The organism is Streptomyces sp. NBC_00080 (genome assembly GCF_045041255.1).
In the GTDB taxonomy this organism is placed as follows: Bacteria; Actinomycetota; Actinomycetes; order Streptomycetales; family Streptomycetaceae; genus Streptomyces; species Streptomyces coriariae.
In genome coordinates this window covers 2,289,561-2,346,052 of record NZ_CP108235.1, presented here as the reverse complement: position 1 = coordinate 2,346,052, position 56,492 = coordinate 2,289,561, and the positions used below count along the sequence as shown (strand labels likewise).

The following is a 56,492-nucleotide window of genomic DNA, read 5'->3' as shown; positions in this document are numbered from 1 at the left end:
AGCAGGAAGGAGTCGTCGGTGATCCGTTCGCCGCGCGCGCCCGGCTCGGAGATCGCGTTGCCGTTGAGGAACACCGACAACGCGGACGCCTGTGCGCGGTCCCAGTCCCGCGGCGCCATCTCCTTGCCCTCGGGAGTGAACCAGGCGATGTCCGACAGTTCGTCGTGCGTGCCCTCCACCGGCCGACCGTGGAAGAAGCGGCGCCGCCGGAAGACGGGATGCTCCTTGCGCAGCCACACCAGCGCGCGCGTGAAGTCCAGCAGCTCGCTGCCCTCCTCGGGCCACTGGACCCAGGCCAGCTCGCTGTCCTGGCAGTAGGCGTTGTTGTTGCCCTTCTGGGTGCGTCCGAACTCGTCCCCGTGGCTGATCATGGGCACGCCCTGGGACAGCATCAGGGTGGCGAGGAAATTGCGCATCTGCCGGGCCCGCAGCTCCAGGACCCCGGGATCCTCGGTCGCGCCCTCCGCGCCGCAGTTCCAGGACCGGTTGTGGCCCTCGCCGTCCCGGTTGTCCTCTCCGTTGGCCTGGTTGTGCTTGTTGTTGTAGGACACCAGGTCGTGCAGGGTGAATCCGTCGTGGCAGGTCACGAAGTTGATGGAGGCCAGCGGGCGCCGGCCGTCGTCCTGGTAGAGGTCGGAGGAGCCGGTCAGCCGGGAGGCGAACTCGCCGACCGCGCGGGGCTCGCCCCGCCACACGTCCCGCACGGTGTCGCGGTACTTGCCGTTCCACTCGGTCCACAGCGGGGGGAAGTTCCCCACCTGGTAGCCGCCCTCGCCCACGTCCCACGGCTCAGCGATCAGCTTCACCTGGGACACCACCGGATCCTGCTGGACCAGGTCGAAGAACGACGACAGCCGGTCCACCTCGTGGAACTGACGGGCCAGCGTCGCCGCGAGGTCGAAACGGAACCCGTCGACGTGCATCTCCAGCACCCAGTACCGCAACGAGTCCATGATCATCTGGAGGACGTGCGGGGACCGCATGAGCAGGGAGTTACCGGTGCCCGTGGTGTCCATGTAGTAGCGGGGGTCGTCCGTCAGCCGGTAGTACGACTGGTTGTCGATGCCCCGGAAGGACAGCGTCGGGCCCAGGTGGTTGCCCTCGGCGGTGTGGTTGTAGACCACGTCGAGGATGACCTCGATCCCCGCCTCGTGCAGCGCCCGCACCGCCGACTTGAACTCCAGGACCTGCTGACCGCGGTCGCCCCAGGAGGCGTACGCGTTGTGCGGGGCGAAGAAACCGATCGTGTTGTAGCCCCAGTAGTTGTTCAGGCCCATGTCGACCAGCCGGTGGTCGTTGACGAACTGGTGCACCGGCATCAGCTCCAGGGCCGTCACCCCGAGCTCCGTCAGATGTTCGATGATCGCCGGGTGCGCGAGGGCCGCGTAGGTCCCGCGCAACTCCTCCGGCAGCCCCGGGTGGCGCATCGTCAGGCCCTTCACATGGGCCTCGTAGATCACCGTGTGGTGGTACTCGGTACGCGGCCTGCGGTCGTCGCCCCAGTCGAAGTAGGGGTTGACCACGACCGACGTCATGGTGTGGGGCGCCGAGTCGAGGTCGTTGCGCCGTTCGGGGGCGTCGAAGTGGTAGCCGTACACCTCCTCGCCCCACCGGACCGAACCGCTGATCGCCTTCGCGTAGGGGTCGAGCAGCAGCTTCGCCGAGTTGCAGCGCTGCCCGCGCGCGGGTTCGTAGGGGCCGTGCATCCGGAACCCGTACCGCTGTCCGGGCATGACGCCCGGCAGGTACGCGTGCCGGACGAACGCGTCGCTCTCGCGCAGTTCCACCGCCGTCTCCGAGCCGTCGTCGTGCAGCAGACACAGCTCTACTCGGTCCGCGGCCTCCGTGAAGACCGCGAAGTTCGTGCCGGCGCCGTCGTACGTGGCACCGAGGGGATACGCCTCTCCAGGCCAGACCTGCATGGACACGACTCTTTCAGGTGTCTCGCCCCGTCGGGGGCGCCTTGACGTCGAGTCTCCAGGAAAGTGAGGGAACCACCTGTGACTTACGCCCCTCTTACCCGACGACCAGTGCGCAGGACGACAGGTGACCCACGTCCTGCGCCGAACCAGTGGGGCAGAAACGTACTCCCGGGCAACAGGGGGAGTAGGGGGAATGTGTGCGCACGACAGTGCGCCGCCACCTGGGCAAGGTGGTGGCAGGTACGGCCATCGCGGTGGCCGCGACGGCCGTGATGGTGGGGATCACCCTGCCGGGTACGGCGGGGGCGGACGACACAGGAGGCGGCAAGGACGGGCAGAGCACCCGGCAGGCGGCCGGACGGCAGCAGGGCGACACGGCGGCGGCGGTACAGCCCGGTGTCGTCGAGGAGGCGCCCGCCGAGGGAACGAAGGGCGAGGGCCGCGACCCGCTCACCGACGACGAGATCACGCGGGTCGAGAAGATCGCGCTCAGCCGGCAGCAGTTCAACGCCAGTGAGGACGTGGACGGCGACCACGGCCCGCAGCGCCTCGGCGTGGACCTCGCCGAGCCCGCGGCCGACGAGGTGGACGACCCCGACGCGCCCCGGCGCGCGGTGGTGTCGTTCTACGACTACAAGGACGACGCGCTCGTCACCAAGACGGTCAACCTCGACACCGGCAAGGTCGAGGGCACCGGGACCCAGCACGGCGTCCAGCCGCCGCTCAGCGCCGCCGAGCAGACCGAGGCCGCGAGCCTGCTGATCGCCGACCCGCTCGGCGCGGGCCTGAAGGCCGACTTCAAGGACGCCACCGGCAAGCAGCTCACCTCACCGGGCCAGCTGCAGCTCGCGTCCATGATCTACCGGGCGGTGCCGGGCGCCGAGTCCGCCGTCCTCGACAAGTGCGGGGAACACCGCTGCGTCCGGCTGCTGCCGAAGGTCAAGAACGGCCCGTGGATCGACGCCCGGTCCCTGGTGATCGACCTCAGCACCCGCAAGGTCGCCCGGCTCACCGGCTGATCCGTGGCAGGCCCACCTCCACGTCCGTTTTCCGACCTGCTTCCCGGAGCGGGAGGCAAAGGGAGTCATGTCCTCATGCGTGTTCCGAATCTGATCGGCAACCTCCGGCCGGGCACCGGCCGTGCCCACAGGGGCGCGGCCGTCGGCCTGTGCGTGGCCGCGCTGGCCGCCGGCACGGCCGCCGGAGCCGGTCCGGCCGTCGCCCAGCCGAAGGCCGCCCCCGCGGCGGCCGCCGACTGCAGCGCCGCCTACCGCATCGAACAGAAGCTCGCCACCGGCACGACCTGGCGCATGTGCTGGCGCTTCGAGGCCAAGTCCGGCCTGGTGCTGGAGAAGGTCTCCTACCAGCCGCCCGGCGAGGCCAAGCCGATCAGGGTCCTCAACAGCGCCAAGATCGCCCAGATCCACGTGCCGTACGACGACGGCAAGAACGAGTACAACGACATCACCGACTACAACTTCGGCTCGGGCCTGGTCAACATGACGCCCGCGGAGTGCCCCGGCGGCACCATCAGGACGGTGAAGGTCCCGGAGTCCTTCTCCGACAACCCGAACGTCAAGGGCCTGTGCACCACGACCCGTTCGCGCGGCCACGCCTACCGCATGCAGGCCGACACCGGCAACAAGGTCTTCCAGGCCCAGGGCAAGGACCTGCTGATCTACACCGTCAACAAGGTCGGCTGGTACGAGTACATCACCGAGTGGCGCTTCTCCGACGACGGCGCCGTCAACATGAACGTCGGAGCCACCGGCAGCCTCTCGCCCTTCGACTACGACGCCGGCGACGGCCGCGGCTGGCCGATAGGCAAGGGCGCCAAGTCCTACGCCACCAGCCACAGCCACAACGTCTTCTGGCGCCTCGACTTCGGCCTCGACGGCTCCTCGGCCACCAAGGTCGAGCAGTACGACTCGGTGGTCAGCCCGCCCGCGGGCGGCCAGCAGGGCCCGACCGCCAAGACCACCCGCACGCCCGTCACCAAGGAACTCGCCGGCGACGCCCAGAACATGCGCTGGTGGCGGGTGGTCAGCGCGACCGGAAAGAACAAGGACGGCCACGCCCGGTCCTACGAGCTCGTCCCCGGCGCCACCACCAAGTACTCCGGGCGCAGGTTCACCCAGCACGACGTCTACTTCACGCAGTACAACCAGTGCGAGCAGTACGCCAGCAACAACGTCCGCGACTGCGGCAGCCCGCTGCACGGCGCCTCCGTCGACAAGTGGGTGAACGGACAGACCCTCACCCATCCCGTGACCTGGGTGAACGTGGGCTTCCACCACATCGCCCGGGACGAGGACCAGCAGCCCATGCCGGTCCACTGGCAGGGCTTCTCACTCGTCCCCAGGGACGTCACCGCTATGAATCCGCTCACTCCGTCCGCACTGGCCGGACAGAACGGACAGTCGAACAGCGGTAGTTGAGAAACGACCTGTCCATCCGGCTGCACCGCCCGCCGCTCCCGGAGTACCCTTCCTTGATCGTTGGGACGGGGATGCTCGGGGGAGCGGAAGGCGGTGCGCGGGTGGGCTCGGGAGGGCTGGAGCTGCCCCCTGGTGACGAGGGTCACGAGGGGGGCTCCGCAGACGTCCCGCCCGGCACGGTGTCCCTGGCCCGGCCGATGGAGACGAACGCCATCGGACCGGAGCTGGACTGGGACGCCGAAGCCTGGCGCGAGGTACGCACCCGCGCCCAGCGGGCCGGCCGGGCCTACATCTGGCTGAACCTCGTCGAGCAGCGGCTGCGCGCCGTCGTGGCCGCCGTGCTGCGGCCCATCTACGAACCCGTCCACGGCGACGAATGGGTGGTCGCCGCGGCCGGACCCGCCGGCCAGGAGTGGGTGCAGCGCGCGGTCGCCGTACGCGAAGTCAGCCGTCGCAAGGGCTACTTGCTGGACCCGGCCGACGACAACGTCATCTCCTTCCTCACGCTGCCGCAGCTGCGCGAGCTGATGGTGCAGCACTGGCCGTGCTTCGAGCCGTACTTCGACGACCGCAGGGACGTCGAACTCGCCCTGGACGAGCTGGAGGTGACCCGCAACGTCGTCTCCCGCAACCGGGCCCTGTCCGAGGCCGTCCTGGGTCAGGCCGAGCGGGCCTCCGCGCGCCTGCTGGAGATGCTCGGCACCAGCGGCGACGTGCCCTCGGCGCGCCGGCTGCGCGTCGACGCCGTCGAGGACCTCGTCGGCGACCGGTACGCGGACGTGGTCGCCGTCCACTCCGACCGGGTGCGGCTGCTGCGCCGGTTCCCCGCCGAGGACATCTTCGACGGCGCCCGCCGCCTCGACGCCATCGGCATCGGCCTCAACCTGCTCGTACAGAACTTCTCCGGCCGCCGTCTGGTCCGCCTCGCCGAGGCCGGTGCCCGCGTCCGGCTGCTCTTCCTCAACCCGGCCTCCAGCGCGGTCAAGCGCCGCGAGCGCGAACTCGGGATGAAGAGGGGCGAGTTGAGCCGCGCGGTGGAGATGAACATCCTGCACATGCGCCGGGTCCGGGCCCGGCTGCGCGACCCGGGCGCCTTCCAGATCCAGGTGTACGACGAGACGCCCCGCTTCACCGCCTACCTGGTCGACGGCGACGGCACCGACGGCATCGCGGTGATCCAGTCCTATCTGCGGCGGATGCGCGGCATGGAGGCGCCGGTGCTGGTGCTGCGCAACGGCAACCGAGTGGTCAAGTCGGGCGAGACGGACGATGGCGGACTTTTCTCCGCATACCGCGAGGAGTTCGAACTGGCCTGGGCGGACTCGCGGCCGGTGTCCTGAATCATCCGTTTGGGCGGGCGGGTAAGCGGAACGCGATCCTCTGATTGTCAGTGGTGCATGCGAGGGTGGAGACCACTGGGGGAAGCACCACCAAGAAGGGGGGCCACCATGGCCTGGTACCGGGAGCTGCTTGTCGGCTTCGACCTGGAGACGACCGGGACGGACCCGCGCGAGGCGCGCATCGTCACGGCAGCCGTGATCGAGGTCAGGGACGGGCAGGTCCTGGGACACCGCGAGTGGCTGGCGGACCCGGGCGTGGAGATCCCGGCGGACGCCGTCGCGGTGCACGGGATCAGCAACGAGCGGGCCGCCGGCGAAGGCGCCCCGGCCGACCGGGTCGCGGACGCGATAGCCGACGTCCTGGCGGGCTACTGGAACACCGGCGTCCCGGTCGTCGCCTACAACGCCGCCTTCGACCTGACCCTGCTCTCCGCCGAACTGCGACGCCACGGCCTGCCCTCGCTGCGCGACCGCCTGGGCGGCCTGGACCCGGCGCCGGTCGTCGACCCGCTCACCATCGACCGATCGGTCGACCGCTACCGGCGCGGCAAGCGCAACCTCGAGGCGGTCTGCGCCGAGTACGGCGTCCTTCTCGACTCCGCGCACGACGCCTCGGCCGACGCTCTCGCGGCGGCCCGCCTGGCCCGCGCGATAGCCGGCCGCCACCCCAAGGTCGCGGCCCTCGGCCCGGCGGAGCTGCACCGCCGCCAGATCGAGTGGTACGCCGAGTGGGCGGCGGACTTCCAGAACTTCCTGCGCCGCAAGGGGGACACGGACGCGGTGATCGACGGCGCCTGGCCGGTGCGGGAGCCGGCGGAGAAGACCGTCTGACGCGCCCGCGACCCGGGCCCCGGCCCGGCCGCCTTCACCGGCCGTCGGTCGGGGATCTGTCGGTCGGGGATCTGTCAGGCGGGGACCCGTCGGCGTCCTTCCCCAGCCGGGCGGCGGCCCGCCAGGCCCGCAGCACCCGGATCAGAACGGATACCACCGCACCGCCTCGTCCCCGTCCCGCAGCGACGCCACCCGACGCCGGAACTCCGCCAGCGCCTTGGGGTCGGCGGGCGCGTGCTGGGCGACCCAGGCGCAGCTCGCGGTCTCGCGGGCGCCCCGCAGGACCGTGCAGCCCGCCCACTCCCGCACGTCCCAGCCGTAGGCCTCGGTGAAGGCGTCGTAGGCCTCGGCGGGCAGCCCGTACCGGTCGCGGGAGAGCGCCATGACCACCAGGTCGTGCTCGCGCAGATCGGCCGAGACGGTCTCCAGGTCGACCAGGACCGGGCCGTCGGGCCCGATGTGCACGTTGCGGGGGAGCGCGTCGCCGTGGATGGGGCCGGGCGGCAGGTGCGGGGTGAGCGCGGCGGCGGCCGTGGCGAAGCCGTCCCGGCGCTCGCGCAGATACGCCGCGTCCGCCGGGTCGATCGCGTCGCCCGCGAGCCGCAGCCAGCGCTCGACCCCCGACAGCAGATCTCGCGCGGGCAGGCCGAAGCCGGGGGTGGGCAGCGCGTGCACCAGACGCAGGAGTTCGGCCAGATCCCGTGGCTCGGCGGGGCGCACCGGGTCGGGCAGCCGGTGCCACAGGGTCACCGGATGCCCCTCGACGAGCAGCGGCTCCGGCTCGGCGGCCCGCACCGCCGGGACACCCGCCCCGGCCAGCCAGGCGGCGACCTCCAGCTCGCGCCGGGCCCGGTCGAGGAGTTCGGCGTCACGGCCGACCTTCACCACCAGGTCACCGGCGGCGAACACCGCGTTCTCGCCCAGGGCGAGGAGCCGCGCGTCCGCCACCGGGCCCGGCAGTACGTCCGCCGCGCCGAGTACGTCCCGCGCCCGTGCCTCGTCCATCGTCCGCCTCCGTGTGGTGCACCGCCCGACCCTGCCGGACGCGTCGTGATCCGGCCATCCGACGGCCAGTGTCGCATTCGCACAGATCGGGCCGTGCGCACGGTCTCTTGACGGGGTACAGCACCTTCACGACCATGGCGGGGCCCGTCACAGCCGCGGGAAGGGGGCCGATCCGGTGTCGTTGGCGACCGAGAAGAGACGGACCGTGCGACGCGCGTCCGGCACCGGCCCGCCGCGCGGTACCACGGGCCACGGCGCGTGGTTCCTCGTCCTCCCCGCCCTGATCCCCGTGCTGGCCCTGAGCGTCGGCCCGCTGCTGTACGGGATCCTGCTGGCGTTCACCGACGCCCAGTCGGGCCGCACCGCGCCCACCCGGTGGATCGGCGTCCTCAACTTCTCCGACCTGCTGCACGACACGCTGTTCTGGGAGTCGTTCCGGATCGGCCTGGTCTGGGCGGTCGGGGTGACCGTCCCGCAGTTCCTGCTCGCCCTCGGCCTCGCCCTGCTCCTGAACGAGGACCTGCGGCTGCGCTGGCTGGCCCGCGCCCTCGCGATCGTCCCCTGGGCGATGCCGGAGGTCGTGGTCGGCGTCATGTGGCGGCTCGTCTACAACCCGGACGCCGGCATCCTCAACGAGACCCTGCGCGACCTGGGTCTGGGTGACGGACGGGACTGGCTCAGCGGGCTGGCGACCGCCTTGCCCGCGGTGATCGTCGTGGGCGTGTGGGCCGGCATGCCGCAGACGACGGTCGCTCTGCTCGCCGGCCTCCAGAACACCCCGAGAGAACTGCACGAGGCGGCCGCGGTGGACGGCGCGGGCTCCTGGCGCCGCTTCCGGACCGTCACCTGGCCCGCGCTGCGGCCCATCGCCCTCGCCATCACGGCCCTCAACTTCATCTGGAACTTCAACTCCTTCGCCCTGGTCTATGTGCTGACCAACGGCGGCCCCGGCGGCCGCACCCGGCTGCCCATGCTCTTCGCCTACGAAGAGGCCTTCCGCTACGGCCAGTTCGGCTACGCGGCGGCGATGGGCTGTGTGATGGTCGCGGTGATCTCGGTGTTCCTGGCCCTGTTCCTGGTGGGCCGGATCAGGGGAGGTGACGACGCGTGAGGACCTCTCCCGCGGCCCGGGCCGGCCGGGCCGCCCAGTACACGGCCCTGCTCGGCTACCTCGTCTTCCTCGCCTTCCCCTTCCTCTGGCTGCTCTCCGTCGCCTTCAAGCCCGCGCGCGAGCTGGGCAGCCTGCACCCCACCTGGATCCCGAAGCACCCCACCCTCGCCAACTTCCGCCAGGCGTTCGACGAACAGCCCCTGCTGCACGCCGCGTTCAACTCCCTGATCGCCGCGGTGAGCGCCGCGGTGATCGCCGTGGCCCTCGCCACCCCGATGGCGTACGTCATGGCCCGCCGGCGCACCCGGCTCGCGCGGGCCGCGTCCGGGTGGGTGGTGGTCAGCCAGGCCTTCCCGTTCGTGCTGGTGATCATCCCGCTGTTCCTGGTGCTGAAGAACCTGCGGCTGATCGACTCCGTGCCGGGGCTGGTGATGGTGTACGTGGTGTGGGCGCTGCCCTTCGCGCTGTGGATGCTCGTCGGCTACGTCCGGGCCGTCCCCGTCGAGCTGGAGGAGGCGGCCGCGATCGACGGCGCCGGGCGGCTGCGGACGCTGGTGTCCGTGACGGCGCCGTTGCTCGCTCCCGGGATCGTGGCGACGGGGCTGTTCGCGTTCGTCACGGCGTGGAACGAGTTCTTCTTCGCGCTGGTGCTGCTGAAGACCCCGGAGAAACAGACCCTGCCGGTCGTCCTGACCCACTTCATCGGCACGGAGGGCGTCGCCGACCTCGGCCCGCTGGCCGCCGCCGCCTTCCTCGCCACCCTCCCCTCGCTGGTCGTCTTCGCGATCGTCCAGCGCCGGATCACGGGCGGCATGCTCGCCGGGGCGGTGAAGAGCTGATGCGGACCAGAGCACTGATCGTGGCCGCCCTGCTGCTCCTCGCGGGCTGCACCGCCGACGGAGGGGACGACGACGGTCCCGTCACCCTCCGCTTCCAGTCCCTGGCCTGGCAGGAGGAGTCCGTCCAGGCCAACAAGGACCTGGTCAAGGAGTGGAACGCCACCCATTCCGAGGTCGAGGTCGAGTACGTGCAGGGGAGTTGGTCGAGCGTCCACGACCAGCTGCTCACCTCCTTCGAGGGCGGTGAGGCCCCCGACATCATCCACGACGCCTCCGACGACCTCGCCGACTTCGCCTACGGGGGCTACCTCGCCGACCTGACCGGACTGCTGCCCGCCCGCCTCACGTCGGACATCCCGCAGCGCAGTTGGGAGACGACGACCTTCGGCGACGGCGTCTACGGCGTGCCGTTCCTCCAGGAGCCGCGCGTCCTCGTCGCGAACGCGACCTGGCTGAAGCGCTCCGGGGTACGCATCCCGACCCCCGAACACCCCTGGAGCTGGGCGGAGTTCCGGCAGATCACGGAGCAGCTCAGCGGCGACGGCAAGTACGGCGTGGCCTGGCCGCTGAAGGAACCCGTCTCGGCCACCCTCAACCTCTCCCTGTCGGCGGGCGGACAGCTCTTCCACCGGGGAGCGGACGGAAAGGTCACCGTCCGCTTCGAGGCCGGCGACGAGGTCGTACCGCGCACCGTCCACGACCAGGTCGGCGCCGACCGCAGCGCCTCGCCCACGACGCTGGGCAGCGGCGGCTCGGACACCCTGCCGGGGTTCTTCGGCGGCCGCTACGCGATGGTCCCGCTCGGCTTCTCCTACCGTCAGCAGATCGTGCAGCAGGCGCCCGAGGGGTTCGACTGGCAGGTGCTGCCCGCCCCGGCGGGCGCCGACGGACTCGCCCAGGGGGTCAGCCCGCAGACGCTGTCCGTCGCCGAGGACAGCCCGCACAAGAAGGAGGCGGCGGCGTTCATCGACTTCCTGCTCCGGCCGAAGAACATGGTGCGGCTCGCGCTGGGCGACTGGATGCTGCCGACCGGTACGCGGGCCCTCGCCGACCCCGCCCTGCACACGACGAAGGACGACTGGGCGACCGGCACCGCTCTCGCCGAGCACCTGCGCCCGGCCCCCGCCCAGTCCGTCCGGGGCTATGCCGAGTGGAAGGACAAGGTCGCCACCCCCGCGTTCCAGGAGTACTACAGCGGGGCGATCGGTCTCGGTGACCTGCGCGAGCGGCTCGAGGAGGACGGCAACCTGGTGCTGGCGCGCTACCAGCGGTGACGGCGGCCTCTCCGCGGTGAAGGCGCGCTGCCGGCGGTGAACGGCCCCTTCAGGGAACGGCGGGACCGGTGACCGGCTGTCCCTGGTCGTCGTACGGCCAGACGTTGGGGACGCAGCCGTCCATGCCCTTGATCTGCTGCATCATCGCCGGGGCCGGCCTGCCCGGACCGGGACAGCCGACGTGGCCGTGGCCGAGGAAGTGGCCCACCTCGTGGTTGACGATCAGCGCGCGATAGGCGGTGACGTCCTTGGCGTAGACCGGGGTGGCCAGCAGCCAGCGCTTGAGGTTGACCATGACGTTGTCGGCCACACTGCAGTTGACCTCGCCGCCGGTGTCCAGTCCGTACTCCCCGCAGATCTTGTCCACGGTGCCGGGTGTCGCGACCCGTACGACGAAGTCGGTGGTCCCGCCGGAGACCCGCTGGAACGCCGAGTGCCCGTCCGCCGTCCAGCCGCGCCGGTCGCCCAGGACGATCTCCACCTGCCGGGCCACGACCGCTGCGGAAAGGGAGAGGCCGTCCTCGACGTCGACCCGGTAGCGCAGGGCCGTGCCCTTGCCCACCTTGGCGCTCGAGCCGGAGGCGGTGGTGAAGGTGCCCGGGCCCGAGGCCGGGATGTCCGACGCGGACGGTCCGGCGGGCGCGCTGCCGGATGCTCCGGCCGACGCGCCACCGGAAGCACCGCCGGACGCACTGCCGGACGACCCGGTGGACGGACCGGCCGACGGGCTGCCCGAGGCGCCTGCCGCGGCCCCGGAGCCGGCCGTCGGCCCGGTGGGCGCGGAACCGGACTCCCCGGATCCGCCCGGCTCGGCGGACGCGGTGGCGCGGCCCTCGGCCGAGGCCCCGCCCGCGTCGGCGGACGTCCAGCCCGCGGCCGCGAAACCGGCGGCGCCCAGTACGGCCAGCGCGGCCGCCCCACCCCACACCGAACCCTTCCGTACACGTCGGCCGGAGGCATGCGCGGGGCCGCTCCGACGGCGACGGACGGAGGGCGGAGTTGCTTTGTGCGCGGTCATGGTTGTTCAGATTGTGATCGCCATGTGATCGGATCTGGCCCAGACGGTAACGAAAGAGCAACGACTCGATCAGTTCCGTTTCATGTGATCATCCGGTAACAGTTCTCCGAACGGGCCGACGGCGTACGGATACTGAGTGCATGCCACGAGTTCTGCTGATCGAGGACGACCGCGCCGTGCGGGACGGCGTCGCCCTCGCGCTGCGCCGTCAGGGCCACGAGGTCGCCGCCGCCGAGACCGGGGAGGACGGCCTGAACCGGCTGCGGTCCTTCCGGCCCGACGTCGTGGTGCTGGACCTGATGCTGCCCGGCATGACCGGCCTGGACGTCTGCCGCAGGATGCGTGAACTGGACCAGACACTGCCGATCATCATGGCGACCGCGCGCGGCGACGACGAGGACATCGTTGTCGGTCTGGAAGCCGGCGCAGACGACTACGTGGTCAAGCCCGTCCCGGCCCGGGTGCTCCAGGCCCGGATCCGCGCCGTCCTGCGACGGGCGGCCGGCGTGCCCGCCGACGGCGGCATACCGAAGATCGACACCTACGGCGACCTGGCCGTCGACCGGGCCGGACTCTCGGTCACCCGGCAGGGGGAGCCGGTCGCCCTCGCCCCCTCCGAACTGCGACTGCTGCTGACCCTGTCGGCCTCGCCCGGCCAGGTGTTCAGCCGCCAGCAACTCCTCGAGGCGGTCTGGCAGCACAGCTACCACGGCGACGCGCGCCTGGTGGACGCCTGCGTCAAGCGACTGCGCGCCAAGCTGGGCGAACCCCCGCGCGAGTCCCGCCACATCCACACCGTGCGCGGCTTCGGCTACCGGTTCGCCTCCCGGTGAGGCCCCTGGGGACCCGACTCGGGGCGCACCGGATGCGTGGTCTGCGCGTGCGGCTGGTGGTGGCGTTCGCGCTGGTCGCCGCCGTCACCGTCACCACCACGGGCGCGCTCACCTTCCGGGAGGCGCGCACCGGAGTGCTCCAGCAGAGCCAGGACACCGTGATCGAGCTGCTGCGCACCCAGGTCACCCGGCTCGCCCCCGAACTCGTCCTGCCCGCCGGCCGGGACGAACTGCGCCGGTTCGCCGCCGAGGTGGCCGGCGCCGAGCCGTCGGGCGCCTGGCGCGTGCTCGTCGTCTACCGCGGGCAGGAGGCCACGTCCGTCCCCGACGACCCGTTCGAGGAGCTGACGCCCGCCCTGCGCGAGGCGGTCGACTCCCGGTCGGCCACCGTTTTCCAGCGGGTCGACCGCGCGGACCACACCGCCCTCGTCGTCGGCATGTCGGTCGCCTTCACCTCCACCGTGTCGAGCAGGTGGCCGCTGTCCGGCCTCCAGGTGTTCCTGACGGTGCCGCAGACCACAGAACAGGCCTATGTGGACGCCCTGGTGACCGCCGTGGAGCGGGCCGCCGTCCCCGCCCTGGCCCTCGCCGTCCTGCTCGCGCTGCTCGCCGCCCGCGGGGTGCTGCGGCCGGTACGCGCACTGCGCCACGCCACCCGCAGCATCGCCGAGGGCCGGCTGGACACCCGCCTCGCGGTCGACGGCTCCGACGAACTCGCCGAGCTGTCGCACACGTTCAACGAGACGGCCGCCGCCCTGGAGGAGTCGGTCGCCGAACTGCGCGGCATGGAGGCCCGGGCCCGGCGCTTCGCCGCGGACGTCTCGCACGAGCTGCGCACTCCGCTGGCGGCCATGTCGGCCGTCACCGACGTCCTCGACGAGGACGCCGCCGGCCTCGACCCGGACACCGCCACCGCGGTCCGGCTGATCAGCGAGGAGACCGTGAAGCTGGCCCGGCTCGTGGACGACCTGATGGAGATCTCCCGGTTCGACGCGGGCGCGGCCGTGCTCCATCCGGACGAGATCGACCTCGCCGAGTCCCTCCGGCGCACCCTCGCCGCCCGGGGCTGGACCGACACGGTCGAGGCCCGCCTGCCGGAGCCCGACGCGCTGCGCGGACGCGTCGACCCGCGCCGCCTCGACGTCGTCGTCGCCAACCTGGTCGGCAACGCCCTGCGGCACGGCGCCCGTCCGGTGCGGTTGAGCCTCCGCGAGGGCGGGGCCGCGGGCGAGGGGTCCGGCACCGGACGGCGGGCGGTCGTCGAGGTGCTGGACAGCGGGCCCGGGATCCCCGACGACGTGCTGCCTCATGTCTTCGAACGCTTCTACAAGTCGGACGCCGCCCGCTCCCGGACCGAGGGCAGCGGACTCGGGCTGGCGATCACCGAGGAGAACGTCCGGATGCACGGTGGCACGGTCCGGGCGGCGAACCGGCCGGAGGGCGGCGCCGTCTTCACGGTGGACCTCCCGCTGTGGCGGGACGAGCCGACGCGGGACGGCCCGATGCCGGACGAGCCGACGCGGGACGAGCCGACACAGGACGAGTCGGCCAGCGAGGAGCGAGCATGAGGGGCGTACGTCGAGTCGTGCTGCTGTGCGTCCCGGCACTGTGGACGCTGGTCTCCTGCGGTATTCCGGCGACCGGTGTGGTGGAGGCGGGCGGACCCGCGCACGGGCTCGTGCCGGTGTTGCGGGTCTACCTCGTCGAAAACGGTTCCCTGGTCGCCGTCCCCCGCAGGCCCGCCGGCGCGGTCGACGCCGAGTCGGCGGTGATGAACCTGCTCGAGGGCCCGACGGAAACGGAACGGGCGAAGCGACTGACCACGCTGTTGCCCCCGCTGACGGCCGCCCCGACATCCGCCCCGAAGCCCCTCGTGAGCGTGCCTCCCACCGCCGGTCCGTCCGCCGGTTCCGCCGCCGAGGCTGCCGCGTCGGCCGCCGTGGCGGTGAACGCGCGAAACGGCGTGGTGTCGATCCACCTGCGGTATGTCAGCGAGGAGTTGAGCGATCTCGCGACGGCGCAGCTGATCTGTACGGCAGCGGAGGCGCAGCGCACCACGGACACCGGCGCCGGCCTCGGCGCGGAGGCCGTGACCGTGAAGGTGACGAACGCGCGCGGGCTGAGTGTCGAGGGATCCGACGAGCGCTGTCCCGAGGACTGACCCGCGTAATTCAAGTTGCACGAGACGTTTCGTCTCGCTTACGGTCGACGATATGACCAATCGCCCCGCCCATATTGCCATGTTCTCCATCGCCGCCCACGGCCACGTGAACCCGAGCCTCGAGGTGATCCGCGAACTCGTCGCGCGCGGGCACCGGGTGACGTACGCGATTCCGCCCGTCTTCGCCGAGAAGGTCGCCGATACCGGCGCCGAGGTCAAGCCGTGGCACTCGACGCTGCCCGCGCCCGACGACGACCCCTCCGCCTGGGGGAGCACCCTCCTCGACAACGTCGAGCCCTTCCTGGCCGACGCGATCCAGGCCCTGCCCCAGCTGATCGAGGCGTACGACGGGGACGAGCCGGACCTGGTGCTGCACGACATCACCGCCTACCCGGCCCGAGTCCTCGCCCACAGCTGGGGCGTGCCGGCGATCTCCCTCTCGCCCAACCTGGTCGCCTGGGACGGCTACGAGGAGGAGGTCGCCGAACCGATGTGGGCGGAGCCGAGGGAAACGGAGCGCGGAAAGGCTTACTACGCACGGTTCCACGCCTGGCTGGAGGAGAACGGGATCACCGAGCACCCCGACCCCTTCGTCGGCCACCCGGCCCGCTCCCTCGTGTTGATCCCCAAGGCGCTCCAGCCGCACGCCGACCGGGTCGACGAAAGCGTTTACACGTTCGTCGGCGCCTGCCAGGGCGACCGCGCCGCCGAGGGGGAGTGGACGCGCCCCGAACGGGCGGACAAGGTCGTTCTCGTCTCGCTGGGTTCGACCTTCACCGACCAGCCGGACTTCTACCGGGAGTGCGTGCGCGCCTTCGGTGAGATGCCGGGCTGGCACCTCGTGCTCCAGATCGGCAGGCACGTCGACCCGGCCGCGCTGGGCACCGTACCCGACAACGTCGAAGTGCGTTCCTGGGTACCGCAGTTGGCTGTCCTGAGGCAGGCCGATCTGTTCGTCACGCACGCCGGCGCGGGCGGCAGCCAGGAGGGGCTGGCCACGGCCACGCCGATGATCGCCGTACCGCAGGCCGTCGACCAGTTCGGCAACGCGGACATGCTCCAGGGGCTCGGGGTGGCCCGGCAGCTCGCCACGCCCGAGGCGACGGCCGCGACCCTGCGGGAAGCCGCCCTCACGCTCGTCGACGACCCGGAAGTGGCCCGTCGGCTCAAGGCGATCCAGGCGGAGATGGCGGACGAGGGCGGCACCCGCCGGGCGGCGGACCTCATCGAGGCCGAGCTGACGGGGCAGCGGTCCTGAACGACCGTCCCGAAGCGTCCTGAACCGGCCCTCGACCGCCGTTGGAACGGTCCCGGACGGGTACCGGACAGCGGGCCGGACTCCGGACTCCGCACAGCGGGCCGAACGCCGGAAGCCGAACCGGGCGTGAGTGAGGGCCCGTTGACTCCCCCGGGAGGTCAACGGGCCCTCGGTTCGGACCGCTTCAGCGGGCTTCGCTCGGCGTCAGACCCGCAGCGGCTCGCCCTCGTCGTCCCGGGCCACGGGCGCGACCGCCTCGGGCGACTCGTCGTGCGTGAGGTCGGGCAGCCAGTGCAGCCACTTCGGCAGGTACCAGTTGCGCTCGCCCAGCAGCGCCATCACGGCCGGGAGCAGCACACCCCGGATGATCGTCGCGTCGATCAGCACCGCGGCCGCCAGGCCCACGCCCATCTGCTTCATGGACTGCATGGACAGCGTTCCGAAGATGGCGAACACGGCGACCATGATGACCGCGGCGCTGGTGACCACACCGGCCGTGGTGACCACACCGTGCTTGATGGCGTCGTTCGTCGAACGGCCCCGCATCCGCGCCTCGCGGATCCGCGAGACCACGAACACGTGGTAGTCCATCGACAGGCCGAACAGGATCACGAAGAGGAACAGCGGCAGCCAGGTGATGATGGCGCCGACGCCCTCCGCGCCCACCAGCGACGCGCCCCAGCCGTGCTGGAAGACGGCGACCAGGATGCCGTAGGCGGCCCCCACCGACAGCAGGTTGAGCACGATCGAGGTGATCGCGACCGTCAGTGAGCGGAACGACAGCAGCATCAGCAGGAAGGCGAAGACCACGACGAACGCGAAGACGGGAGCGACGGCTCCGGCCAGTTGGTCGTTGAAGTCCTTCGAACCGGCCACCTGACCGGTGATCGGCGCCTGGAGACCGTCGACCTTGCCCAGCGTCGCGGGCCGCACCTCGTCGCGCAGCTTGTCCAGGCTCGTGCCCGCCTTGTCCAGGTCGGAGCCGCCGACCAGCGGAACGTACACGTAGGCGATGTTCTGCGCGTCGTGCAGCTTGATCTCGACCGGACCGCGGGAGGCACCCGAGCTGACCGCCTGCTCCTTGAACTCCGCGAGCGCGGTCTTCACCTCGGCGGCGTTGATGTCGTCCGCCTTGACGATCACCTCGGCCGGTTCGGAGCCGCCCGGGAAGGCGTCGTTGACCCGGTTGTAGGTCTGCACGATCGGCAGCGAGTCGCCGAACTCCTGGTCCAGGGTGAGGTTCTGGGTCTTCATGCCGACCGCCGGAGCGGCGATCGCGAGCAGCACGCCGGCCGCCACGACCAGCGACACGCCGGGCTTGGCGAGGACGACCTTGAGGACGGCGCTCCAGAACCGGCTGCCCTCGTCGGCACGTCCGCCGTTGCCGTTCTTGCGGCGCTTGTCGGGGTGCAGGAACGGGATCCGGCCCTTCTCCACCCGCCGGCCGAGCAGCGACAGCAGCGCGGGCAGCACGGTCACCGAACCGACCATGGCGACCGCGACCACCATCAGGGACGCAAGCCCCATCGCCTCGAACGTCGCGAGCCCGGTGAACAGCATGCCGGCCATCGCCACGCACACGGTGACACCGGAGACGATCACGGCACGGCCGCTGGTCGCCGCGGCGATCCTGAGAGCGGTTTCCGGATCACGTCCAGCGGCCCGCTCCTCGCGCTCCCGGCGCAGGTAGAACAGGCAGTAGTCGACGCCGACGGCCAGACCGACCAGCAGCATCACGGAGCTCGCCGTGTCGTCCATCGGCTGGAAGTGGCTGACGATGCTCATCAGGCCCATCGTCGCCATGATCGCGGTGACCGCGAGTGCCACCGGCAGCAGCGCCGCCACCAGCGCGCCGAACGCGATCAGCAGAATGCCCAGGGCCACCGGCACGGCGGAGTACTCCGCCTGCTGGAAGTCGTCGCCGAAGGCGTCGTCGAACGTCTTCATCATGCTGGCGCCGCCGATCTCCTCGATCCGCAGCGAGGAGTGCTCCTTCTGGACCCCCTCGACGGCCTCGAGAACCGGCTCGACCCGCTCGCCCGCGGTTTCGGAGTCGCCGCGCATGTCGAACTGCACGAGCGCGCTGCGACCGTCCCGGGAGATCGTGTCCGAGTCGTAGGGCGAGGTCACGTCGGTGACCTTGCCGGTCTTCTCCACGGCCGCGACGACCGCCGCGACGGCGGCCTTGAAGTCCGCGTCCGTGGCCTTGACGGAGCCGTCCTTCGACTGGACGAGGACCGTCTCACTGGCCGGCTCGTCGATGCCGGCGTCCTCGATGATCCGGGCGGCCGTGTGGGTCTCGCCCCCGAGCTGGTCGCTCTCCTTGACCTCGACCGTGCCCACCGCCGAGCCGATCCCCATGGCCAGGACGACGAACAGCACCCAGATGCCCACGGCGGCCCATCGGTGCCGGGCGCTCCAGCCGCCGGCCCGCGCGGCGAAGCCCCGCACCCGTATATCTCCGTTCCCCATGACGGGCCTGCCCTCTTGTGATGCGGTGGCAACCCCCTGCCGCCACCTTCAGATTCGAAGGTATGGGCTGGATAAAGCCATCTCGTCGTGCTGCCCGGTGAGGTGCCGGACACCCGAGTCCTCCCGTCGGACCCCGCCGTCTCACCGCTGGGGAGGACAGAGGTCCCCTACATCTATCCGGGGATCTAGGGGATGACGATCAGGGGCGGCCGGTGACGGGGGCCGCCGGGCAGGACGCCGAGCAGGCCGCCGGGGACAGGCTGCCGGGCAGTTCGGGGGTCAAGGCCGGAATGGTGATTACGAAAGTTTGTTGAACAAGTCACGAGCCTGTGGAGATGTCCGGCAGATGTTGCTCCGCGTCCCGCCGATCGGCCAGAGTTTCGCCCGAAGCCCCACTCCGGCCGCGGCCGTCGTGCCCACCCCCACGGGGCACGACGGCCGCTTAAGGTGAGCGGATGACGACGACGTACGCGGCACTTCTGCGCGGCATCAACGTGGGCGGCAGCAGAAAGGTCCCGATGGCCGAACTGCGCACCCTGCTGGAGGGGCTCGGTCTCGAGGACGTCCGCACCTACCTCCAGAGCGGCCAGGCCGTCTTCTCCTCCGCGCACGGGGACGCGGAGCGCCTCGCCGCCGAGCTCACGGCGGCGATCGAGAGACACTTCGGCTTCGCCGTCGGAGTGATCGTTCGCGACCACGCCTATCTGAAAGCGGTTGCCGACGCTTGCCCGTTCCCGGCCGCCGAGCTGGAGGCCAAACAGCTCCACGCCACGTACTTCTCCACCGCCGTCGAAGCGGAGCGCTACGCCGGGATCGACCAGGCCGCCCACCTCCCCGAGGAGTTCCGCCTCGGCGACCGCGTCCTGTACCTCTACGCACCCGACGGCCTCGGCCGGTCCAAGCTCGCCGAGCAACTGTCGAAGCCGCGAGTGAACAAGGGGCTCATCGCCACCACCCGGAACTGGAACACCGTCGTCAAACTGGTGGAGATGACGCGAGCGTGACCGTGCGCAGGCCGTGGAAGGGCGCCAGGGAGAGAATCTCGCGGGGCACGACGAGCCGCGGATCGGCGTAGAGCCGACGGGCCCCCTCGGGGGTGCGGGCGGCGGCCACGGCGTCCACGAGGGCCAGCTCGTCCTCGGTGAGCGAGTCGTGTTTCCGCAACCCCGACAGCCCCCAGCCGTCCCAGGGAAGCGGTTCCGTGCCGTTACGGGCGGCGAGGTCCAGGACCACACTGTTCAGGACGAGCGGCAGACCCCTGAGACCGGGATCGGCCCACACCCCGAACGTCTCCGGGTCCACCGCGCCCGCCCGGCACGCCCGCCATGCCTGCCCGGCGACCAGGAAACCGTTCCGCGGCACGTCTATCGGGTCGAAGGGCACCTCGTAGAAGGCGGCGGACACCTGTGCGTCGGCCAGCCGCCAAGTACCGTCCGGGAGGCGGTACTCGGTGACCCAGTGGTCGTCGTGGAAGCCCTCGACGAAGTAGCTCGCGTACCCGCCCCGGATCCGGGACGGCGTCCCGGTCGCCCGCAGCAGCGAGCACAGCAGCGAGTAGTCCCGGCACGTGCCCACGAACTGCTCGTCGTAGGACCGCCGTCGGGTGAGCGGGGCGTCCCTGCGCGCCCGCAGGATCCCGGTCACGTAACGGGACTCGGCGTCGTGGTGCAACCGTTCCTCGGGAATCTGGTACCCGACACGGTCCCCCTCCAGCCGATGCACCATCAGACCGCGTACGAGCAGCGTGAGTTCGCGGGGATCGGTGGGCAGGTCGGAGACATCCAGGTCGCCCGGGTCGCTGTACGGCGTCTGCCGCAGGTAGAAGTCGTCCATGCCCGGACCCTCGGCCCTGCCCCAGGGACAAGGTCAACCTCGTACGAAATCGTTTCCCACGCTCTGGACGGTGCGTACACACGACTGTGCGAGGCTCGTCCCATGCGGTACATCATCATCGGGGCAGGGGCGATCGGCGGCACCGTCGGCGGACGACTGGCGCAGGCCGGGCACGAGGTCGTGCTGGTCGCACGCGGCGCGCACCGGACGGCGCTCACGGAGGGCGGACTGCGGCTCAGGGTTCCGCAGGGCGAACGGACGTACCGGCTGCCCGTCGTCGACGGACCGGACGCGCTCGGCACGCTGCACCCCGACGACGTCCTCTTCCTCGCCGTCAAGACCCAGGACACCGAGGCGGCACTCCAGGTCTGGGGCCCCGCCCCGGTCGACGGCGGCGGCACGGCCGCGGAGCGACTGCCCCTGGTCTGCGCGCAGAACGGTGTGGAGAGCCCGCGCCTTGCCCTGCGCCGCTTCCGGCACGTCTACGGCGTCTGCGTCTGGCTGCCCGCCACCCATGTCGAACCGGGTGTCGTCTCCGCAGCCGGCACCCCGCTCACCGGCATCCTTCACCTGGGCCGGTACCCGCACGGCACCGACGACACGGCCCGTCGTATCGCCGCCGACCTGGAGAAGGCGCACTTCGAGGCGCCGGTCGTACCCGACGTCTCCCGCTGGCAGTACGCGAAGCTGCTGTCCAACCTCGGAAACGCCCTGGAAGCGGTGAGCGGCCCGGTGGGCGACCCCGAGGCGGAGGCGCTGTACGCGAGGGTGCGGGCCGAGGGCGAGGCCGTGCTGCGCGCCGCCGGGATCGTGTGGACGGGCACCGAGGAGCAGCAGGCCCTGCGCGGCGACAAGGTCACCCTCGTCCCGCTCGACGGCGCCCCGCGCGGCGGCGGCTCCTCCTGGCAGTCCCTCAGCCGCGGTGCGGGCAGCATCGAGGCCGACCACCTCAACGGCGAGATCGCGCTCCTCGGCCGTCTGCACGGCGTACCGACCCCGCTGAACGAGTTGCTGCAACGGCTTGCCAACCAGTTCGCCCGGGAGCGGAGGGCACCCGGTTCCCTGCCGCTGCCGGAGCTGATCCGACTGGCCGAGGACCGGTCCGCCGACGCTGTCGCGTTTGTTCAAGAGTCCTGAGCACCCCGCTGCCTAGCGTGGGACCCATGAAGTACGACGAGACACACCAGTACATGTCCGAATGCGCCGCCGAGGCGTCACGCGTCGCCCGCGGTGTCCCGGCGGCCCGCTTGAACGACCCGACGCACTGCCCGGGCTGGGATGTCCGCACCCTGGTCGACCACTGGGTCCTCTACACCTCCCACGGCCTCGAGCACCGCGCCCTGCGCAGGCAGCTCCCCGACGACCTGGTCGCCCGCGACTTCACCGCCGAGCCGCAGTGGGCCGAGGCGTACGCCGCCCAGCTGGAGCGCGCGGTCACGGCCTGGGCGGACCCGGCCGTGTGGGAGGGCGAGGTCGACCTGGGAACGGCCGCGATGCCCGCCGCCGAGATCGCCGCGATGATCGTCAAGGAGATGGCGGTGCACGGCTGGGACGTGGCGGTCGCCACCGGCCAGGAGTTCCACATCTCGGACGACGCGGCCCGCTTCGTCCTCGACGTCGTCGAACGGCACGGCGACCTCTACCGCCAGTACGACGGCTTCGCGGCGGTGGTGCCGGTGGCGGAGGACGCCCCGGTGTTCGAGCGGGCACTGGCGGCGAGCGGCCGCGATCCCCGGCAGGGCGCCGCACACGTGAACCGCTGAGCGATCACCTCGGGCCGGCCGCTGCGGGGTGCGGGGTGTGGCCGGAACCGGTACGGCAACGGAAACCGCTCCCGCAACGGAAACCGCTCCCGCAACGGAAACCGCTGTCGAAAGAGAAGCGGGTCCCGCGGCAGAAACGGGATCAGAAAGAGAAGCCGGTATCCGCAGCAAATACGGGATGAGACGGAAACCGGTACCGAAACGGAAAGAGATCCCCGCGCGGCGCGAGAGGGCCCACCGTCGGTCAGGCTCCGACGGCGGCCAGCGCCGGTGTACGCGCCGCGTCGTACCGTTCCAGCAGCACCCGCGCCACCTCCGGCGCCGGACCCAGCACATCGGCCAAGACGTCCGCTGCGGCCGCGCCTCGCGCGATGCGGTCCGGCAGGAAGCCGGGAGCCAGGACGTACGGCGCGACGGCGACCCGCGAGCACCCCAGCGCCCGCAGTTCACGGACCGCGTCCTCGGTGCGCGGGAACCCCGAGGGAGAACCGGCGGAGGCGAACGCAGGCCGCACGGCACACCAACCGGTGCGCCGCCACTCCCGCGCGATTTCTGCGATCACTGCGATCGCCTCCGGGTCCGTGGACCCCGCCGAGGCCAGCACGACCCCGGTCGAGGACTTGTCGGCGGGCGTCAGGCCGGCCTCGTACAGCCGTCGTTCGAGGACGGCGAGCAGCAGCGGCGACGGGCCGAGCACCTCGGCCTGTCTGATCCGCAGCTGTGCCGGAGCCTCCCGCAGGACCGCCGGGATGTCCGCCTTCGCGTGGAACGCTCGGGTCAGCAGCAGCGGCAGCGCCACGACGTCACGGACGCCCTCCGTCGCCAACGACTCCAGCACCCCATGGACGGAGGGGATGTTGAAGTCCAGGAAACCGGTCTCTACCCGCAGGCCCGGCCGCAATGACCGCACCCGCCGCACCAGGGCGTGCACGGTCGCGGCATGCCGCGGGTCGCGACTGCCGTGGGCAATCACCACGAGAACGGGAGGAACCGGTTTCCTGTACATGGGACTTCAGCTCTTCACCAGCAGACCACGGCTGCGCAGCACCCACCGCTCCAGCGGACTGAAGATCAGCAGGTCGATGGCGATGCCGACGAACAGGATGAGCAGGATCGCCTCGAACACCATCGACATGTCACTGGCGTTGCGCCCGTTCTCCAGCAACTGGCCCAGGCCGACGCCGAGGTCGGGGAAGGACGCGATGATCTCCGCCGCCATCAGCGAACGCCACGAGAACGCCCAGCCCTGCTTCAGGCCCGCCACATAACCCGGCAGGGCGGCCGGCAACGTGATGTACACGGTTCCCTTCAGCCCCGTCGCGCCCATCGTGCGGCCCGCCCGCAGGAACAGCGGCGGCACCTGGTCGACGCCGGACACCAGCCCGTTGGCGATGGACGGCACGGCACCGAGCAGGATCACCGCGTACATCATCGAGTTGTTCAGACCCAGCCACAGCACGGCCGGCGGCACCCACGCCACCGACGGCAGTGACTGGAGACCGGACAGGATCGGACCGATCGCCGCCCGCACGAACTTCACGCGTGCCACCAGCAGACCCAGCGGGGTGCCGATCGCCAGCGCGAAGAGGAAGCCGAGCAGACCGCGCGAGACGCTGGTCCAGATGTAGCCGAGCAGCTTGCCCTCGAGCCAGGCGTCCTGGAGCGTCCGCCCGACGTCCACGGGGGAGACCAGCTTGGTCGGGTCGTCGACGATCTTGAAGGTGATCTGCCAGACGATCAGCAGCAGCAGGGTCGCCAGGATCGGCGGCAGGATCTTGTCGATGAAGGTCCGCCGAAAGGGCGTACGTCCGATGGGCGCCACGACGTCCAGCGCGTCGAGCCCCGCCTCCACCCCGGCAAGCTCGGTGGTAACCGACTTCGTCACCGTCGTCTTCGTCTCAGTGCTGGCCATGACGGCGGATCTCCCCACGCAGGACTTCGGTGATCTCGATGGACAGTTCCGCCACCGGGGCGTCCTCGATCCGGCGCGGCTGCGGGATGTCGACCGTCCACTCGCGCGCCACCCGGCCGGGCCGGGAGGACAGCAGGACGACCCGCTGCGCGAGCCGTACCGCCTCCCGCACGTTGTGCGTGACGAAGAGGACGGACAGTCCCGTCTCCCCCCAGATCCGGGTCAGTTCGTCGTGCAGCACATCCCGTGTGATGGCGTCCAGCGCCGCGAACGGCTCGTCCATCAGCAGGATGTTGCTCTCCTGCGCCAGCGCGCGGGCCATCGCCACGCGCTGCCGCATACCGCCGGAAAGCTCGTGCACACGCTTTCCGTACGCGCCCTTCAACCGGACCAGCTCGAGGAGCTCCTCGGCCTTGTCGCGCCGCTCGGGCTTGGCGACACCCCGGAGCTTCAGGGCGAGTTCGATGTTCTTGCCCGCGGTCAGCCACGGGAAGAGGGCGTGCTCCTGGAACATCAGCGCCGGACGGCCGTCCGTCGTGATGGAGCCGGCGGTGGGCTCGTCGAGCCCCGCCACCAGGTTGAGCAAAGTGGACTTGCCGCAGCCCGAAGCCCCCAGGAGGGTGACGAACTCGCCGGGAGCGACATCGAGAGTGATGTCGTCCAGGACGAGCTGCTGCCCACCCGGCCCGGCGAAGGACTTCGAGACGTGCTCAAGCCGGGCCGCGTATTCCACGGACTCCGCGGACTCGGCGGCCTTGGCGAAGGTCGTTGCCATGGTCGTCACCTCCTGGGAACTCATCGGATTCCGATCAGCTGACGCCGAGACCGGCGTCGTCGACCGTGGACTCGCCCTCGGCCTTGAGGACCTTGTTCAGGATGCTCAGGTCGTAGATGCCCTTGAGGTCGGGCTTCTCCAGCAGACCCGCCTTGACCGCGTGCTCCGCCTCGGCGTTGAGCGTGGAGGCCAGCGGGTCGTTGATGAACTGGATCGACGTCCACGCCGGGTCCAGGACCTCGGTCGGCAGTGCCTTGCCGGAGTCCGTCTCCAGCTGCTTGTTCGCCGCGGCCTTCGCCGCCACCGGGTTGGCGTTGATCCACTTGTTGGAGTCGATCGAACCCTTGAGCACCGCCTCGACGACCTTCGGGTGCTCCGTGAGGAACTTCTGCGACACGATGATGTTCGTGATCACGAACTTCTTGTCGGGCCACAGCGACGCCTCGTCGAGCAGCACCTTGCCGCCCTCGGCGACCAGCTTGGACGCGGTCGGCTCCGGCACCCAGGCACCGTCGATCGAACCGGCCTTGAAGGCGTCCGGGGTCACCTTGTTGTCACTGCGGACAACGGTGACGTCGCCCTTGCCGCTCTGCGCGTCGACCTTCCAGCCCTGGTCCGCGATCCAGTTCAGGAACGCCACGTCCTGCGTGTTTCCGAGCTGAGGCGTGGCGATCTTCTTGCCCTTGACGTCCTTGAGGGACTTGACCTTGTCCGGATTGACGACGAGCTTCACACCGCCGGACGCCGAACCGCCGATGATGCGCAGGTTCTTGCCGGCGGACTTGGTGAAGCCGTTGATCGCGGGGGAGGGGCCGATCCAGCCGATGTCGATGGAACCGGCGTTCAGCGCCTCGATCTCGGAGGGGCCCGCGTTGAAGGTCGCGTACGACGCCTTGGTGGCGCCCAGCGCCTTCTGGAAGATGCCCTGCTCACGGCCGACCAGTGCGGTCGCGTGCGTCAGGTTGCCGAAGTAGCCGATCTTGACGGTGTCGAGCCCGTCGATCTTCTCCGATCCCGCGGCGACCTTCTCGTTGGCGTTGTCGTCCTTGGACTCGGAACCGTAACCGCAGGCGGCCAGGGCGAGCAGGGGAAGGGCCGCTGCGGCCGCGATGCCGCGGCGAAGAAGAACTGAGCGGTTGGCAGGCACGGGAGGGGTTCCTCTCGTTGGCCCGGCGGTCACGGGTTCTCAGGTCGTGGCCGGGAAATCGGCAAAGGGTTTTCGTCGCTTCCGGGACGGCGGGTGGGGGGATGGGGCGCGCAGGCAGTGCGCGTACGTCAGAGCGCACATCGCGCCACTCCGCCCTGCCCGCTGCCGAGGGCGCCGCTGCCGACGCGGCCGCCCTCCTTCGCGAACGTGGAGTAGAAGTCGGTTGTGGTCATTTTCAGAAGTCCCAACCGTCGTCGTCGGACTCGTCCTTGACCGGCTCGGGCGACGCGAACGACTCGCCGACCATGCCCGCGGTGAGCGTGGTGCCGTCCGCCGGGTCGATCAGGATGAACGAGCCGGTGCGGCGGGAGTCCGCGTAGGAATCCACCGGAAGCGGTTCCGAGGTACGGATCTTCACGCGGCCGATGTCGTTGGCGATGAGCTGTCCCGGGTGCGGGTGCAGGGACAGGTCGTCGAGCGTGAGACGGGACGGGATGTCCTTGACGATCGCCTTGACCGTGCGGGTGCCGTGCTTGATCAGCACCCGGTGCCCGACGGTCAGCGGCTGGTCGGCCACGTGGCACACGGTCGCCTCGACGTCCTGCGTGGTGGGCGGCGCGTCCTTGGTGGGCACGATCAGGTCGCCGCGCGAGATGTCGATGTCGTCCGAGAGCAGCACGGTCACCGACTGGGTCGTCCACGCCGCGTCCACCGGCTCGCCCAGCAGGTCGATGCCGGAGATCGTCGAGGTACGGCCGGACGGCAGGACCGTCACCGCCTCGCCCACGTGGAACGTGCCGGCCGCGATCTGGCCCGCGTACCCCCGGTAGTCCGGGTGCTCGGCGGTCTGCGGACGGATCACGTACTGCACCGGCAGCCGTGCGTGGCAGTGCGCCAGGTCGTGGCTGACGGGAACCGTTTCCAGGTGTTCCAGGAAGGTCGGCCCGCCGTACCAGTCCATGTTCGCCGACGGATCCACCACGTTGTCACCGGCGAGCGCGGAGATCGGGATCGCGGTGACCTCGGGAACACCGAGCTCGCTCGCGTACGCCGTGAACTCCTCGGCAATCTCCGCGAAGACGGTTTCCCTGTACTCGACCAGGTCCATCTTGTTGACGGCGAGAACGACGTGCGGAACCCGGAGCAGGGCGGCGATCGCCGCGTGCCTGCGGGTCTGTTCCACAACCCCGTTGCGGGCGTCGACCAGGATCACCGTCAGCTCGGCCGTGGAGGCACCCGTCACCATGTTGCGGGTGTACTGCACATGACCGGGCGTGTCGGCGAGGATGAAGCGGCGCCGGGGTGTGGCGAAGTAGCGGTAGGCCACGTCGATGGTGATGCCCTGCTCGCGCTCGGCGCGCAGGCCGTCGGTGAGGAGCGCCAGGTCGGGGGCTTCCTGGCCGCGGTTCGCCGAGGCGCGCTCCACGGCCTCGAGCTGGTCGCTGAGGATCGACTTGGAGTCGTGCAGGAGCCGGCCCACGAGTGTGGACTTGCCGTCGTCGACGGAACCGGCCGTGGCGAACCGCAGCAGGGTCGTTGCCGAGAGTTCCTCGGAGGTGATCGTGCTCATGCTTAGAAGTACCCCTCGCGCTTGCGGTCTTCCATCGCGGCCTCGGACATCTTGTCGTCGGCGCGGGTGGCGCCGCGCTCGGTGAGCCGGGAGGCGGCGATCTCGGCGATGACGTCGTCGAGCGTCACCGCGTCGGAGTCGACGGCGCCGGTGCAGGACATGTCGCCTACGGTCCGGTAGCGCACGAGGCGCTTCTCGACGGTCTCGTCGTCCTTCGGCCCGCCCCACTCGCCGGCGGTCAGCCACATCCCACCGCGCCGGAAGACCTCCCGGTCGTGCGCGAAGTAGATCTCGGGCAGTTCGATGCCCTCCCGGGCGATGTACTGCCAGACGTCGAGCTCGGTCCAGTTGGACAGCGGGAAGACCCGCACGTGCTCACCGGGGGCGTGGCGGCCGTTGTAGAGGTTCCACAGCTCCGGGCGCTGGCGGCGGGGGTCCCACTGGGAGAACTCGTCACGCAGGGAGAAAACCCGTTCCTTGGCGCGGGCCTTCTCCTCGTCGCGGCGTCCGCCGCCGAAGACGGCGTCGAACTTCTCGGACTGGATCTTCTCCGTCAGCGGCAGCGTCTGGAGCGGGTTGCGCGTGCCGTCGGGGCGTTCGCGCAGCGCACCGCGGTCGATGTAGTCCTGGACGGAGGCCACGTGCAGGCGCAGCCCGTGCGCGGTGACGACCCGGTCGCGGTACTCGAGGACCTCGGGGAAGTTGTGCCCGGTGTCGACGTGCAGGAGCGAGAAGGGGACCGGGGCGGGAGCGAACGCCTTCAGGGCCAGGTGCAGCATGACGATGGAGTCCTTGCCGCCCGAGAACAGGATCACCGGGTTCTCGAACTCGCCCGCCACCTCGCGGAAGATGTGCACCGCCTCGGACTCCAGCGAGTCCAGGTGGCTGAGGGCGTACGGGCTGGCCGTGCCCTCCTCGGCCTCGGCGACGGTCGTCGTCATGCCAGTCCCCTCTCGGTGAGCAGGGCGTACACCGACGCCGCGGACTCCTGCACGGTCTGGTCCTGGGACTCGATCCGCAGGTCCGGCGACTCCGGGGCCTCGTAGGGGTCGTCGACCCCGGTGAGCCCGGACAGCTCGCCCGCCGCCTGCTTGGCGTACAGACCCTTCACGTCCCGGACCGAGCACACCTCGACCGGGGTCGCCACGTGCACCTCCAGGTAACCGGTTCCGCTCTCCTGATGGCGCTTGCGCACCGCTTCCCGGCTGTCGGCGTACGGCGCGATCACCGGGACCAGCGCCTTGACGCCGTTGCGGGCGAGCAGTTCGGCCAGGAAACCGATGCGCTGCACGTTGATGTGCCGGTCCTCGCGGCTGAAACCGAGGCCCGCGGAGATGAACTCGCGGATCTCGTCGCCGTCGAGCACCTCGACGCGGTGGCCCTCCTCGCGCAGTCGGCCTGCCAGCTCGTACGCGATGGTGGTCTTGCCGGCGCTCGGCAGACCCGTGAGCCAGACGGTGGCTCCGGTCGTCACGTGGTTCTCCCGGTTCGTTGAAGTGGGGGTGGGCGTGGGGGTGTTCGTCGAGTTCGAGGTCATCGCGGTCAGCCGTGCAGCCCGCACTCGGTCTTCGAGCGTCCCGCCCAGCGGCCGGCGCGCGCGTCCTCGCCCGCCAGGACCCGGCGGGTGCAGGGGGCGCAGCCGACGGAGGCGTAACCGTCCATCAGCAGGGGGTTGGACAGGACGCCGTGCTCGGTGATGTAGGCATCGACGTCGTCCTGGGTCCAGCGGGCGATGGGCGAGATCTTGACCTTCTGCCGCTTGTCGTCCCAGCCGACCACCGGAGTTCCCGCCCGGGTCGCGGACTCGTCGCGCCGCAGGCCGGTGGCCCAGGCCCGGTAGCCCTCGAGCCCCTCTTCCAACGGCTGCACCTTGCGCAACTTGCAGCACAGGTCCGGGTCGCGGTCGTGCAGCTTCGGCCCGTACTCGGCGTCCTGCTCGGCGACCGTCTGGCGCGGGGTGAGCGTGATGACGTTGACGTCCATCACCGCCTCGACCGCGTCCCGGGTGCCGATGGTCTCGGGGAAGTGGTAACCGGTGTCGAGGAACACCACGTCCACGCCCTTGCGGACCCGGGACGCCAGGTGCGCGACCACGGCGTCCTCCATCGAGGACGTCACGCAGAACTGCTTGCCGAAGGTGTCCACCGCCCACTGGAGGATCTCCAGCGCGGAGGCCTCCTCCAGGTCGCGGCCCGCCTGTTCGGCGAGAGCCTTCAACTCGTCGGTCGTACGGCCTTCCTGAAGCGTCGTCATATCCGGTCCCCTCCCGGGTCGGTGTGCTGAACGCCCCGGGCGAGCAGCCCGAGGAACTTCAGCTGGAATGCGCGGTTGCATGCCGCGCATTCCCAGGCGCCATGGCCCTGCTCGTTCGGACGCAGGTCCTCGTCGCCGCAGTAGGGGCAGTAGAAGGGTGCGGCCCGCTCGCTCATGAGAGGGCCTCCTCGCTGGCGCGCGTGGCCCAGACGGCGAACCGCTCGCCGTCCTCGCGCTCGTCCTGGAACCGCTTCAGCACGCGTTCCACGTAGTCCGGCAGTTCCTCCGAAGTGACCTTCAGACCACGGACCTTGCGGCCGAAACCGGCTTCCAGCCCGAGTGCGCCGCCCAGGTGCACCTGGAAGCCTTCGACCTGCTCGCCCCGGTCGTTCAGGACCAGCTGGCCCTTGAGGCCGATGTCCGCGACCTGGATGCGCGCGCAGGCGTTCGGGCAGCCGTTGATGTTGATGGTGATCGGCTCGTCGAACTCCGGGATGCGGCGCTCGAGTTCGTCGATCAGTGCGGAGCCGCGCTGCTTGGTCTCGACGATGGCCAGCTTGCAGTACTCGATGCCGGTGCAGGCCATGGTGCCGCGCCGGAAGGGGGACGGCTTGGCGGTCAGGTCCAGCGCCTCCAGCGCCTCGACCAGCGACTCGACCTGCCCCTCCTCGACGTCGAGGACGATCATCTTCTGCTCGACGGTGGTCCGCACCCGGCCCGATCCGTGTGCCTCGGCGAGCTCCGCGATCTTCGTCAGGGTGGCGCCGTCCACGCGGCCGACACGCGGGGCGAAACCGACGTAGTAACGGCCGTCCTGCTGGCGGTGCACGCCCACGTGGTCGCGCCAGCGCTCGACGGGGGCGGCAGGCGCCGGGCCGTCGGCAAGCTTGCGCTCGAGGTACTCGTCCTCGAGGATCTGGCGGAACTTCTCCGGGCCCCAGTCGGCGACCAGGAACTTCAGGCGCGCCCGCGTGCGCAGACGCCGGTAGCCGTAGTCGCGGAAGATGCCGATCACGCCCGCCCAGACGTCCGGGACCTCGTCCAGCGGGACCCAGGCGCCGAGCCGGACGCCGATCTTCGGGTTGGTGGAGAGCCCACCGCCGACCCACAGGTCGAAGCCGGGGCCGTGCTCGGGGTGCTGGACGCCGACGAACGCGACGTCGTTGATCTCGTGGGCGACGTCCAGGAGCGGGGAGCCGGAGATCGCCGTCTTGAACTTGCGCGGCAGGTTGGAGAATTCCTTGCTGCCGATGAACCGGCGGCTGATCTCCTCCACGGCCGGGCTGCCGTCGATGATCTCGTCCTCGGCGATGCCGGCCACCGGCGAGCCGAGGATCGTCCGGGGCGTGTCACCGCAGGCCTCGGTGGTGGACAGACCGACCGCCTCGAGGCGGTTCCAGATCTCGGGCACGTCCTCGATGCGGATCCAGTGGTACTGGACGTTCTGCCGGTCGGTGAGGTCGGCGGTGCCGCGGGCGAACTCCTGCGAGATCTCGCCGATCACCCTCAGCTGCCCGGTGGTGAGCCGGCCGCCGTCGATGCGGACCCGCAGCATGAAGTACTTGTCGTCCAGCTCCTCCGGCTCCAGGATCGCCGTCTTGCCGCCGTCGATCCCCGGCTTGCGCTGGGTGTACAGGCCCCACCAGCGCATCCGGCCGCGCAGATCGTTGGGGTCGATCGAGTCGAAGCCCCGCTTGGAGTAGATCGTCTCAATGCGTGTCCGCACATTGAGACCGTCGTCGTCCTTCTTGAACTGCTCGTTGCCGTTGAGCGGGGTGAAGTGTCCCGCGGCCCACTGGCCCTCACCGCGGTGACGGCTCACCTTGCGGCGGGGAGTCGCGGCGGCAGGGTTCTGCGGGGTGGCGGCCATGGTTGATACGTCCTTCGGGACAGCGGAGGAAGGTGTCGGCGCGGAGCGCCGTCCGGCAGGGGTGGTGGTCGGGTGACGGGCGGGCGTCTCTGACCTGCGCGCGCGGGCGCATGGAGCATACGTGCGCGTCATTGCGCAGGCGGGAGGCTCGAACGTAGATGTCGGCGGTGCTGCGGCTCGTCAGCTCGCCGGACAGATGGCGCTGGACATGCGGCCGAGGTCGACGTGCCGCCGACTCACCAAGGCAATTCCAGTTCCGGACATGGCGAAAGCGTGTCACGGCGATCTGGACACAGTCCAGCTTCGTCCGCGATGCGGACACCCTGGTCCCGCAATGTGAGACAAGGGTGTCGTCGATCACATGACCCGCGGGGCCTCTTGTCGGCGCAGGTCACAGCCGGTATGAGCGAGGAGTCAGGCGGGGAGGGCGCCTGGCCAGGGGCCCGGCGCGGACACCTCGGGCTGCTCCTCGACCTTGGTGTCGAACAGCTTGAAACCGCGTCGCTGATAGTTGTCCATGGCGTGCTCGCCGTCCAGGCTGCACGTGTGCAGCCACACCCGCTTGGTCCCCGGCAGTCCCGGCCAGCGGTCCGCGAGGTCCCACGCACGGGCGGCGCCGTACGCCAGCAGGTGCCCGCCGATGCGCCGTCCCCGGAAGGCCGGGATCAGGCCGAAGTAAACGATCTCTACGGCGCCGTCGTCCTGCGGCTCCAGCTCTACGTACCCGGCCGGCGTCCCCCGGTCGTAGGCGACCCAGGTCTCGACCCCCGGGCGCGCCAGATGCTCCTGCCACTGCGCGTACGTCCAGCGCAGCCGGTCGATCCAGCGGATGTCCCCGCCGACGGACGCGTACAGGAAACGGCTGAACTCGGGGGAGGGGACCTCGGAGCGGACGACCCGGACGTCACCCTCGGGCGCGGCGGCCGGGAGGACGTCGTTCGGGTCGGTCTGCTCCAGGGACCAGGTGGTCACGGGGATGTTGGTCATGCCCGTCAGGGAATCATCTACCCGCTTGTTCTGTCGATCGAGGCCAGCGGCAGCGCGAAGAGCGTTCGTCCCGACTGGGTCCAGACCTCGCCGGTCGCCTCCCAGTAGGAAAGGGATTCGGTCTGCGGGCTCCAGCAACTGTGCGTTTCCTTGGTGCCGCACACGGCCGCCTCGGACGTGTCCGACTTGTTGTCGTCACTCCTGCCGGCGTCCTGCCGCCACAGCGTCCCTTGCCTGTCCCGTGGGCCGGCGGCACGGCTCACGTACCACTCCTCCCCGTACGACAACACGCCGCGTACGCCCGTCACCTTCGTCTCGTACGCCTCCGAGGCCCGTACCCGGCCGGTGGCGCTCGTGGCGAGCAGCCCCTCGTGGCCGGGGGCAGTGCTGAAGGGGTAACGCCACAGGCGGGCCTTGCGGTCGCCGTCGTCGAGCGTCCACTCCCCGGCGACCAGGCTGTCCGGCGCGGTGCTGCGGTCGAGGGAAACGGTTGCGGGGTGCGGGGCGTCGGAGTCCCCGCTGAGCTCGTAGGAACCGATGGCCGGCAGTACGAAGCGGTAACCGTTTGCGGACCAGCCACCCGGCACCCGCCCGACCGCGGCACCGGCGACGCCGGCCCGCTGGACCCGGTTCATGTCGTACACATACAGCGCGGCCCGGTCCCCCTCGTCGGCGGTGACCAGCAGTTTGTCCTGGTACCAGACCATCCCGGAGACATGCGAGACCAGCCCCCGGTAGTCCCGCCCCTCGTCCACCGGGACGGCGAGCAGGGCCCAGGTGTAGGTGAGGTGGCTCAGGTCGCCCGCGTTCACGAAGCCGACCCGGGCCAGACCCCGGTCGGCGTCCGTGCCGCCGCTGCGCGACCAGCCGGAGAGGATCACCCGGTTCGAGCCCCAGACGCCGTCGTCGTCCGCGTCCCCCGAGGTGGTGACCGCGCCCGGCTGCCAGCCCTCGGTGTCGTCGGTGTTCCAGCAGTAGGCACGCGAGGCCGCGGGGGAGACGGGCAGAGCCCTGCGCTCGGTGGCCGAGCAGTCGATCGCGTCCCGCAGGGTGCGGTCGGCCCCGTCCAGCACCGCGCCGACGCCGACCGGTCGCCCCATTCCCGCGGCGAGCCGGTCCAGGGAGGCCTGCGGTACCCGGTTCTCCGTGAGGCGCAGTTTTCCGGTCTCGGCCGAGGCCGTCAGCGGTTTCAGGTCCCCGGGCCCGTCGTCCGTGACCGTTGCCTGGGAGGCGCTGATCATGGTGGCGGCAGCGGTGAGCGCGAGGGCGGTTCCGGACAGGAACGCGCGCAGTGCCCTGCCTCGTCTGCGCCGGCGGTGTCGGCCGCGTTGCTTCATTTGCCCTCCCGAGGCGGGCCAACTGCGCCTGATGATCCGTACGTTGACCGAGGAGCAGGTGGGGTGACCCGTAGAGGGATGCTACGGCAGTCGGGCGCCGTGGGGGCGAAGACTCCGCAAATATGCGGAAGATGCCACCGGAAGGACTCGGGCGAACATGGTTTCTACGGCGCCGCCGCCCGGTTTCTCACCACCGCGGGCGCGGTCGAATGCGGCAGCAGACCCTTCGGATCCGCCGGGAGGAGCACCTCGAGCTCGGCGTCCTCGCAGAAACGATACGGCCGATGTTCCAGGAAACCCCCGAGATACCGCCGCACCCGGGACATCTCGGCCCGCACCGTCACCGTACGGCCCGGGTCGCCGAACATGTCCTCGGCCAGGCCCGCCGCGCTGCGGCCGCCCCGGTCGGCCGCCAGCAGATAGAGCAACTCGGCGTGCCGGGGACTGAGTTCGTGCGACCACGAACCCGCGCCCCCCGACACCGTCACCGACCAGCGCCGGGGCCGGGTCAGGTCCAGCACGATCCGGCTCGCGCCGTGCGGCGCCGACTCCGCGCTCTCGTCCACCGACCGCACCAGCCAGCCCCCGGCCAGCGGCTCCATCGAACACAGCCCCAGTGCCGGGAGCCAGCGGCGGCCCGGGGACGACGACTTGGGCAGCGCGATACGGCTCGCGTACGGCATCCCGGTCACCGCGGCCGTCCACCCGTCCCCGTCCACCACCGCCGCCCGGCCGCCCAGCCGGGCCAGCACCGGTGCCGCCACCGCGCGCAACCGCTCCAGTGACCCCAGGTGCCTCTCGCGTAACCTGGACTCGGCGAGCTTCGCCACCGCGTCGACCCAGGCGAGCGTGGCCGGATGCATCGTCTCCAGCGGCCCACTGACATCGACCACACCGAGCAGCCGGCCGTTGCGCGGGTCGGTGATCGGGGCGCCCGCGCAGGTCCAGGCGGCGTGCGAGCGCACGAAGTGCTCGGCGGCGAACACCTGCACGGGACGGCGCACCACCGCCGGAGTGCCCACGCCGTTGGTGCCGACCACGGCCTCGCCCCAGTCCGCACCCAGCGCGAAGCCGAGCCCGTCGGCCTTGCGCAGCACGGGTCCGCAGCCTTCACGCCACAACACCCGGCCCTCCTCGTCGGCGACGACCATGATGTGGTGGGCCACGTCCGCGACCGACAGCAGCCCCTCGCGCAGCACCGGGAGCACCTCCCGCAACGGCGACTCCTCCCGCCTGCGCCGCACCTCGTCGGCGCTGAGCAGCCCCGCTCGGAAATCGTGGTCCGGGTCGACACCGCTGCGCAGCATCCGATCCCAGGACTGCTCGATCACCGGGCGCGGGGCGACGCGCGTCTGCTGACCGGCGAGCCGGGCGTCGCGCACCTCGTTGAGCACCCGCGCAGCCCGCGCGGCGTCGATGGCCGCGAGCTGCGGCACGTTCATCGGTGGCATCACCACTTGGCCTCCCGGGAACACACAGTCGGACAACCGGATGTCAAGTTTCTGCGCCGACTGTTTCCGGTCTTGCTGAAGGCCCCATCTTGCCCGCCACGGGTGACGGAGGGGCACAGTCCGGTCACAACCACCGACAAGTTGCAACCCCCTGCAACCCTGGTGGACATCCACAGACTGTTTGAAACTTGAGCCACGTCGTCCCGAGCGGCGATTCTGGCCTCGCAGGGCCATTGCGGCGGGGGTGGTGCCGTGTCGGCGCAGCACCACCCCCGCTTCCTGTTCACGCAGGCCGGCGCGGTCAGCGGCGGGGTTCGGCCCGCTCGACGATCGACGCCAGGTCGAGAGTGTGGGGCAGTGTCCCGAAGGCCGCGCCGCCGTCCCCGCCCAGCCGCGAGGCGCAGAACGCGTCGGCGACCTCCGGCGGCGCGAATCGTACGAGCAGTGCCCCCTGAAGCACCAGAGCGAACCGCTCCGCCAACCGGCGCGCCCGTCCCTCCACGCCGTCCAGGTCGGCCAGCTCCGTCAGCAGACCCTTGATCGCCTTGTCCAGCCGGTGATCGGCCCCGCGCGCCTGCCCCACCTCCTGGAGATAGGCGTTCAGCGCCTGGGGCTCCCGTTGCAGTGCGCGCAGCACGTCCAGTGCCTGGATGTTGCCCGCACCCTCCCAGACCGAGTTCAACGGCGACTCGCGCACCAGCCGGGGCATTCCCGACTCCTCGACGTAACCGTTTCCACCCAGGCATTCCGACGCCTCCACCGCCACCGGCGCACAGCGCTTGGTGACCCAGTACTTGGCCGCCGGAACCGCGATCCTCAGCAACGCCCGCTCCTGCTCCCCACCGTCGTCATAGGCCGCCGCCAGCCGCAGCGCGAGCACGGTCGCCGCCTCCGACTCCAGCGCGAGGTCGGCCAGAACGTTGCGCATCAGCGGCTTGTCGACGAGCTTCCCGCCGAACACCTCACGGTGGGTGCAGTGATGGATCGCCTGCGCCACCGCCTGCCGCATCAGCCCCGCCGAGCCCAGCACACAGTCGAGCCGGGTCGCCGCCACCATGTCGATGATGGTGCGCACCCCGCGCCCCTCCTCACCGACCCGACGGGCCCACGTCCCGTCGAACTCGACCTCGGCGGACGCGTTGGACCTGTTTCCCAGCTTGTCCTTGAGCCGCTGGAGGCGGAAAACGTTACGGGTACCGTCTTCCAGCACGCGCGGCACGAGGAAACAGGTGAGCCCGCCTTCGCCCCGGAAAGGGGCCGCCTGCGCGAGCACCAGGAAACCGTCCGACATGGGCGCCGAACAGAACCACTTGTGCCCGGTCAGTTCGTACGTCCCGTCCTCGGCGAGAGGAGTGGCGACCGTCGCGTTCGCCCGTACGTCGCTGCCACCCTGCTTCTCCGTCATCGCCATGCCGAACAGCGCCCCGGCCTTCAGTCGGGCCGGCCGCAGCTCACGGTCGTAGATCGTGGACGTCAGCCGGGGCTCCCACTCGGCCGCCAGCTCCGGATCGGCGCGCAGCGCGGGCACCGCCGCGTGGGTCATCGACAGCGGACAGCCGTTGCCCGCCTCCACCTGGGTCCACACCAGGAAACCCGCCGCCCGGCGCACATGCCCGCCCGGCCGCACCCAGGCATCCGTCAGGTGGGCTCCGACCCCCTTGCCCAGCAGCCGGTGCCAGGCCGGATGGAAGTCGACCTCGTCGATGCGGTGCCCGTACCGGTCGTGCGTACACAGTTTCGGCGGATACTCGTTGGCCTGCACCGCCCACTCGTGCAGCTGCTCCGATCCGGCCGCCCGGCCGAGCGCAGACAACTCACCGTGCGCCTCGTCGAGCAGTTCCGGATCAAGATGCCGTTCCACGGCCGCCACCAGCGCTTGATCGGCGCCGTACACGTCGTACCCGGTCAGGGGCGGGGGCTGGTTGGTCACGGTGTGCGTGGTGCCTGCCATAGCCAGAACCTACCCCCGGGTACGACGGTCATGGCCACCCGGGAGCGCGCGTGCCGCTCCCCGACCCGGTGAAGTGGCCTTGCCGGAGGTGAGTGCAGCCCCGAACGGCGGATACCTTTAGGGCGTGCAGCCAGGAAGTCAGTCACCCGAGCAACCCGGGAGCCCCACCGGGCGTCTCCACCGGGCGCGTGCCCTTTACCGCAACGTTTCCAAGCGACGGACAGCCTGGCTGCTGTTGAAGGACACCACCAACACCTGCATCGAGTACCGCATCCTCGGTCTCGCCGCCGAAGCCGCTTTCTTCACGTTGCTGTCCGTGCCGCCGCTGCTGCTCAGCCTCATCGGACTGCTCGGCTACGTCGACGACTGGACCGGTACCGACACCATCACCAGCCTGGAGGCCAACCTCCTCGACGCCTCGCGCACGGTCCTCTCGGACAAGGGCGTCAGGCAGATCGCCCAGCCGATCCTCGACGATGTGATGAAGGGCGGCCGCCCCGACGTCATCTCCATCGGCTTCCTGTTCGCGCTCTGGTCGGGCTCGCGCGCGGTGAACGTCTTCATCGACACCATCACCGTGATGTACGGCCTCGACGGCGTGCGCGGCATCGTCAAGACGCGACTGGTGGCCTTCCTGCTGTTCGTCGGGGCCCTGCTGATCGGCTCGGTCGCGCTGCCGCTGATGGTCGCCGGGCCGGACGCGGTGGTGCGGATCGTCCCCTGGTCGACCACCGTGGTGCAGGTCCTGTACTGGCCGGTCGTGATCGTTCTGTCCGTCGCGTTTCTGACAACGCTCTACCACGTCTCCGTACCCGTGCGCTCGCCGTGGATCGAGGACGTCCCCGGCGCGCTCGTCGCCCTCGCCATGTGGGTGCTCGGCAGTTTCCTGCTGCGCATCTACCTGACGAACACGATCGAGGGCGCCACGATCTACGGTTCCCTCGCCGCCGCCGTCGCCGTACTGCTGTGGATCGGCGTGTCCGCGTTCGCCGTGCTGGTCGGTGCCGCCGTCAACGCCGCGATCGACAGGGTCTGGCCGGCCGCCGCGACGGCCGCGGCCCGCGCCGCCAACGAACGGCTTCGGGAGGAGGAGGCCGCGGAGTACGTCGCCCGCATGGCGGCGATCCGCTCCCACGAGGACGACGACCCCGACGATCCCGACATGCCGTCCGAGTTTCCCGAGCGCTGGTCCCGCTTCCTTCCCCCGGAGGATGTGACAGGACGTTTCCGGACGCATGCGAAGAGTTTTCCGAAGGGCCACGGGGGAAACGGCGGAAACGGGGAGGAACAGCCCCCGGAGAGATGAGCCCTCCGGGAGATGAGTCCCCGCGGGGCGAACCGAGGAGGAGCGAGGCCCCGGAGCGCTCCCGGAAACGCGCAATCTACGCCTTCCAGACGCCGGCCCCCGCCGACTCCTTCGCGAACCCCGTGAAGTCACGCGGCTCGCGGTCGAGCACCTGTCGGACGCCGTCCGAGAGATGGGCGTTGCGACCGTCCAGCAGCGACTCGAACAACTCCACCAGGAACGCGACTTCCTCCGCGGGAACCCCGAACCCGGCCAACTGCTCACCGTACTGATGCGCCGGCACGGGCGTGTACGTCAGCTCGCGCCCGGCTGCCCGCCCTACTTCCGCAACCGCTTCCCGGAACGTCAGCAGGCGTGGCCCGGACACCTCGAGTGTCCGGCCCACGTACCGGTCACCCTCGGTAAGCGTTTTCACCACCACGTCGGCGACATCCCGCAGGTCGACGAACGGCTCCGGTACCTCCCCACCCGCGAACACCAGCTCCCCGCTCTGCCGAAGCCCCTCCACCAGCGGCCCCTCACTGAAGTTCTGTGCGAACCACGCGGCCCGTACGACCGTCCAGTCCGCGCCCGACGCCCGCAGCGCCTCCTCGGTCGGCAACGCCCGCTCCTCACCCCGCGACGACAACAGCACCAGCCGCCGCACCCCGAACGCGACCGCCTCCCGGGCCAGCCGTCCCACCGCGTCGGCCGCGTCCGGCGCCCCCACGTCCGAGGGATACACCAGGTATGCCGCGTCCGCGCCGCGCAGCACGTCCGCCCACGTCGAGCCGTCGTGCCAGTCGAACCCCTGGGCCCGCGAGGCCGCCCGCACCGTCAGCCCGGCCGTCTCGGCCGCCTGCGCCACCCGGCTGCCCGTACGACCGGACGCGCCGGTCACCACCACCGTCATCGGTGCCGTGTTCTGTGTCATGCCTTCAGTCAACTGCCGTACGCCGCACGGTCCCATCGCTGAACGGCTCATTCCCATAAGCGCGCGTCTACGCTTGCCGCATGGACGCTCCCCCACGCTCGAACATGCTCACGCGGGGGGACCCCCTTGCAGGCCTGCTGGAGGGTCCACGCGCGCGTGGCGCCCTCATGATCCGCGCGTGCTTCGACCCACCCTGGGCCGTGCGGGTCGAGGACCGAGCCCCGCTGACGGTCATGCTCATGGTGCGCGGCGAGGGCTGGGTCGTACCGGACGACGGGGAGAACGTCCGCCTGCGGGCCGGCGACCTCGCCATCGCCCGCGGCCCCGCCCCCTACACCTGCGCCGATGCCCCCGGCACGCCCCCACAGGCGCTGATCCTCCCCGGCGGACAGTGCGCGTACCCCGACGGGCGCCTCCTGAACGGCTCCATGGATCTGGGTGTACGCACCTGGGGCGACCGACTGGACGGCTCCACCGTGGTGCTGATCGGCACCTACCTGATGCAGGGCGAGATCAGCGGCCGACTGCTGGATGCGCTGCCCCCACTGCTCTCCTTGACCTCCGACGTCTGGCAGTGCCCGCTCACCCCCCTGCTCACGGAGGAGATCATCCGCGACGAACCAGGTCAGGAGGTCGTCCTCGACCGTCTGCTCGACCTCCTGGTCATCGCCGCGTTGCGGGCCTGGTTCTCCCGCCCGGAAGCGGCGGCGCCGGCCTGGTACCAGGCGCTGGCCGACCCGGTCGTGGGCCGCGTTCTGCGGCTGGTCCAGGACGACCCGGCGCACCCCTGGACCGTCGCTTCCCTCGCCGCGAAGGCGGGTGTCTCCCGGGCCGCCATGGCCCGCCGCTTCAGCGAGCTCGTGGGCGAACCCCCGATGACCTACCTCACCGGCCGGCGCCTGGCTCTCGCCGCCGACCGACTGCGCGACACCGAGGACACGATCGGCGCGATCGCCCGCCAGGTCGGTTACGGCAGTGCTTTCGCCCTGTCCAGCGCCTTCAAGCGGGCGTACGGCGTGAGCCCACAGGAACACCGGACGCGGGTGGCATAGACAGAGCCCGGGGCGTGGGGACCTGGACGGACGGACCGCACGGACCGGGCGGACCGGATGCATCGGATGGACCGGTTGGGACGGCCGGGGCGCGGGTGCGGGCGGTGCGGTGCGGTGCGGTGCCCTGCCAGGGAGGGTGCATTGCGGAGGAGAGGCCGGGAAGGGCGGGGGAACGTGTTTCCGGTCGTGTTTCGGCCGCTGGCTGTAGCAAGCCTGACGCTATGCCTACGACGATCTCCGGACAGGGGCCGTGAGAGCGCTTGGCAGGCGGCGGTATGCGGTTTCCTTGCCGCGGAAAACGCGCTGCTGCTGCGTACGGATGGCGGCGCCTCCCGTAGGAGGCGCTGGTGGAAGCGGGGCAGAAAGCGCAGCGGCTCCGTACCGGCGCCCCGGATCCCGGAGGCGTAGCCTGGCGTACATGTACGAGGAGCGGCCCTCCCGACTGGTCGGGGCGGTGGTGTGGACGAACAAGCCGTCCGGGGCACCCGGCACGCTTCCCGTCCTCCCGGACGGCTGTATGGATCTGCTGTGGCGCGAAGACAGGCTGCTGGTCGCCGGGCCGGACACCCGCGCTCATGTACCCGACGGCCCGCCCGTGACCTGGGCGGGCATCCGCCTGTTCCCCGGCACCGCACCTGCGCTGCTCGGCGTACCGGCCCATGAACTACGCGATCGCCGCGTCGAGTTGGCCGACCTGTGGACCGCGGCGGAGGTACGTCGCCTTACCGACCGGGTCGCCGCGGCCCCGCACCCGGCGGTGGCATTGGAGGAGCTGGCGCTGGAGAGGGCGGAGCCGCCGGACCGGGCGCTGCGCCGACTGGTCACCGCCCTCGCGGCAGGTCGGGCAGTGGCCGAAGCGGCCGACGAACTGGGCCTCGGAGCACGCCAGTTGCATCGCCGTTCGCTGTCCGCCTTCGGCTACGGTCCCAAGACGCTGGCCCGGATCCTGCGCCTGCAACGGGCTCTGGCGCTGGCCCGGCAGGGTGTGCCGTACGCGGACACGGCGAACCGGGCCGGTTACGCCGACCAGGCCCATCTCTCCCGGGACGTCAGGGAGTTCACGGGCCTCACGCTGGGCGCTCTCCTGCGTTGAGCGGGCTGCGCTACTGAGGGAGCGGCGCGAACAGGTCGACGCCGTTGCCGTCGGGGTCGAGCACGACGGCGTATCGCTGCCCCCAGAAGGCGTCCCACGGCTTCAGGTCACCTCGGTGGCCGGCGCCCAGCAACTCCTCGTACACCGTGTCGACCTCGCCCGGTGTGTCACAGCGCAGCGCGAGTGAGGTCCGACCACCACCGGAGGGCGGCTGCCATCCCGGGTTGAACGAACGGACGGTGTCCTCGGTGTCCAGCAACAGCCGCAGTCCACCGGGCAGTTCGGCCTCGGTGTGCGGCTCGTGCTCGGCCTCCTCGGGAAAGGCGAAACCGAGCCGACGGTAGAAGGAGACGGACGCGGCCATGTCGGATACGACCAGGCCGATGGCATCGAATCGTGGACTCATACGGCAACGGTAGGCAGCGCTGCCGCGGCTGGTCTTGAAAGAAACGGACACACCCCCGGAAAACCTTTGCGTACACCCGGACGGCGCCGGTGGGCGGATCCCGGCAGCGTGGGACACGGAACCCAGCTCCGTCCCGACGACCGGCTGAGCCCTGTTACCGATCACCTTCTCGGCCGCGGGCCGCGAGAGCGCGCCGACATTCGCCGCCAGGGGCGGAAGGAGCTGCTGTCGGTCGGCTCCGGGATCCGCACGAGCAGGAGACGGCCGCCGCCGCGAGGTCCACTGATGCCGACCTCGACCAGGCCGCTCCGTTTCCCCGGACTGACCGAGAGCGGATGGCCGCGCTTGCCGAGGGCAGGAGCTCCTCGGGTCAGCCGAAGGTCACCGGCCCGTTGGGTGTGTCCACCGTGAACGAGAATCCCGCCGGGCCCTCGGTGAGAGCGAGGTCGGTGCCGAGGGTGCTCAGCACGGGGCGGATCTCCTCGGGGTCGGGAGCGGTGGCGGTCAGTTCCAGCAGGGGACTGACGGGCAGGCCTGAGGCGGAGGGATGGGTGGTGCTGCCCCAGTCGATGAGGAACGGCACCAGGCCGGACGGATGTGGGGAGCCGCCATCGGTCAGCCGCCATCGCAGCAGGGTGCCGTCGGGGCGACGCCGGCTCATCTCCCGTACGTCACCGGTGTCGTAGCCCCGCGAGCGGGCGGCCTCGACCGTCGCGTCCAGATCGGGCGGGCTGATGGCCCAGGTGATCGTCCGCGCGGAGGCGAGCGCGTCCACGCCGAAGGGGCGCGGGTAGGACGGTGCCGGCTGTTCCGGATCCGGGCCGATGATCTCCAGATACGCGCGATGGCCCAGGTCGACCAGGTAGTTGCGGGTACCGAGCCCGACATGCACTCCGCCCGGCGCCGGGGCCACTCCCGTGCGCCGGGTGAACTCGGCGACCGTCGCCGCCAGATCGGGCGTTGCGAGGACGATGTGGTCGAGGTGTGCGGGAATGGTGTTCATCCTGCCCGAGCCTACGCGCCCGGCCTCCGAGACTGCCGCGCCCATGGAACACCTGTGCGGCAGGCTGGGGTGGGGGTTCCATGCGCCGCTCGGCACCCCCGCCGTACCCGCACGGCCGGCGTGCTTGCTGATCCGCGCTCGTCGTCAGTGACGACCGGGGGCGATCGGCGGCGGCCGGCGACGGTCGGCGTCGGAAACCGGATGAAAGCGGTGGACTCGCCTGCAGCGGCGGCTCGCGCGGAAGCCGGGCACCTCAGAGGGCCTGCGCGAACACGAGCAACCGGTTACACCCCTGCTCAGCCCTCCGAAAACAACGCTCACCTTCGAAACTTTCGTCCTGATCGTCTCCCTGGGACCCGAACTCCCGTCCGCCTAGGCTCGTCCCCATGACCGCCCGCCTGCTCGTGTACACCCGCACCACCGATTACCGCCACGACTCCATCCCGGACGCCATCGCCGCCGTAAGCGGGTTGGGCGAGTTCGTCGTCGACCACACCGAGGATCCGGCTGCGCTGGAGGCCGCGCTGGACGGGTACGCGGCCGTGGTCTTCCTCTCCACCAGTGGTGCGGTGCTGACCCCGGCAGGGCGGGAACGCCTTGCCGGTTACGTCGAGGCGGGGGGCGGTTTCGCCGGGGTCCATGCGGCGGCCTGCACCGAGTACGACTGGCCGTACTTCGGCGAACTCCTCGGCGCCCGCTTCGCCCGCCATCCCGAGTACCAGTCGGGCAAGGTGGTGATCGAGGACCACGACCACCCCGCCACCCGCTCGCTGCCGGCCGTCTGGGACTTCACCGACGAGTGGTACGACTTCCGCGCCAACCCGCGCGGGCGGGTACGTGTTCTCGCAGGCGCCGACGAGTCGTCCTACACGGGGGGCGGAATGGGAGCCGACCACCCGCTGGTCTGGTGCCGTGAGCAAGGCCGGGGACGCGTTTTCTACACGGCCCTCGGACACGCGTCCCAGGCCTACGCCGACCCTCACTTCCGTGCCCATCTGGGCGGCGGCATCGCCTGGGTGGCACGGCTGCGGGACCAGTGACGTTTCTCCGGTGAACCGGTTGCGCCATTGGGGTGAGCAAAGCCTTCACATGGAGGAAGCCGCGCATCGACATAGAGATCCTTTTGTCTTCGTAAAGGGCCGTTGTGTCGCAACGGCTTTCTTGCACCTGGTGTGTTGACCCCTCGACTCCATTGGAGGAGCCGGACGGTGACTTACGGGAACAAGTTGCGGGAGCGGATCGCCGACCCGGGCACGACCCCGTTGATCGGCGTGTACGACATGTACTCGGCGTCGATCGCGGCGGAGCACTACGACGGGATGTTCGTCTCGGGCTTCGGCTTCGCGGCCTCGCACTACGGGCTGCCGGACATCGGTTTCATCGCCTGGCCGGACATGGTGGCGTTCGTCCAGCGGTTGCGGGGCGCGTTCCCGCAGCAGCACCTGCTGGTGGACATCGACGACGGGTACGTCGATCCGGAGGTCGCCTGTCATGTGGTGGAGGGCCTCGAGCGCATCGGGGCCTCGGGCGTGATCCTGGAGGACCAGAAGCGGCCGCGCCGGTGCGGGCACGCCGACGGCAAGCAGGTACTGCCGCTGAACGAGTACCTGGCGAAACTGGAGATGGTGCTGGCCACCCGGCGCGACCTGGTCGTGGTGGCCCGTACGGACGCGACCGACGAGCACGACATCCTGCGGCGGGCCGCCACGCTGGCCGCCACCGACGCGGACGTGATCCTGGTCGACGGGGTCCGCACCGTGGAGTGGATCCGCCGGATCCGTGACGTGGTGGGGAACAAGCCGCTGCTGTTCAATCAGATCGCCGGCGGCAAGTCCCCCAGGCTCTCGCTGAGCGAACTGTCCGACCTGGGCGTGAACATCGCGATCTACAGCACGCCGTGTCTGTTCGCCGCGCACGCGGCGATGGACTCAGCACTCACCGACCTCAAGCGCGCCGACGGCAGGCTTCCCGAGGTGGACGCGGCGGGCGGCATCGGCGTACGGGCCTCGACCGAGCTGTTGGAGCGGAACATCGCGCGCCTGCGTACCGCGCCCGAGAGCGTGAACGCGTGAGCCTGGTCGCGCCCCGGCTCGGGACGGCGACGGTCCTGGCGGCCGCCCTGCTGGGCGCCGCCACGGCGCCGGCGGTCGCCGAAGGCAGCCTGATCACCGTGATCGACAATTCGCACGCCGACTCGATCCTGGAGGTCGACCGGACCGCCAACGTCCAGCAGGGGAGCAGCGGCACCGCGGGCAGCGACCACGACGGAAGCGCTGTCGACATGATGGAGGCCCTGGTCGGCGCGCCGGACCGGGGTGAGGACTGAGGCGAGGAGATCACCGGCCGGGAGTCGCCGTCATAGTGGCTCCCGGCCTTCCGCTGTCTGTTACGACGACTTTCTCGGCAACCCGGGCGAGCGCCCGCTGCCGGGCGAGGCACCCCACGGTGGTGAAGAAGCGCATCGCAGCGACGGCCACGGCGACGGCCGGGGCCCGGGCGCGGCCGTGACGCTCGTACCGTGCCGACGCCACACGAACGGCCAGGCCGGGGCGGCCGGGTTGCCGAACGGTGCGTCAGTCCTCGTCGACGTCCGGGTGTCCGGCCTCGTCCAACTCGACGTCTTCGGGCTCGTCGCCCGTCTCGTCACCGGGATCGCTGACGGTGGCGTGAGCGGTGGCGTCCCGAGGGACGATACCGAGAGTCGCGGCCTGGGCCGTCCCCATGACGGTGATGAGGACGGCGGAGACAACGACGAACAGGACTGTGGCGCGCGTGCTGGGTTTCATGCCCGGAAAACGATCAGTAACGCCGGGAGGTCACCGTTTCATGCCGTTGCCCGCCGGAGTGGTGGAGCCGTGCTCGCCCGCTCCACGAGCCGTGTCGACAACTCCGTCCGCGTCCCCTCCGGGTGCTCGCCGTCCATCATCCGCAGCAACAACCGCAGCCCCGTGGCCGCCATCTCCGCCAGCGGCTGGCGCACGGTGGTGAGAGCGGGGGTGGCCCATCGGGACTCCGGCAAGTCGTCGAATCCGACCACACTGACGTCGTACGGGACCCTCAACCCCCTCTCCGTCAAGGCCAGATAGGCGCCGAGGGCCATGCGGTCGGAGCAGACGAAGACGGCCGTCGGCGGTTCGGGCAGATCGAGCAGCTCAATCATGCGCCGGTGCGCGACGGACTCGTCGAACCCGCCGTTGCGCAGGTACTCGGGGCGGCAGGTGATTCCTGCCGACGCCAGGGCCGAGCGGTAACCGGCTACCCGGGCGCTGCTGCACATCTTGCGGCGCGGGCCGGCGATCACGGCGATGCGTTCGTGGCCGAGCGCCAGCAGGTGCTCGGTCGCCGTCACTCCGCCCTGCCAGTTCGCCGCGCCCACCGACACCACCCCGGGCGGCGGCTCGACCACCGGGTCGATCAGCACGAACGGGGTGCGGTGCTGCTCGAGCCAGGCGTACTGAGAGCCCGTCAACTCCGTCAGGTTGAACAGGACTCCGGCCGACCCGCGCACCGTCAGCTTGTCCAGCCAGCCGCGCTGCGGACGGCCGACACGGGTACGGGACAGCGCTGCGGAGACGACCACGTCCAGACCCGCGTCATGCGCCGCCTCCTCCACGCCGTGCAGCACCGCGCCCGACCAGGAGCTGTCCAGCGAGTGCACCACGAGGTCGATCAGCCGGGGCGGCTTGGTCGCGTCGAAGCGTGGTCTGCGTACATAGCCCAGCCGGTCCAGCGCTTCCGTCACGCGGCGTCTGGTCTCGGGGGCGACATCCTCCCTGCCGTTGACCACCTTGGAGGCGGTCGGCACCGACACCCCCGCCTCGCGGGCCACGACCGCCAGGGTCGGCCCAGCCGTCACGCTCGCACTTGCCGTGCGCACCATCGGGAACCACCTCTCCGGCCCGCCCGAAGGCCAGCGAAAGTTCGACCAGCGCCCTTTCGGAGCCGATTCGGAAACAGACAGCTCGCAGAAAGCGCTTGCTATCCTAGGTGTGCCTCGGCGTGACGTGAAGACTCCGGAAAACGCAGGATCTTGAGCGCCGGAACTTTCGAGACCCCGGACGCGGCGCGAGGGGACAGCCGTCCTGAGACGAGACCGGCGGCCTGAAACAGGGACGGGCGCCGGACAGGGTCGGGTTCGCCGAGTCGGCACATGCCGGCAGGGCCGCTGCCGGAGCTCCCGGGCGGAATGCCGTCGTCATGCCGGTATGCACGCCAGTCGGAAGTCCCGGAAGTCGGCGGTGAAGGACGCATCGACCAGGTCCCGGGCGTGGATCCCGGCCAGGGTGCCGGTGAAGCGCAGCCGGTCGCCGTGATCGTCCGACAGTCGGCCGGCGTCCAGTGGCGGACCGACCGGAGCGCGTACTCCGCCGCGCAGGTACCAGAACTGCGCCTCCGCCCCCGCGACCGTCACGCCCAGCGTGACCGGCACCCTCACGTCGACGTCCACGACCGCTGCCTGTCGCGGACCCCTCTCGTCGCGCTCCACCAAACTGAGCACCGCCCGTCCCGCACCGCGCCACTGTTGACCGCGCTGCGGCTCGGCCGCAGGCTCCGCCCACGTCAGATCGAGGGAGAGGTATGCCTGCGCGTCATAGCGAAGGATGAGGCCCGCGGCCTGAGTGAAGGTGGACGGCCTGGCCTGCAGGGTGACTTGGGCGGTGCAGCGGTGCTCGGTGAGGCGCTGCGCGAGCAGGCTCTGCGCCCAGCGCGACTCCGGGCCGTGTCGTCCGCGCAGCCGAATCCAGCCGGGCCGGGAGACGAGATCCGCCCAGGCGGGATCCGGTGCTTCGCGCAGCGTGCTCCATGGCCAGCCCAACACATCCTGTGTATCGACCTGTTGGGTGATTTCGGGCGTACTCGCGGGACCCTCCACTTCGACGTCTGGATGCCAACCACCCTGGCGCAGTCGTGGTTTGCCTTCCGCGTCCCAGGTCACCGCCTGGATCGCCGTCTCCCTGCCGAGGGTGCAGCGGGGGCCGCTTCCGGTGTCGACGGGGCGGGCCGTGAGGTGGCTCAGAAACCACTCGCCGTCCGGTGTTTCCACCAGCTCGGCGTGCCCCGCCTTCTGCAGCGGCAGCCGCGGGTCGTCGCGTGACGTGAGCAACGGTCGGTCGTCGAGTGTGTAGGGCCCGGTGAGAGTGCGGCTGCGGGCCGTACGGACACCGTGCTCGAAACCGGTTCCTCCCTCGGCGAGGACCAGGTGGTACCACCCGTGGTGGGTGAGCAACTTCGGTCCCTCGACGAGCCGTTCGTGCTGAAGGAGGAGATGGGTGACGCCGAGCGGGGTGAGCGTGCCGCGGTCCAGTTCCGTCAGGACGATACCCGCGAAGCGCGCTCCCCCGGGGCGGTGGTCGTTCTGGAGGTTGAGCAGCCACAGACGGCCCTCCTCGTGGAAGAGGGCGGGGTCGAAGCCGTGACTCGCGACGCGGCGTGGCGGCGCCCACGGGCCGGTCACGTCAGTGGCCGTGGTGACGTAGGTGTCCTGGTCGAAGTAGGGCGTGCCGACGGACCGTACGACGGTGTAGACCACCCAGAAACGCTTGCCGTCCCAGCTCAGCGACGGCGCCCAGATGCCGCCCGAGTCGGGCACACCGGCCAACGTCCCGCCCGGAGCGGCACCTCGGACATGGCCCGCGTACTCCCAGTGCGCCAAGTCACGTGATCGGTGGAGCGGTATCGTCGGGAACCATTCGAAGGAACTGGTCGCCACGTAGTACCAGTCCCCGACCCGGATCAGGGAAGGATCGGGCGCGAAACCGCGGATCACAGGGTTGTGCAGGACGGTCACTTCAGCGCCCCCAGGGTGACCCCGGTCCGCCAGTAGCGGCGCATCGCGACCATCATGATCGCCATCGGTACGATGGACAGCAGTGCGCCGGTCAGCACCAGGCTCGTGAGGTCGACACCGGATTCCAGCCGCTTGCCGCTCCAGTTGTAGAGACCGATGTTGAGCGTCCAGTTCTCCTCGCCGCGCAGCACGGTCAGCGGCAGGAAGAAGGCGTTCCAGGTGTTGACGAAGGCCAGCAGAAACACGGTCGCGCCGCCCGTGGTCATCATGCGGAGCACGATGCTGACGAAGATGCGGAGTTCGCCCGCGCCGTCCAGGCGGGCCGCCTCGAGGAGTTCGAAGGGGATCGTCGCCTCGGTGTACACCTTGGCGAGATACACGCTGAACGGATTGATCAGGCAGGGGATCAGCATCGCCCACGGAGTGTCGACCAGGCCGATCTCCGAGAACAGCAGATAGAGCGGCAGCGTGAGCAGGGCGATCGGGATCAGGAACGAGCCCACCACACAGGCGAAGACCATGGCGCGACCCGGAAAGTCGAAGCGGGCCAGACCGTAACCGGTTGCTAGCGCGATCAGGGTGCCGCCGAACGAGCCGACGCCTGCGTACAGCAGGGAGTTGGCCGTCCAGCGGAGGAAGATGCCGTCCTCGTAGGCGAACAGCTGATGCAGGTTGTTCCAGAGATGCATGCCGGAGAACCACAGGCCGTTGCTCTGATACAGCCCGGTGCGGTCCTTGGTTGCGGCGACGATCAGCCACCACACCGGGAACAGACTGTAAGCGCTTGCCAGGGTCAGTCCCAGGAGGAGGAACCGCTGGGCGCCCTGCGAACGGGCGGCGGGGTCGGGGTCCGTACGGCGGCGCACCGCAGGCGCCGGGTTCCTCCGTGCGCGGTCTTCGGTGAGCGTCATCGGTCGGCCTCCCTCGAAGTCAGCCGGTAGAAGAGGAAGGAGGCGATGCCCAGGATCAGCGCGAGCAGTACCGACAGAGCCGCGGCGTAGTGGTAGTTGCCGGCGTTGAACGCCTGGTTGTAGATGATCATGATCGGGGTGAAGCTGTCGTTCACGGTCTGCGGAGTGACATTTCGGAACAGTGCGGGCTCGTTGAAGATCTGCAGCATCTGGATGACGGAGAGCAGCCCGGTCAGCACCAACGCTCCACGCACGTAGGGCACTTTGATGCTGCGGGCGATCCGCACCTCCGAGGCGCCGTCCAACCTGGCGGCCTCGAACAGCTCGCGCGGCACGGCCTGGAGCGCCGAGTAGATGATCACCATGTTGTAGCCGATGCCATGCCAGGTGAGCAGGTTGCCGATGGACGGCCAGACCATGGACGGTGCGAAGAAGTTCCAGTCGGCGCCGAACAGCTTGCCCAGCGGGGTGAGCGGGCCGACGTCCGGGCTGTAGAGATTGATCCATACAAGGGCGGCGACCACCCCGGGGATCATGTACGGGAGCAGCAGCAGGATCCGGAACCGGCTCGCCGCCCGCGAGCTGAGCGCGTCCAGGAACAGCGCCAGCACCAGACTGACGAACAGCATCACCGGTATCTGCACACAGGCGAACAGCACCACACGCAAGACCGAGCTGACGAAGGCCGAATCGGTGATGCCTTGCTGGTAGTTGTCCAGGCCGGAGAACCTCTCCGACGCGCCTCCGAGGCCGAGTCCGGACTGCTGGGTGCGGAACAGCGACTGGTAGACGGCGTAGCCGATCGGCACCAGATACAGAAACACGAAGCCGAGTTGGAAGGGCACCGTGAACGCGGCGCCCTTCCAGCGCAGGGAGTGAATCATCGGCTGCGCCTCAGCCCTCGACGCTGATACCGCGGGACTTCAGGTCGTTGACCGTCCATTCCTGCATATGCGCCAGCAGGTCGGTGACCTTCTGGTCCTTGTTGACGACCTTGGCCCAGCCGGCCTGCATCTCGGTGAACATCGCCGTCCAGTCCGGGCCGAAGGTCCAGTCGGTCGTCACCGTGTTCAGGCTGTCTTTCACGATCTGCTGGGCGGGTTCGTAGTTCGTGCCGAGCAACTTGTCGGAGATCGCCGCGCCGACATAGACGTCGCTGTCGGCCAGCGCCGGCATCACACCGTTGCCCGTGGTCGGGCTCGCCATGGTCTTGACCGCACCGGTGTCGGTGGACATCCACAGCGCCGCCTCGGCTGCCTGCTGCGGGCTCTCGCACTGCTTGGTCACCAGGGTCAGACCGCCGCTCTGGTTGGTGCCCGCGGGAGTCTTGGCCGCCCCGCCGGCGAACGTGGGCCAGGGCGAGAGCGCCCACTTGCCGAAGGACTTGGTGAAGTTCTGCACCATGCCGGCCATCTGCCAGGTGGAGATCTGACGGGTCGCGGTGCCGCCGTTGTCGTAGTTGCGCTGGACGGCGGCGTAATCGGCGAAGGAAAGCGTGGAGTTGAGGTCGTTGTCGACGATCTCCTGGATCACCTTCGCTGCCTTGAGGGTGCCCTCGTCCTGGAAATTCACCTTCCAGGAGTTTCCGTCGATCGCGTACCAGTGGGCGCCGGCCTGCATGGCGAGCACCTCGAGGGTGCTGGGGTCCTCGCCGGCATAGTTGGTGATCTTGACGTCGTGCTCCTTCAGCTTCTTGCCGGCGGCTATGAAGTCGTCCCAGGTGGTGGGTGCCTTCAGGCCGTACCTGGCGAAGAGGTCCGTGCGGTAGATGGTGAAGGCGGGCGCCGAACTGGTCGGCACTCCGTAGGCCTTGCCCTGCACCTGTCCGACCGCCCAGGAACCGGCGTTGAACTTCTCCTTGCTCGGCTCGACGTACTTCGTGATGTCGGCGAGCGCGCCCTGCGACACCCAACTGGTCACGTATTCAGCGGTGTTCTGAACGAGGCAGGGCGCGTTGCCCGCCTTGACCGCGTTGGTCAGCTGCTTCTGCATGGTCAACTGGTCAGTCACCTTGGTGTACTTCAGCTGGATGTCCTTGTGGGATGCGTTGAACGCGTTGACGACCGCCTCCTGCCCGTTGGCCCAGCCCCAGAAGGGAAGGGTGACCGGGCCGGACGCCGAGGAGTTCCCGTCGCCCGACCCGCCGCAGGCGGAGAGCAGACCTGTCAGCGCGATACCCGCCACGGTGGCGCGGGCGAACCTTCTCCGGGGGCTGGTGGAGTTCATCTGACCGTGATCCTTCGAAAAGTAGGCGTCTCGGAACGAGAGAACAGCGGCTCGGTACTGGCCGGGAACGGCGGCTGGAAGCCGGACGACGTCGGCGTAGCAGAAGTTGTAGAAACCGGTTGCTGCGACGGTAGGCCGATGGTTTAGGCCGTATCAAGGGGCGTGCAGGAAAATATTGCACCGGTACGGCGCGGCAGAACGTCGTGCCGTACAGCGGAGAGAGCCTGTGGCGACCTGCAAAGGAGCAGCTCAGGGGCGGTTCTCTGCGCTGTCCCGAGGTCTGGGGCGGAGCTCCCGGAGAGCCCCGCACACCAGCGATGATACGGAGTAAACGTTTACGAAAACTGATCGAAGAGCGGGGTCGATCAGGCCGAATCGCCCTTGGCTGTACGCACCATGTCTCTGTCGACGCTGCGGCTCAGCGTTGCCGCTTCGGAGGCCGCACCGAGTCCCGTACGACGACATGGGTGCCCAGGACAAGGTGCTCGGCGTCTCCGCTCTTGCGTCGGGCGCCGCCCCCGGGGCCCTGCCGACGGTCGGCCACCGCGCGCAGGGCGACCCGGCCCATTTCCTCGTAAGGGACATGGACCGTGGTCAGTTGGGGGGTGAGCTGGGACGCCAGGGGGATGTCGTCGTAACCCGTGATCGACACGTCGTCCGGCACCCGCAGACCTGCCCCGCGCAGCGCCTGCATGGCTCCCGCGGCGACGATGTCGGTGCCGGCGAGCACGGCGGTGAAGTCCGGCGTCTCGTGGAGAGCCGCCTGCACCGCGGCGTACCCGTGCTCGTCGTCGTACGGACCGTGCCGCACCAGTCCTTGGTCGAACGGCACCCCGTATGCCTCGAAGGCTCGGCGTGCGCCCTTCAACCTGCCCTGGGCTGTGGTGAGTTCAGCGGGGCCGGGCAGGACCAGGACCCGCCGGTGACCGGCCGAGAGCAGATGGCTGGCCATGGCGTAGGCGCCGGACTCGTTGTCGTAGTCGATCGTCGTGGCCGGGACGTCTCCCTCCAGCGGTGGCCTGCCGACCAGGACCAGATGCGAGCCGGCCGCGTCCAGAGAACGGGCGAACCGGGCCATTCGCAGCTGGTACTCGTCGTAGTCGTAGGCGCCGCCGAGCAGGACCACGGCGTCGGCGCCCTGCTGGCGCATCAGGTTGACGAGGGCGAGTTCGCGTTCGGGGTCGTCGCCCGTGGTGCCGACGATCGACAGCCAGCCGCGCAGGGTGGCCGCACCCTCGACACCCTTCGCCACGTGGGCGAACGCGGCGCCGGTGATGTTGTTGATCAGTATCGCCACCGTCGGAGTACCACCACCGGCCAGGGATCGGGCGTGCGCGTTGGTGACGTAGTCCAGGTCGCGGACCACCTTCATCACGCGGCGCCGCAGTTCCTCGGAGACCGGGTAGTTGCCCGACAACACGCGGGAAACGCTTGCCACGGACACACCCGCGCGTTCCGCCACATCCCGTATGGTCGCCCGGCCGGCGTCACCCGTCGTCCTGCGCTGACTCACGTTGCGGCTCCTTCACTGTTCGTGGGCGCCGACGAGGGCGCCATGGAGGCCACGGTCGCGGACCTCGCCGTTGCCTGATCAGCACGGCAGGGGCCCGGCCCCCCGTCGGTGCCGGAACCGTATCCCAAGGGTCCGCCACGTGGACCGGCCTGTGGATAACCCCGGCCATCGCCATGGCCGGAGACGTCGGCAACGGGGCGGACCTGCGCATCACGCCACCCGGGCCAGGTCGGCGTGGCGTACTTCGTGGGCGAGAGGCAGTCCGTCGGCCAAACGTTCCAGCTCCTCGACAACGATGCGGCCGAGCCTTTCCAGCTCGTTTCCGAGGGAGCCGGCGATGTGCGGGGTGAGAAACACGTTGGGCAACCGATAGAGAGGAGAGCCCGCGGGCAGCGGTTCGGGCTCGGTGACGTCCAGGACCGCGTGCAGTCGACCGGAGACCAACTCGTCGGTGAGGGCGGAGTGGTCGACGAGGGCGCCTCGAGAGGTGTTGATCAGGACGCCGCCGTCACGGATCAGGGCGAGACGGGCCCGGTCGAGCATGTGGCGGGTCTCGGGGATGTCGGGCGCATGCAGGCTGACGATGTCGCTGTGCCGCAGGAGATCTTCCAGAGAGAGCAGCTGTGCGCCGAGTTCTACGGCCTCCGCCGCGTCCACGTACGGGTCGTGCAGGAGGACCTCGAAGTCGAAAGGGCGCAGCAGTTCCAGGAGGCGGCGCCCCACACGCGAGGCGCCGATGACCCCGACCCGACGGCCGAGGTTGCCGGTGGTCGCGGTCTCGGCGGGGGTCGGCTGGGCGTGGGTGCGCCGGAAGCGCTCACGGTGGACGAAGGCGTCCTTTCCGGCGAGCAGGATCATCGCGAGTGTGTACTCGGCGACCGGGACGGCGTTGCCGGTCACCGCGCTGGAGACAGTCACCCCCCGGCTCCACAGGGCCTCTCCGACCAGGGAGCGCACCGAACCCGCGGCGTGCAGGACCGTACGGAGCCGAGGGGTCGCATCGAGGATGTCCGGGTCGAGGCGGGGACAACCCCAGCCAGTGATCAGGATCTCGGCGCCGGCCAGCGCCGACGACGCGGCGGGATCGGTGAAATCCCTGACGACGAGCGCCGGGTCGATCTCGGCCGACTGCTGTAGCCGGGTCACGAGCGGCGAGGGAAACAGCAGGGGAAGGTGCACCGGATCCATGGCGAACACGGCCCTGGGCAGCTGGGCGCTGGGCATGACTCTCCTGAGGTGCGCGGGAAACGTTTTCTGAAAGCGCCTTCTACCGTAGATCTGGCCAGAGACATGGTCAATCAGTCGGACGATCACCGGGGCCAAAGCCTTTCGCTCGGCCGGTGAGCAAATGGCCATCTCAGAGCGGTTGTTGAGGTGGTGATGGGGATCGGCCTCGTCGGACGTGAGGGCCGGTGAAACCTGTTTCCGACCGGTGAGTACATGGAGCGCGAGGGGTGTGAGTGCCCGCATGGGTCTCCGTGTGGAAGACGGGTGGATCCACAACCGGTTGTCGCGGTCTCGTCGAGAGCCACGCACGGGGGCCGATGGCGGCGGCGGCACGCGCCGGTCGACTTGTGCCGAGGCTTTCCTCGGGGCGATCTCTTCGATCTGCACAGGTCAAGGCGATGTGGTAAGCGGGCCGACGTGTCAACGGTTCGAGCGCAGGATGGTAGGCGGGCCGCGCACAGAGTTTTCGAAAGTCTGCGGGGCCCCTTGACGGGCTACCGGGAGCGGAAGAAGCTCTGGCCACTCGGTCGTAGCAACCGGTTCCTACTTGTTACTACGCCACCTCTCGCGACCGTGGCGCTCGCGTCCACCGAGTCCGCAACGCTCGCGCCCTCCCGAAAAGGAAGCCGAGGCCCCATGCGCTCCCACGCCGGTACTCCTCCCAGCCGCAGACGCTTCCTCGCCCTCGTCGTCGGCGGCTCGGGGATCGGTACGGCGGTGCTCAAAGGGTGTGCGGTGCAGGTGTCGAGCGGAGTCAGCGGACCGGGCGAGACCGTCACGCTGATGGTCAAGCCCGACGACATATCCCCGGAACTGATCAAACAGGCCCAGAAGGACATCGGGGTCAAGATCGCCACCGTCAGATGCGACATCACCAAGCTGATCACGCCCATTCTGCTGGTCTTCCTCGTCGCTCAGCGCGGCTTCGTCGCCGGGGTGGCGACGTCCGGCCTCAAGTGGTCGGACGTTCAGCGTCTCGAAGCAACCCCTTACCGACCGTTGCAAGGAGTCATGCATGAACGCGCCCCTGTCCCGTCGCACCGCCCTCCAGGCGGCCGGCGCCACCGTCCTCGCCGCCGGCCTGTCCAGCGGTTTCATGGCCACAGCCGCTCACGCGGACGACAACAACTCCGCTTCCACATTGCTCACGTATCCTCGGCCGGCCGCTCTGCCGACCAACACCAGCTTCAAGGTGCGCGTGCGCACCGCCCCCGACGGCGAGTGGCAGACACTCGACATCTACCGGCCTCAGCTGGAGGAGATCAACGCCACCACCGGCTCCGGAAAGGTCTACAACACCTCGATGGTGTACTTCGACTTCCGTGGTTCCGTGGAGCTGGAAGTCACCTACCTCAAGGGCGGAGCGACCAAGGCGAGAGTGCGGCCGGACGCGCTGGGCATCACGCCCGAACTCCTGGGAGACACCCTCCGGTTCACCCTCGACGAGCCGCGCGACATCGTCGTTCAGATCAATGACGAGATCTTCGACTGCCTGCACGTCATCACCAACCACATCGACCCGCACCCGCCCTGCGCCGACGACCCCGACGTGATCTACTTCGGCCCCGGCGTCCACACGGTCACCGGCAACGTCCTCACCGTGCCCAGCGGTAAGACCGTTTACCTTGCCGGTGGCGCCGTCCTGACCGCCCAGATCTTCTTCAAAGACGTCGAGAAGGCCGCTCTCACCGGCCACGGCATGC

General features: G+C 70.1%; 51 protein-coding genes and 1 pseudogene (2 of these 52 cut by a window edge). 21 read left to right on the top strand and 31 right to left on the bottom strand.

Annotation, left to right across the window (positions count from 1 at the left end; all coding sequences use genetic code 11):
• Positions 1-1,922 carry the 5' portion of a glycogen debranching protein GlgX gene (glgX, locus tag OHU34_RS10260; RefSeq protein WP_142266690.1) on the bottom strand. 187 nt of this gene lie to the left of the window's left edge, so 1,922 of the gene's 2,109 nt are visible here — the first part of the coding sequence; it begins with the start codon at positions 1,920-1,922; its stop codon lies off the left edge, out of view.
• Positions 1,923-2,119: 197 nt separating this feature from the next.
• Here glgX and OHU34_RS10255 point away from each other — a divergent pair, with 197 nt between their 5' ends.
• The 4 genes from OHU34_RS10255 to OHU34_RS10240 all read left to right on the top strand — a co-directional run bounded on the left by OHU34_RS10255 (position 2,120) and on the right by OHU34_RS10240 (position 6,531).
• Positions 2,120-2,941 carry a Tat pathway signal sequence domain protein gene (locus tag OHU34_RS10255; RefSeq protein WP_142266691.1) on the top strand — a complete coding sequence of 274 codons (822 nt, stop codon included), beginning with the start codon at positions 2,120-2,122 and terminating at the stop codon, positions 2,939-2,941.
• Positions 2,942-3,016: 75 nt separating this feature from the next.
• The gene (locus tag OHU34_RS10250) at positions 3,017-4,360 is read left to right on the top strand and encodes a copper amine oxidase (protein WP_230194349.1); all 1,344 of its coding nucleotides are present in this window, start codon (positions 3,017-3,019) and stop codon (positions 4,358-4,360) included.
• 71 nt (positions 4,361-4,431) lie between these two features.
• Positions 4,432-5,700 carry an SAV2148 family HEPN domain-containing protein gene (locus tag OHU34_RS10245; RefSeq protein WP_200839958.1) on the top strand — a complete coding sequence of 423 codons (1,269 nt, stop codon included), beginning with the start codon at positions 4,432-4,434 and terminating at the stop codon, positions 5,698-5,700.
• Positions 5,701-5,808: 108 nt separating this feature from the next.
• Positions 5,809-6,531, top strand: a complete 723-nt coding sequence (locus OHU34_RS10240; RefSeq protein ID WP_405765955.1) for a 3'-5' exonuclease — start codon at positions 5,809-5,811, stop codon at positions 6,529-6,531.
• A gap of 141 nt (positions 6,532-6,672) precedes the next feature.
• Here the strand turns inward: OHU34_RS10240 and OHU34_RS10235 are convergent, their stop codons facing one another.
• Entirely contained in the window at positions 6,673-7,536 is an 864-nt protein-coding gene (locus tag OHU34_RS10235; protein WP_142266694.1) for a phosphotransferase enzyme family protein, read from the bottom strand.
• A gap of 175 nt (positions 7,537-7,711) precedes the next feature.
• Between OHU34_RS10235 and OHU34_RS10230 the strand changes: the two genes are divergently transcribed.
• From OHU34_RS10230 to OHU34_RS10220, 3 genes are read left to right on the top strand one after another with little or no spacing between them, the layout of a single operon-like run.
• Positions 7,712-8,647: a carbohydrate ABC transporter permease gene (locus OHU34_RS10230; protein ID WP_142266695.1), complete on the top strand. Its 936-nt coding sequence runs from the start codon at positions 7,712-7,714 to the stop codon at positions 8,645-8,647.
• Complete coding sequence (locus OHU34_RS10225) at positions 8,644-9,486, top strand: carbohydrate ABC transporter permease (protein ID WP_142266696.1); 843 nt, start codon at positions 8,644-8,646, stop codon at positions 9,484-9,486. Before OHU34_RS10230 ends, OHU34_RS10225 begins: the two co-directional genes overlap by 4 nt.
• Positions 9,486-10,760 (top strand): ABC transporter substrate-binding protein, encoded by a 1,275-nt coding sequence (locus OHU34_RS10220; RefSeq protein ID WP_142266697.1) that lies wholly within the window; start codon positions 9,486-9,488, stop codon positions 10,758-10,760. The genes OHU34_RS10225 and OHU34_RS10220 overlap by 1 nt, the downstream gene beginning before the upstream one ends.
• A 49-nt stretch (positions 10,761-10,809) precedes the next feature.
• Here OHU34_RS10220 and OHU34_RS10215 read toward each other — a convergent pair whose 3' ends face one another.
• A complete protein-coding gene (locus tag OHU34_RS10215) occupies positions 10,810-11,778 on the bottom strand; it encodes a DUF3152 domain-containing protein (RefSeq protein ID WP_405765950.1) in 969 nt (322 codons plus the stop codon).
• A 140-nt stretch (positions 11,779-11,918) separates the two neighbouring features.
• On the opposite strand from OHU34_RS10215, the gene OHU34_RS10210 reads away from it, so the two are divergent.
• The 4 genes and pseudogenes from OHU34_RS10210 to mgt all read left to right on the top strand — a co-directional run bounded on the left by OHU34_RS10210 (position 11,919) and on the right by mgt (position 16,030).
• On the top strand, positions 11,919-12,611 hold the full coding sequence (locus OHU34_RS10210; protein WP_405765948.1) for a response regulator transcription factor: 693 nt from the start codon (positions 11,919-11,921) through the stop codon (positions 12,609-12,611).
• 32 nt (positions 12,612-12,643) lie between these two features.
• On the top strand, positions 12,644-14,179 hold the full coding sequence (locus OHU34_RS10205) for a HAMP domain-containing sensor histidine kinase (protein ID WP_230194345.1): 1,536 nt from the start codon (positions 12,644-12,646) through the stop codon (positions 14,177-14,179).
• On the top strand, positions 14,176-14,772 hold the full coding sequence (locus OHU34_RS10200; protein WP_142266700.1) for a hypothetical protein: 597 nt from the start codon (positions 14,176-14,178) through the stop codon (positions 14,770-14,772). The genes OHU34_RS10205 and OHU34_RS10200 overlap by 4 nt, the downstream gene beginning before the upstream one ends.
• Positions 14,773-14,787: 15 nt before the next feature.
• A pseudogene (mgt, locus tag OHU34_RS10195) lies at positions 14,788-16,030 on the top strand (macrolide-inactivating glycosyltransferase).
• Positions 16,031-16,234: 204 nt separating this feature from the next.
• On the opposite strand, the gene OHU34_RS10190 reads toward mgt, so the two are convergent.
• On the bottom strand, positions 16,235-18,502 hold the full coding sequence (locus OHU34_RS10190; protein WP_405765945.1) for an MMPL family transporter: 2,268 nt from the start codon (positions 18,500-18,502) through the stop codon (positions 16,235-16,237).
• A gap of 455 nt (positions 18,503-18,957) precedes the next feature.
• Here OHU34_RS10190 and OHU34_RS10185 point away from each other — a divergent pair, with 455 nt between their 5' ends.
• Positions 18,958-19,506: a DUF1697 domain-containing protein gene (locus tag OHU34_RS10185; RefSeq protein WP_405765942.1), complete on the top strand. Its 549-nt coding sequence runs from the start codon at positions 18,958-18,960 to the stop codon at positions 19,504-19,506.
• Here the strand turns inward: OHU34_RS10185 and OHU34_RS10180 are convergent.
• On the bottom strand, positions 19,478-20,335 hold the full coding sequence (locus OHU34_RS10180; RefSeq protein ID WP_405765939.1) for a transglutaminase-like domain-containing protein: 858 nt from the start codon (positions 20,333-20,335) through the stop codon (positions 19,478-19,480). The genes OHU34_RS10185 and OHU34_RS10180 overlap by 29 nt on opposite strands.
• A gap of 102 nt (positions 20,336-20,437) precedes the next feature.
• Between OHU34_RS10180 and OHU34_RS10175 the strand changes: the two genes are divergently transcribed.
• Both OHU34_RS10175 and OHU34_RS10170 read left to right on the top strand, forming a co-directional pair.
• A complete protein-coding gene (locus OHU34_RS10175; RefSeq protein WP_142266705.1) occupies positions 20,438-21,472 on the top strand; it encodes a ketopantoate reductase family protein in 1,035 nt (344 codons plus the stop codon).
• Positions 21,473-21,498: 26 nt separating this feature from the next.
• Positions 21,499-22,098, top strand: coding sequence for a TIGR03086 family metal-binding protein (locus OHU34_RS10170; RefSeq protein ID WP_230194343.1), 600 nt, complete (start codon positions 21,499-21,501; stop codon positions 22,096-22,098).
• A 244-nt stretch (positions 22,099-22,342) separates the two neighbouring features.
• Here OHU34_RS10170 and OHU34_RS10165 read toward each other — a convergent pair whose 3' ends face one another.
• From OHU34_RS10165 to OHU34_RS10095, 15 genes are all read right to left on the bottom strand, one after another.
• Entirely contained in the window at positions 22,343-23,104 is a 762-nt protein-coding gene (locus OHU34_RS10165) for a sirohydrochlorin chelatase (RefSeq protein ID WP_405765935.1), read from the bottom strand.
• A gap of 6 nt (positions 23,105-23,110) precedes the next feature.
• Positions 23,111-24,010: an ABC transporter permease gene (locus OHU34_RS10160; protein WP_142266708.1), complete on the bottom strand. Its 900-nt coding sequence runs from the start codon at positions 24,008-24,010 to the stop codon at positions 23,111-23,113.
• Positions 23,997-24,785, bottom strand: a complete 789-nt coding sequence (locus OHU34_RS10155; protein ID WP_020125330.1) for an ABC transporter ATP-binding protein — start codon at positions 24,783-24,785, stop codon at positions 23,997-23,999. The genes OHU34_RS10160 and OHU34_RS10155 overlap by 14 nt, the downstream gene beginning before the upstream one ends.
• Before the next feature lie 34 nt (positions 24,786-24,819).
• Positions 24,820-25,932, bottom strand: a complete 1,113-nt coding sequence (locus OHU34_RS10150) for an aliphatic sulfonate ABC transporter substrate-binding protein (protein WP_142266709.1) — start codon at positions 25,930-25,932, stop codon at positions 24,820-24,822.
• Between the two features lie 235 nt (positions 25,933-26,167).
• Positions 26,168-27,502 carry a sulfate adenylyltransferase subunit 1 gene (locus OHU34_RS10145; protein WP_142266710.1) on the bottom strand — a complete coding sequence of 445 codons (1,335 nt, stop codon included), beginning with the start codon at positions 27,500-27,502 and terminating at the stop codon, positions 26,168-26,170.
• A 2-nt stretch (positions 27,503-27,504) separates the two neighbouring features.
• On the bottom strand, positions 27,505-28,443 hold the full coding sequence (gene cysD / locus OHU34_RS10140) for a sulfate adenylyltransferase subunit CysD (protein ID WP_020125334.1): 939 nt from the start codon (positions 28,441-28,443) through the stop codon (positions 27,505-27,507).
• Positions 28,440-29,039: an adenylyl-sulfate kinase gene (gene cysC, locus OHU34_RS10135; protein ID WP_142266711.1), complete on the bottom strand. Its 600-nt coding sequence runs from the start codon at positions 29,037-29,039 to the stop codon at positions 28,440-28,442. The genes cysD and cysC overlap by 4 nt, the downstream gene beginning before the upstream one ends.
• 5 nt (positions 29,040-29,044) lie before the next feature.
• Positions 29,045-29,755: a phosphoadenylyl-sulfate reductase gene (locus OHU34_RS10130; RefSeq protein ID WP_142266712.1), complete on the bottom strand. Its 711-nt coding sequence runs from the start codon at positions 29,753-29,755 to the stop codon at positions 29,045-29,047.
• On the bottom strand, positions 29,752-29,931 hold the full coding sequence (locus tag OHU34_RS10125; protein WP_142266713.1) for a hypothetical protein: 180 nt from the start codon (positions 29,929-29,931) through the stop codon (positions 29,752-29,754). The genes OHU34_RS10130 and OHU34_RS10125 overlap by 4 nt, the downstream gene beginning before the upstream one ends.
• Entirely contained in the window at positions 29,928-31,625 is a 1,698-nt protein-coding gene (locus tag OHU34_RS10120) for a nitrite/sulfite reductase (RefSeq protein WP_230194341.1), read from the bottom strand. Before OHU34_RS10120 ends, OHU34_RS10125 begins: the two co-directional genes overlap by 4 nt.
• Positions 31,626-31,805: 180 nt before the next feature.
• Entirely contained in the window at positions 31,806-31,889 is an 84-nt protein-coding gene (locus OHU34_RS10115) for a putative leader peptide (protein WP_309486338.1), read from the bottom strand.
• 150 nt (positions 31,890-32,039) lie between these two features.
• Entirely contained in the window at positions 32,040-32,612 is a 573-nt protein-coding gene (locus tag OHU34_RS10110; protein ID WP_142266715.1) for a GNAT family N-acetyltransferase, read from the bottom strand.
• Positions 32,613-32,629: 17 nt separating this feature from the next.
• A complete protein-coding gene (locus OHU34_RS10105; RefSeq protein WP_142266716.1) occupies positions 32,630-33,949 on the bottom strand; it encodes a hypothetical protein in 1,320 nt (439 codons plus the stop codon).
• 164 nt (positions 33,950-34,113) lie between these two features.
• Positions 34,114-35,391, bottom strand: coding sequence for a GAF domain-containing protein (locus OHU34_RS10100; protein ID WP_142266717.1), 1,278 nt, complete (start codon positions 35,389-35,391; stop codon positions 34,114-34,116).
• Positions 35,392-35,701: 310 nt separating this feature from the next.
• Positions 35,702-37,351 (bottom strand): acyl-CoA dehydrogenase family protein, encoded by a 1,650-nt coding sequence (locus OHU34_RS10095; RefSeq protein WP_405765927.1) that lies wholly within the window; start codon positions 37,349-37,351, stop codon positions 35,702-35,704.
• 124 nt (positions 37,352-37,475) lie between these two features.
• Here OHU34_RS10095 and OHU34_RS10090 point away from each other — a divergent pair, with 124 nt between their 5' ends.
• Positions 37,476-38,657, top strand: a complete 1,182-nt coding sequence (locus tag OHU34_RS10090; protein WP_405765924.1) for a YihY/virulence factor BrkB family protein — start codon at positions 37,476-37,478, stop codon at positions 38,655-38,657.
• Positions 38,658-38,733: 76 nt separating this feature from the next.
• Here the strand turns inward: OHU34_RS10090 and OHU34_RS10085 are convergent, their stop codons facing one another.
• Positions 38,734-39,570, bottom strand: a complete 837-nt coding sequence (locus OHU34_RS10085) for an NAD(P)H-binding protein (protein WP_405765921.1) — start codon at positions 39,568-39,570, stop codon at positions 38,734-38,736.
• A gap of 167 nt (positions 39,571-39,737) precedes the next feature.
• Here OHU34_RS10085 and OHU34_RS10080 point away from each other — a divergent pair, with 167 nt between their 5' ends.
• On the top strand, positions 39,738-40,622 hold the full coding sequence (locus OHU34_RS10080; protein ID WP_405772222.1) for an AraC family transcriptional regulator: 885 nt from the start codon (positions 39,738-39,740) through the stop codon (positions 40,620-40,622).
• A gap of 418 nt (positions 40,623-41,040) precedes the next feature.
• Positions 41,041-41,715 (top strand): helix-turn-helix domain-containing protein, encoded by a 675-nt coding sequence (locus tag OHU34_RS10075; RefSeq protein WP_142266721.1) that lies wholly within the window; start codon positions 41,041-41,043, stop codon positions 41,713-41,715.
• A 10-nt stretch (positions 41,716-41,725) separates the two neighbouring features.
• Here the strand turns inward: OHU34_RS10075 and OHU34_RS10070 are convergent, their stop codons facing one another.
• Positions 41,726-42,121 carry a VOC family protein gene (locus tag OHU34_RS10070; protein ID WP_200839841.1) on the bottom strand — a complete coding sequence of 132 codons (396 nt, stop codon included), beginning with the start codon at positions 42,119-42,121 and terminating at the stop codon, positions 41,726-41,728.
• A gap of 370 nt (positions 42,122-42,491) precedes the next feature.
• On the bottom strand, positions 42,492-43,124 hold the full coding sequence (locus tag OHU34_RS10065) for a VOC family protein (protein ID WP_142266723.1): 633 nt from the start codon (positions 43,122-43,124) through the stop codon (positions 42,492-42,494).
• Positions 43,125-43,510: 386 nt separating this feature from the next.
• On the opposite strand from OHU34_RS10065, the gene OHU34_RS10060 reads away from it, so the two are divergent.
• The 3 genes from OHU34_RS10060 (at position 43,511) to OHU34_RS10050 (ending at position 45,450) form a co-directional block, all read left to right on the top strand.
• On the top strand, positions 43,511-44,164 hold the full coding sequence (locus tag OHU34_RS10060; RefSeq protein WP_230194338.1) for a ThuA domain-containing protein: 654 nt from the start codon (positions 43,511-43,513) through the stop codon (positions 44,162-44,164).
• 168 nt (positions 44,165-44,332) lie between these two features.
• Positions 44,333-45,196, top strand: coding sequence for an oxaloacetate decarboxylase (locus tag OHU34_RS10055; protein ID WP_142266725.1), 864 nt, complete (start codon positions 44,333-44,335; stop codon positions 45,194-45,196).
• Positions 45,193-45,450 (top strand): hypothetical protein, encoded by a 258-nt coding sequence (locus OHU34_RS10050; protein WP_142266726.1) that lies wholly within the window; start codon positions 45,193-45,195, stop codon positions 45,448-45,450. Before OHU34_RS10055 ends, OHU34_RS10050 begins: the two co-directional genes overlap by 4 nt.
• Before the next feature lie 247 nt (positions 45,451-45,697).
• Here the strand turns inward: OHU34_RS10050 and OHU34_RS10045 are convergent, their stop codons facing one another.
• From OHU34_RS10045 to OHU34_RS10010, 8 genes are all read right to left on the bottom strand, one after another.
• Positions 45,698-45,910 (bottom strand): hypothetical protein, encoded by a 213-nt coding sequence (locus OHU34_RS10045; RefSeq protein ID WP_142266727.1) that lies wholly within the window; start codon positions 45,908-45,910, stop codon positions 45,698-45,700.
• A gap of 38 nt (positions 45,911-45,948) precedes the next feature.
• Positions 45,949-47,004, bottom strand: a complete 1,056-nt coding sequence (locus OHU34_RS10040) for a LacI family DNA-binding transcriptional regulator (protein WP_142266728.1) — start codon at positions 47,002-47,004, stop codon at positions 45,949-45,951.
• A 315-nt stretch (positions 47,005-47,319) separates the two neighbouring features.
• Positions 47,320-48,912 (bottom strand): family 43 glycosylhydrolase, encoded by a 1,593-nt coding sequence (locus tag OHU34_RS10035; RefSeq protein WP_405765915.1) that lies wholly within the window; start codon positions 48,910-48,912, stop codon positions 47,320-47,322.
• Complete coding sequence (locus tag OHU34_RS10030; protein WP_230194336.1) at positions 48,909-49,823, bottom strand: carbohydrate ABC transporter permease; 915 nt, start codon at positions 49,821-49,823, stop codon at positions 48,909-48,911. Before OHU34_RS10030 ends, OHU34_RS10035 begins: the two co-directional genes overlap by 4 nt.
• On the bottom strand, positions 49,820-50,707 hold the full coding sequence (locus OHU34_RS10025) for a carbohydrate ABC transporter permease (RefSeq protein WP_405765911.1): 888 nt from the start codon (positions 50,705-50,707) through the stop codon (positions 49,820-49,822). The genes OHU34_RS10030 and OHU34_RS10025 overlap by 4 nt, the downstream gene beginning before the upstream one ends.
• A 10-nt stretch (positions 50,708-50,717) precedes the next feature.
• Positions 50,718-52,049, bottom strand: a complete 1,332-nt coding sequence (locus tag OHU34_RS10020) for an ABC transporter substrate-binding protein (RefSeq protein WP_405765910.1) — start codon at positions 52,047-52,049, stop codon at positions 50,718-50,720.
• Positions 52,050-52,467: 418 nt separating this feature from the next.
• Positions 52,468-53,562: a LacI family DNA-binding transcriptional regulator gene (locus tag OHU34_RS10015; RefSeq protein ID WP_142266733.1), complete on the bottom strand. Its 1,095-nt coding sequence runs from the start codon at positions 53,560-53,562 to the stop codon at positions 52,468-52,470.
• Between the two features lie 210 nt (positions 53,563-53,772).
• Positions 53,773-54,786: a hydroxyacid dehydrogenase gene (locus OHU34_RS10010; RefSeq protein ID WP_230194333.1), complete on the bottom strand. Its 1,014-nt coding sequence runs from the start codon at positions 54,784-54,786 to the stop codon at positions 53,773-53,775.
• Between the two features lie 1,018 nt (positions 54,787-55,804).
• Here OHU34_RS10010 and OHU34_RS10005 point away from each other — a divergent pair.
• Positions 55,805-56,492, top strand: the 5' end (the start) of a protein-coding gene (locus OHU34_RS10005) for a glycosyl hydrolase family 28 protein (RefSeq protein ID WP_142266734.1). Its footprint extends 836 nt past the window's final position; 688 of the gene's 1,524 nt are visible here — the first part of the coding sequence; its start codon is at positions 55,805-55,807; its stop codon lies beyond the right edge, outside the window.

Bases quoted from the DNA above. Each gene is read 5' to 3' on its own strand.
- OHU34_RS10250 (WP_230194349.1), top strand. From the start codon at position 3,017: ATGCGTGTTCCGAATCTGATCGGCAACCTCCGGCCGGGCACCGGCCGT.
- OHU34_RS10245 (WP_200839958.1), top strand. From the start codon at position 4,432: ATGCTCGGGGGAGCGGAAGGCGGTGCGCGGGTGGGCTCGGGAGGGCTG.
- OHU34_RS10240 (WP_405765955.1), top strand. From the start codon at position 5,809: ATGGCCTGGTACCGGGAGCTGCTTGTCGGCTTCGACCTGGAGACGACC.
- OHU34_RS10235 (WP_142266694.1), bottom strand. From the start codon at position 7,536: ATGGACGAGGCACGGGCGCGGGACGTACTCGGCGCGGCGGACGTACTG.
- OHU34_RS10220 (WP_142266697.1), top strand. From the start codon at position 9,486: ATGCGGACCAGAGCACTGATCGTGGCCGCCCTGCTGCTCCTCGCGGGC.
- OHU34_RS10215 (WP_405765950.1), bottom strand. From the start codon at position 11,778: ATGACCGCGCACAAAGCAACTCCGCCCTCCGTCCGTCGCCGTCGGAGC.
- OHU34_RS10210 (WP_405765948.1), top strand. From the start codon at position 11,919: ATGCCACGAGTTCTGCTGATCGAGGACGACCGCGCCGTGCGGGACGGC.
- OHU34_RS10205 (WP_230194345.1), top strand. From the start codon at position 12,644: ATGCGTGGTCTGCGCGTGCGGCTGGTGGTGGCGTTCGCGCTGGTCGCC.
- OHU34_RS10200 (WP_142266700.1), top strand. From the start codon at position 14,176: ATGAGGGGCGTACGTCGAGTCGTGCTGCTGTGCGTCCCGGCACTGTGG.
- OHU34_RS10190 (WP_405765945.1), bottom strand. From the start codon at position 18,502: ATGGGGAACGGAGATATACGGGTGCGGGGCTTCGCCGCGCGGGCCGGC.
- OHU34_RS10185 (WP_405765942.1), top strand. From the start codon at position 18,958: ATGACGACGACGTACGCGGCACTTCTGCGCGGCATCAACGTGGGCGGC.
- OHU34_RS10180 (WP_405765939.1), bottom strand. From the start codon at position 20,335: ATGGACGACTTCTACCTGCGGCAGACGCCGTACAGCGACCCGGGCGAC.
- OHU34_RS10175 (WP_142266705.1), top strand. From the start codon at position 20,438: ATGCGGTACATCATCATCGGGGCAGGGGCGATCGGCGGCACCGTCGGC.
- OHU34_RS10170 (WP_230194343.1), top strand. From the start codon at position 21,499: ATGAAGTACGACGAGACACACCAGTACATGTCCGAATGCGCCGCCGAG.
- OHU34_RS10165 (WP_405765935.1), bottom strand. From the start codon at position 23,104: ATGTACAGGAAACCGGTTCCTCCCGTTCTCGTGGTGATTGCCCACGGC.
- OHU34_RS10160 (WP_142266708.1), bottom strand. From the start codon at position 24,010: ATGGCCAGCACTGAGACGAAGACGACGGTGACGAAGTCGGTTACCACC.
- OHU34_RS10155 (WP_020125330.1), bottom strand. From the start codon at position 24,785: ATGGCAACGACCTTCGCCAAGGCCGCCGAGTCCGCGGAGTCCGTGGAA.
- OHU34_RS10145 (WP_142266710.1), bottom strand. From the start codon at position 27,502: ATGAGCACGATCACCTCCGAGGAACTCTCGGCAACGACCCTGCTGCGG.
- cysD (WP_020125334.1), bottom strand. From the start codon at position 28,443: ATGACGACGACCGTCGCCGAGGCCGAGGAGGGCACGGCCAGCCCGTAC.
- cysC (WP_142266711.1), bottom strand. From the start codon at position 29,039: ATGACCTCGAACTCGACGAACACCCCCACGCCCACCCCCACTTCAACG.
- OHU34_RS10130 (WP_142266712.1), bottom strand. From the start codon at position 29,755: ATGACGACGCTTCAGGAAGGCCGTACGACCGACGAGTTGAAGGCTCTC.
- OHU34_RS10125 (WP_142266713.1), bottom strand. From the start codon at position 29,931: ATGAGCGAGCGGGCCGCACCCTTCTACTGCCCCTACTGCGGCGACGAG.
- OHU34_RS10120 (WP_230194341.1), bottom strand. From the start codon at position 31,625: ATGGCCGCCACCCCGCAGAACCCTGCCGCCGCGACTCCCCGCCGCAAG.
- OHU34_RS10115 (WP_309486338.1), bottom strand. From the start codon at position 31,889: ATGTCCGGAACTGGAATTGCCTTGGTGAGTCGGCGGCACGTCGACCTC.
- OHU34_RS10110 (WP_142266715.1), bottom strand. From the start codon at position 32,612: ATGACCAACATCCCCGTGACCACCTGGTCCCTGGAGCAGACCGACCCG.
- OHU34_RS10105 (WP_142266716.1), bottom strand. From the start codon at position 33,949: ATGAAGCAACGCGGCCGACACCGCCGGCGCAGACGAGGCAGGGCACTG.
- OHU34_RS10100 (WP_142266717.1), bottom strand. From the start codon at position 35,391: ATGAACGTGCCGCAGCTCGCGGCCATCGACGCCGCGCGGGCTGCGCGG.
- OHU34_RS10095 (WP_405765927.1), bottom strand. From the start codon at position 37,351: ATGGCAGGCACCACGCACACCGTGACCAACCAGCCCCCGCCCCTGACC.
- OHU34_RS10085 (WP_405765921.1), bottom strand. From the start codon at position 39,570: ATGACACAGAACACGGCACCGATGACGGTGGTGGTGACCGGCGCGTCC.
- OHU34_RS10080 (WP_405772222.1), top strand. From the start codon at position 39,738: ATGATCCGCGCGTGCTTCGACCCACCCTGGGCCGTGCGGGTCGAGGAC.
- OHU34_RS10075 (WP_142266721.1), top strand. From the start codon at position 41,041: ATGTACGAGGAGCGGCCCTCCCGACTGGTCGGGGCGGTGGTGTGGACG.
- OHU34_RS10070 (WP_200839841.1), bottom strand. From the start codon at position 42,121: ATGAGTCCACGATTCGATGCCATCGGCCTGGTCGTATCCGACATGGCC.
- OHU34_RS10065 (WP_142266723.1), bottom strand. From the start codon at position 43,124: ATGAACACCATTCCCGCACACCTCGACCACATCGTCCTCGCAACGCCC.
- OHU34_RS10060 (WP_230194338.1), top strand. From the start codon at position 43,511: ATGACCGCCCGCCTGCTCGTGTACACCCGCACCACCGATTACCGCCAC.
- OHU34_RS10045 (WP_142266727.1), bottom strand. From the start codon at position 45,910: ATGAAACCCAGCACGCGCGCCACAGTCCTGTTCGTCGTTGTCTCCGCC.
- OHU34_RS10040 (WP_142266728.1), bottom strand. From the start codon at position 47,004: ATGGTGCGCACGGCAAGTGCGAGCGTGACGGCTGGGCCGACCCTGGCG.
- OHU34_RS10030 (WP_230194336.1), bottom strand. From the start codon at position 49,823: ATGACGCTCACCGAAGACCGCGCACGGAGGAACCCGGCGCCTGCGGTG.
- OHU34_RS10025 (WP_405765911.1), bottom strand. From the start codon at position 50,707: ATGATTCACTCCCTGCGCTGGAAGGGCGCCGCGTTCACGGTGCCCTTC.
- OHU34_RS10020 (WP_405765910.1), bottom strand. From the start codon at position 52,049: ATGAACTCCACCAGCCCCCGGAGAAGGTTCGCCCGCGCCACCGTGGCG.
- OHU34_RS10010 (WP_230194333.1), bottom strand. From the start codon at position 54,786: ATGCCCAGCGCCCAGCTGCCCAGGGCCGTGTTCGCCATGGATCCGGTG.